This window comes from Cohnella sp. SGD-V74 (assembly GCF_003001675.1).
In the GTDB taxonomy this organism is placed as follows: Bacteria; Bacillota; Bacilli; order Paenibacillales; family Paenibacillaceae; genus Cohnella.
Window position 1 is genome coordinate 1 of sequence record NZ_PVYW01000017.1, and the last position, 57,671, is coordinate 57,671.

Below are 57,671 nucleotides of genomic sequence, written 5' to 3' on the forward strand. Positions count from 1 at the left end.
TTGGGAGCAAGCTCCCTCCTAACTCCGCTCGACTTGCATGTATTAGGCACGCCGCCAGCGTTCGTCCTGAGCCAGGATCAAACTCTCCATGAAAGAGAGCCAGAAGGCTCATTACTTGATTGCTGGTTTGCCTTCCGACGACCGAAGCCGTCTTCCGACGTTGTTTGTTTCTTACGCTCAATGTTCAGTTTTCAAAGAACAATCTAGTGTTTCTCGCCTGCCCCGTTTCCGGCGCAAGGTCTTTATCTTACCGCATCCCGCACCGCGTTGCAACCCTCAATTTTTACCAGTTACGATAATTTTCGAGTTTGTTCGACCTCGGCGACTCTCTCAAGTTCGCTTCGTTTCAGCGACAGGCATTAGAATATACCACGAACCCTCTCCGCAATGCAACTCTTTTTTCACAAAAAAATCACCCCCTCTCGTCCTTGCTTGAGATCCTTCCAAAAATGCGTCGCTATACGGGAAGCTCGATTTCGATCGTCGTCCCCTCGTTCATGACGCTGCGAATATCGATTCTTCCTTTATGCGCTTCGATGATCCGGTAGCAGACCATCAAGCCAAGGCCGGTCCCGCTTTCTTTTAATGAAAAGAACGGCTCTCCGATCTTCGCCAGTCGATCCGGCGGTATCCCTCCCCCTTGATCGACGATTCGGGTAACGACACCGCGCCGATCCTCCAACATCTGAATGCCGATCTCGACCGTGCCGCCGCCAGGCATGGACTCGATCGCATTTTTAAGAATATTGATAAACACCTGCTTGATCTGATTCGGTTCGCACCGGACGGGCAAACAAGGCGGATCCGCCTGCAGCCTGATCTGCGCATTATAGAGCAGCGATTGCGGGTGCATAAATACGATCACTTCATTCATTAAAGACTGGACATCGCATTCGACGTAATTTCTGGCCTGCGGCTTGGCCATGCCGATAAATTCGTTCACGATATAGCTGATTCGATCGATCTCCACGAGCATAATGTCCACGTATTCGGTCTTCTTGGCCTTGAGCAGCTGCATAAACCCTTTAAGCGATGTCAGCGGATTGCGAATCTCGTGGGCAACCCCCGCGGCCAGCTCCCCGGCTATCGACAGCTTGTCGGATCTGCGAATCATCTCTTCCGTCTTCTTGCGGTCGGTCAGATCCCGAATGACGAGTTGAACGAGCGGCTGACGCGGATCGCGCCGCACGCAGATCGAAGATACTTCGACGTCGACGAGCTCTCAGTCCAGCCGTCGGAGCTTTAATTCGATAAACTCCAAATATCCTTCCGTCTGAACCACCCTCGTCATGCGTTCGAGAATAATCGGAAGATAGCTCGGACAGAAAAAGTCCAATACAGATCGGCCGATAAAGTCGGCAGCCGCTTGTCCGTTCAGCAGCTTTACGGCGACATCGTTGACGAACGTGATCACTCCGGACTGATGCAGCAGGATCGGCTCCGGGGAAAGCTGGATAACCCGGCTGAACTCCCGCTCCTTGAGGGCCAGCTCGGATTCCGCCTTCTTGCGGTCTGTCATGTCCCGGAGCAGCAATTGCATCGATGGCACGCCTAGAAAATTGATCATGATCGCAGTCACTTCGACATAGATCACGCTTCCGTCCACTCGAACCAAGCGTCTCTCCATCCTGTCGGACAAGCGGCTTTCCGTCATCGTCAAGTCCGACGGCTCCGGCAATTCCTCGACTTCATCCGGGTGCATAAAGCGCGACACGTGCATGCCGATCAACTCCGACGCTTCGCCGGCTCCCATAAGCCGAATGGCGGCCGGGTTAAGGAACACGATTTCGTGGTTCTGGCATACGACGATCGGCTCCGGCGAACATTCCACCAGAACGCGATAACGTTCCTCGCTCTCCCGCAGCCTCTCCTCCGCTTTCTTCTTCTCGGTAATGTCCCTCTCGATGACGGCAAGCGCTATCAATACTCCGTTCTCGTCGAACACCGGGAAAATCGTAACGTCCGTATAGAAGGAACCGCCCGATTTGGTCGATTTTACCGCTTCCAGCACGGTCACTTTCTCCCCATGGACAATTCGGTCGAATATCATCTCCGCCGCGATCCTCTCGTCGGGGCGCAGCGGAATCTCCCTGCCTATAATTTCTTCCCGCTTCCATTCGTGCAATTGTTCGAATTTGTTGTTCACTTCCAGCACGATGCCGTTCAGGTCGATTACGTATACGGCGTCGGAAGTCGAGTTGAGGAACGCGTTCAGGAGATGCATTTTGTCCAAATTCAACCACGTATTTTCGCTAATGGGAATCACCTTGAACCTCTAATGGGATATGTGAATATTATTCAACAAGCCGCGACAAATTCCTTGTATATATTAGAGGAATCAGCATTTTGTGGATAATGCGCCGCCGCAGAACTTTACCGCAATGATGCAAACGCGCGTTAACCCGCAGCCTTGCGGGGCTGAAAGCTTTACGATAGAATGCACCTAACACTTGAATAAGCTGCCTAACGGCAACGACGGAGAGAGTAAGCGATCAGCTTTTGCTGCCAGGGACGGAGCGCCACCGACTGAGAGCGCCCGAGCGAACGCCCCGCCGAAGTTCACTCCCGAGCCGGTTCCTGATAACGCGTCCGAACGGATGCGCGGTAGGGTAACCCGTATTCCCTGCGTTAAAGGGCAGAGTGAGAAATGGATTCCCGGCCGTATCCGGAACGGCGAGAACGATTTCTAATTAAGGGTGGTACCACGGCTTCTCGTCCCTTGCGGAGGAGAGGCCTTTTTTGTGTTATACGGGAACGAACGACATTCAAAGGAGAGATTGGACATGAGTCACGGCAAAATGGAGGAGCTGCGCGGACGATTGGATTCCGTAAACCTGCAGCTTCTGGAGCTTCTGTCGGAGAGAGCGCGCATTGCGCAAGAAATCGGACAAGAGAAGGAAAAGCAAGGCGTACCCAAATACGATCCCGTCCGGGAGAAAAAAATGCTCGACGAGCTGGTCGCCCTGAACAAGGGTCCCTTCGACGACGAGACGATCCGCCATCTGTTCAAGCAGGTGTTCCAGGCCTCGCTCAAGCTGCAGCAGACGGATCACGTCAAGCATCTGCTCGTCAGCCGCAAGAGGCATAAGGAAGATACGGTCGTATCCGTCGGAGACATCGCTGTCGGCGGCGGCAAGCCGATTCTGGTCGCCGGCCCTTGTTCCGTGGAGAGCTACGAGCAGGTCCGCAAGACGGCTGCCGTGCTGAAAGCTTCGGGAATCTCGGTCATGCGCGGGGGAGCGTTCAAGCCGCGGACTTCTCCATACGACTTCCAGGGACTTGGCGTGGAAGGCTTAAAGATCCTCAGGGAGGTCGCGGACGAATTCGGCTTAAAAACGATCAGCGAGATCGTCGATCCCGCACACGTCGAACTGGCTTGCGAGTACATCGACGTCATCCAGATCGGCGCCAGAAACATGCAAAACTTCGAGCTGCTCAAAGCCGCCGGCGACGTCAGAACCCCTATTCTGCTTAAGCGCGGGCTCGCCGCGACGATCGACGAATTCCTGCACTCGGCGGAATATATCGTATCGAGAGGAAATACGCAAGTGATGCTGATCGAGCGGGGCATTCGCACCTATGAGAAAGCGACGCGCAACACGCTCGACATCTCGGCCGTGCCGATCCTGAAGCTGGAGAGCCATCTTCCCGTGCTGGTCGACGTCACCCATTCGACCGGCCGCAAAGATATTATGGGGCCATGCGCCAGAGCGGCTCTTGCCGCTGGAGCCGACGGAGTGATGGTGGAAGTGCACCCGGACCCGGCTACCGCCTTGTCCGACGCCGCTCAGCAGATGAATTTCGAAGAATTCCAACGGTTTCTGGAAGAGGTCGGCCTGCCTACGTAATTCCAATCACGCTTCTATATATAACCATATAATTATAAGTTGGAATTACAACTTGCAGGCGGCGGACAGCTCCTTTCGGAATCGCCTAATACAAGTTGAAGAGCCGGATCGGGCAACCGATCCGGCTCTTCTGTCTGCCTTGAACGCTTATTGAACAAACTCGACCTCGTAGCCCTTCTGCTCCAGAAGCGATACCAGGCCGCTCTCCCCGACCATGTGCAGGGAGCCGACAGCGATGAGATAGGTGCCGTTTTCCCCATGCTGGAGATAGTCGTCGATCTTGTCCGTCATCTCGACATTCCGCTTGAGCAGCAATGCTTCATTATACTCGTCGAACAGCTCGCCCATCGATTCGCGTCCTTCCTGCTCGAATTGATCGTGGACGGCTTCCAGCGCGTCGATCTCCCCGGCCCGCCACATGTCGATCAACTGCTGCATCCCTTCCATCGCCTTGCCGCTGTTGGTTACCGTCTGATGGAAATAGTGCTTTTGCAGCTCCTCGGAAAGCCCGTCGAACAAGTCGAGCTGGGATTCCAGCGACTCCAGTTCGATGACCCCTTTTCCTTCCTTATGGGCTTGCTTCGCAAAATGCAAGTCGATCCCATCGGTCAGCATGAACCGCATGGCCGGGAGGCTCTCCAGCATCATCGCCGCATACCAGGGCTCGTATTGATCGAGCATCGGAGCGGCAGAGGCCAGCAGCGACTTTTTCAGAATCGACTGGAATCGTTCGTAGTCTTTCTCGTCCACAACATCCTTAAGCGTCGTTCCCTCCGGCAGAAGCGCTCTCTCGTTCACCAGCTCGAGCGTCCGCTTCTGGTCGGCTTTCGTCAAATCCAGCTCCAGCGCGACGAAGTCCGCTTCGTCCAACGCCCGCTCCAGCTGCGAATCGAGAGGGTACATCCCCTTGTTGGCGATATGGATCGTTCCGACCAAATAGCCGGGATGGGCGCCGCCTTCTACTTTCCATAGGAAACCTTTGGCCGGCTCAGCCGGCTCCGGAGAAGGAGATTGACCGGGACTCGGGGAAGGAACCGTGTCCACGACGGGAGCTTCGGAAGCGATCGGCGTCCCGGAAGCCGTCGCGCCGGGTCCTGTCTCGGTCGCCGAGCTGCACGCGGATGCGAGCAGCAGGAAGACGGTCAGCAGCGCCGGCGCCGCGAATCGCGCAAGATGCCGGATCATTTCATCTCCCCTTCGATTCGCTTCATGAATTCCTCCATCGCGCTGTAGCCCTGCTGCTTCAAATACCAGCTGTTGGCCGCCGCTTCGATCATGCCGGCGACGTCCCTGCCCGGCTGAAGCTGGATTTCCAGGTGGGGGATTTGCACGCCGAGATAGTCGGTGTACTTCTGCTCCATCTCCAGCTCGTTGTTCAGCGCTTGGTCCTTCCACGGGCACAACTCGATGTCCAGAACGATGCGCGTCTCGTCCTGGAACGCCTTTCTGCCGTACAGACGAACGACGTTGATCAGCCCGATGCTGCGCAGCGCGAGAAATTCCCGCGTCGTCTCGTTGTGCGTGCCGAGAATCGTCTTCGGGCTCAGCTTCTTCAGCACGACGATGTCGTCGGCGACAAGCCGATGCCCTCTGCGGATGAGCGTGTGGGCCGTCTCGCTCTTGCCTATGCCGGATTTTCCTCGCAGCAAAATGCCGATGCCCGACACGTTGACGCATACGCCGTGAATGGCGATCTCCTGAGCCAGCGCTTGCGTTAAGTAAGCGTCCAGCTTGCCGAGAAATTCCGTCGTCGCATCCGGCGTCCGCAGCAGCGGAATCCCTTCCTGCTGGCAATAAATCATCAAATACTTCAAGCCTTCCTGATTCGCGGTTACGATAAAGCAAGGAGGATGATATTTCACGACGTTGCCGATGTGCAGCTTCCGTTCTTCCTCGGTCTGCTTATGCAAGTAATTGATTTCCTTCCGGCCGAGCACCTGCACCCGGTTCATCGGGAAGAAATCGAAATAGCCGACGAACTCAAGCCCCGGCCGATGGGCTCTCGAACGCGTGATGACGCGATCCAGACGGTCTTCTCCGGCCAGAATCTCCAGCTTGAACTTCTCCTGCAATTGTTTCACCGTAATGGATTTCAATCGATTCCCCCCTAACGCCTTCATTATAGCAAAAATAACCTCATCTTCCACATCGGCAGCCGGCTTTCATAAGTTCTTTCATTCTCTCATATCTATGAATATCGAAAGAGATGGAGGTTATCGAATGAACGTCGACAAGCTTACCCGGTACTGCCAGCTGAAAGCCCAGATCAAGCAGACGGAAGACGAACTCGAACAGCTTCGCAGAGAAATCACGAACGAAATCTCGCAGGACGCGGAATTCTCCTTCGGCGACTACACCCTCAAGATCGTCTATCAGGAAAAGAGGCATTACAACGACCAGCAGTTGGCCGCCGCCTTGCCCGATCCCGAGCTGTGGAGAGCGTTGTTCAAAGCCGATGCGGCGAAAATATCCGCGCTCGTCAAGACGGGGCTGCTAAGCGAGAAATCGCTCGAAGGCACCTACACGACGACTCGCACGCCTTACTTATACGTAACGCCCACACTTCGCGAGACGCAAACGTAAAGCCCGAAGGCGCAGTCGCCTTCGAGCTTCAAGTCGCATGCTTGGGGGCCGGATGCGCCCCTCCCTTTACGCGTTATCCCTTTCGTTCAGCCTTGATCCTGTCCGCCAGCACCGCCAGATCCATTCCTTTCAGCGCCCCCTCGATCAGCTCGGGCAGCCGGTCGGGGGAGCAGCCGAAGCAAGGAATGCCGAGCTTCGCCAATCTTTTGGCTATCCCCTCGTCATAGGAAGGCACGCCGTCATCGGACAGCGCGAGCAGGCAGATCGCCTGCACGCCGGCCTGCCTCATCTCTCCGAGACGCCGGATCATCTCCGCCTGATTGCCTCCCTCGTACAAATCCGACACGAGAATGAACAGCGTCTTCTTCGGCTCGCGGATAAAAGGCTCGCAATAAGCGAGCGACTTGTTGATGTCCGTCCCGCCCCCGAGCTGCACCCCGAACAGCATATCGACCGGGTCCTCCGCGCACTGCTCCGTCAGATCGACGACTTCGGTGTCGAATACGACGACGCGGGTATCGAGCGCGGGCATGCTCGCGAAGATGGAGCCGACGATCGACGCGTAGATGACGGAGCCGGCCATCGAGCCGCTCTGGTCGATATCGAGAATAACCGTCCACTCCTTGCTCTTGCGGGCGCGGTCGTAGAAGAACACTCTGTCCGGAATCAGCAGCCCTCTTTCCCGGTCGTAATTTTTCAAGTTTTTGCGAATCGTCGTCTTCCAGTCCAGCCCGCTGGCCGAAGGCAGAGGGGAGTGCCGGCGCCGGTTGAGCGCCCCGGTTACGGCCCGCCTCATCTCCTGTTCAAGCCGTCTCATAATGTCTTCGACGACCGTCCTCACGAGCTGCCTCGCGGCCTCCTTGCCCTTCTCGGGAATTTGCCCCTTGAGCGCAAGCAGCGTCGCCACCATCTGAATGTCCGGCTTGACCTTGGACAGCAGCTCCGGCTCGAACAACAGCTGGTTCAACCCTTTGCGCTCGATCGCGTCCGACTGAATGACGGACACGATGTCGGACGGGAACAACGAACGGACGTCCCCCAGCCACTTGGCCAGACGCGGAGCCGACTTGCCGAGCCCCGCGGACCGCGCGGCCGAGGAACCGCCGCCGGCTCCTCCGACGCCGGAACCCGAGCCGTCCTTGCCGGTCTCGTCGTAGATCGCCGCCAGCGCCTCGTCCCTCAGCGCATCCTCGGGGTCCAGCAGGCCGCCGGGCGCGGAGCCGCCCATCGCCTCCAGCTTCTCCTCCGCCGCCGCTCCGAGAATGAGCCGCCAACGCTTCAACTTTTCCCGCTCGATCTCGCTCATAGGCTACAAATCCCCAAAGTCGAATTCGTTAAGTTCATCCAGCTTCTTCTTCTCCTCTTCGCCGAGCGGCTGCAGCAGCTCTTCGCTCGTTTGTTCGGCTCCCGCTCCCCACAGGTCTCCCAGCAATTCGGTCACAGAAGCGCGTTCCCGCGGCTCGAATTCGGCGAACGCCCTGCGCAGGAACACCAAGGAACGGTAAAACGGTTCGTCCTCCAGCGACTGAACGTACAAGTCGAGCTGCTCCCACAGGGCGGCGCGGGACAGCAGCGCGTACCGGTTGCGCATCGACAGCCCTTCGAACCAGCCTGCGCCCAGATCGGCGGGGACGCCCGGAGACAGCCGTCGCGACACCTCCTGCGAGCATTCGTCCGCCGATACTTCGTCCCGCTCCAGCAGGATGGCAAAAGCAAAACCGGACAGCTTGGCATTGCGGTCGTCCCGCATCGCCAGCTCGCGCAGCTTGGCCCGCCACAGCGCTTCGTCCACTTCCTCGTGGTGCTCCTGCGCGATCGCATGCATCTGCTGAATCGCCGCGGCCATGCCCCTGGCCGCATCGTCGTTGCAATTCGCGGCGTCGACGAGCAGCAGCGCGCCTCTGAGGAACAGCTGCTTCAGCAGCGGTACGAGCGCCTCCGTCTCCAGGCGGCGAATCGAGCCGTACCGAACGAGCGCGGACAGTTCGGACGCCGCTCCCGCGATCTGCTCGAAGCTGCCGGCTTCCACGGCCAGCTCCTGCAAAGTACGCGTCGCTTCGGTCATCGCCTCGACGAGCCGGCACTCGCAGGATACGCGGATCAGCTTGGCCGCCTCGGCCAGATTCTCGCACTGCTGCAGCCGCTCATGAATGACGTAGGCCGCCGCGATCTGAATCGTCTCGCCCTTCAGAGTCGATTCGACCGTCTGAATCTCGGCCTCGGGCGACCACTGAAGCACCCAGCGCTCCGCCCACGAAGCCGACTCCTGACGGACCGCCTGCTTGCGCGCGAACCCGATGCCGAGCACCGCGAGCCGGTGAAGCAGCACCGAGCGGTTCAGGTCCAGATAAGCCGCGTCCTCGGACTTCACCCGCCGGTTCTCCCGCAAGTCCAGCTCCAGGTCCTGGGCGACGGCGGTCTTGTATTTCTCCAGCTTCAGCCGCTTCAGCTCGCGGTTCAGATCGTTCTGAATCGGCGTCTGGCTGACCCCTTCCGGGAGCTTGCCGATCGCCGTTCCGACGTCGATGCGGGCCAGCGCCTCCGCAACGACCGCGTAATCCCCGTTGCCCAGACAGACGACGGCGGCATCGCGCAGATCCTTCCACGTCGGCCTGCTGCCTCCCTTCAAGGAAGCCAGCGCTTCCGCCATGCGCACCGCCTCGATAACCGACGCCGTCGAACGATACGTTCCCGACTCGCGCAGCAGCGTCGCCAGACGGGTCATATAGATCGTCGGCAGCCGCTCCGGCTTGCCCGCGTTCAGGCACTCCCAGAAAAGCTGGTAGTATGCCGGCGCTTGGTTGCCCGCTCCATAGCCGGAATGCGAGGACAGCTTATAGTACGTATAGGGCATGAGCGTCAAGCTGGTCGATACGGACGGAAGCTTGCCGAACTCCGCGTCCGTCATCGCCGGAAGCGACAGGTCCAGCGCCGAAGCGTGGTGCGCTCCGGTGACGACGACAATGCGGTCCGGCTCGTGCCCCGCCGCTAAGGTCTCGCGAATCCTGCGGCGCATGTACGCTTCGCGCAGCCCGTTATAGGCGATCTCCTGCGGCACGAACGCCCGCTCCTCCGCTTCCGTCAGCTCGCGCATGCTCCCCGAGAAAGCGTGAATCGCCTGCCGGTATGCCTCCTGGCTTCCGGCATGCTCGTAGTGGCGCTCCCAATAGGCCTCGTAATCGGGCTCATCCGCCAATTCGGCGATCCGTTCGTACAGCGAGTGCTGCCAGCCCGCATACGTTCTGCGTTTCTCCCCGGCCTCTTCCGCAGCGTCGTCCTCTCCGCCCGATTCCCGCAGCTCCAGCAGAGCGAGCGCCCGGTCCGTCGGCAAATCGATAAACTCGCACAGCGCGCCGCGCTTGTTCGCCCAGACGAAAGCCTGATACTCGGGGGAATAGGCCGCAAGCGGAAAAAGCAGCGTTCGCACCGGAAGGCGGTCCGTATAGGCGAGCAAGGCGACGGGCGGCTTCACGCCGTGCGCCGTCAACTGGCCGATGAACGCGTTCGCGTCGCTCGGCCCCTCGACCAGCACGGCAGTCGGCTTGACCTTGTCCAGATATGCCCGCAGATGATACGCGCCCGCGGGGGACAGGTGCCTGACGCCGAAGACGCGCACCCGTTCCCCGTTCAACCGTTCAGCTCCTTGCAAGCGTTGTACAGACTGCGCCATTCCGATCCCCGCTTTTTCATGACGTTGTCGAGATACTCCTTCCAGACGAGCCGGTCCTTCTCCTCGTCCTTGACGATCGCCCCTTGCAGGCAAGCCGCGATGTCCTCGTCCGCGATCTCGCCCGTGCCGAAGCTGGCGGCCAGCGCCATGCTGCCGGTGAGCAGGGAGATCGCCTCCGCGGTGGAAATAACGCCGCTCGGCGGCTTGACCTTCTCCTTGTTGTCGAGCGTCGCGCCGCCGCGCAGCTCGCGGAAGATCGTGACCACCTTGCGGACCGCCTCCTCGTCCGGAAGGGCGGCCTGCAGCTCGTAGCTGGAGGCGATCTCCGCGACCCGGCGGTTGACGATGTCGACCTCGGTGTCGATGCTCGCGGGCGCCGGCAGCACGATGATATTGAACCTGCGCTTGAGCGCCGCCGACATCTCGTTCACGCCGCGGTCCCTCGTGTTGGCGGTCGCGATGACGGAGAAGCCTTTGGCCGCGGACAGCTCGCGTCCGAGCTCGGGAATCGAGATCGTTTTCTCCGACAGAATCGAGATGAGCGCATCCTGCACCTCCGAGGCGCAGCGGGAAATCTCCTCGAACCTCGCGATGCCGCCTTCCTCCATCGCCCGGTAGATCGGACTCTTGATCAGCGCTTGGTCGGAAGGCCCCTGCGCCAGCAGCAGCGCGTAGTTCCACGAATAGCGGATATGCTCCTCGCTCGTGCCCGCCGTTCCTTGGATGACCTTGGACGAATCGCCGTGGATCGCGGCGGTCAGATTTTCCGACAGCCACGACTTGGCCGTGCCGGGTTCCCCGATCAGCAGCAGCGCCCGATCCGTAAGCAGCGTGGCGATCGCCATCTCGACGAGCCGCTTGTTCCCGATATATTTCGGACGGATCGGAACGCCGCCCGCTTCGCCGCCTGTAATAAACGTCAGCGCCGCGCGCGGAGACAGCCGCCATCCCGGCGGCTTCGCTCCCTGGTCGACTGCGGCCAGCGCCTCGAGCTCCCGGGCGTACAGCCTCTCCGAAGACAACCTCAATACATTCGTTGCTTGATCCATTCCACGATCCCCTTCCCTCCGCCGGAACCGTCCTCCGGCTTCTCTCTCAATTCGCTCACGATCTCCAGCACCTGCTCCCGGACGCTCGGGTAATGAAGCTTCTCCGTATACTGCTCAAGCTTATCTGCGTAAGAGCCGGGAAGCAGTCCGAGCAAATAACGCTGCTCGGGAGACAAGTAATAGATCGTGCGTCTCTGCCCTGCTGCCAGCACATGCATCAGCATATCCGGCGCTTGCTTGCTGCCGATCTTGAACAAAGCCAGCAGCGCGTGAACGGTTCCTTCTTCGGCGAGCTGCGGCTTCGCTTCGCACTTCGTCAGCAAATATCGTTCCGCCGGCCGATCGAAATCGCCGACCAGCCTCGTCACGACCTCCAATTCGTCCTGCTCGATGAACAGCTCCAGCCAGCGCGGGTCCAGCCGGAACGGCTCCTCTTGCTCTTCCCGCATCATCGTGATCGATATCGTCGGCAGCAGCGCCTGCATGCTTTCCGCCAGCGCCTTCCTCTTCCCCGTCACCTTGTACTTCGAGAACCGTTCGTACACTTCCGCGGGAGTCATGCTGCGCACGGCGGCATACAGGCTGATTCCCAAATAGCGGCCGCGGTTGTTGTCCGCCAGAGACACGGCGAAGCTTCGGGCGTCCTGCCCGTCGTCGTCCGTCAGCCGATCGCCTGCGGTCCGCTGCAGCCAATACGGCGCATGCGCGGCAAACAGCGGGTTGGAGAACAACTCCTTAAGCAGAGCCGTCGATTCCGTCGACTTCCGGTCTCCGAGCGCATCGAGCGCCGATTGAATCGGAGCCCATGCCTCTTCCGATTTCGCCGCGTCTTCGGCCATGTTCTCGTTCACCGTTCGAGCGTACGCGACGGCGCGCTGCGAGAGCTCTTCGTCCGCGCACAGCCGGATCGGCTCGACGGCAAGCTCGCGGTCCTTGGACGCGAACGCCCGGTAGATGCGGTCGGACGCCGCAGGCGTGCCTACGCGCGCCAAGGCGAGCAGGGCGGCACGACGAACCTCCTTGCGCTTCTCGTCCGCCTGCGCGAGCAGGAAGCTTTCCTGATCCGCATAGCTTCCGAGCTGCTCGACTGCCGCCGCCCGCACCTCGGGCGACCCTTCCTCGGCTGCCCTAAGCAGCAGCGCCTTCGCCGCCTCTCCTTGCAGGCGGTGGATCAACCGCAGCCTGCGCGAATCCCCCTTGCCGCCGTCCGGGCGGAATGAGGCGAGCAGCGCAGGCAGCGCCGCTTGCCCGAATCCGGGCACGATTTTCTCCTCCGCGATTTCGGGAATTTCCGCGTAGCTGTCGTCGAGCGCGGCTATCGCCGGAAGGATCAGCCGATAGTCGCGAACCGTGCCTTCCTCGCATGCCTGGCGAATGACTTCCATTCTTCCCTGGCCTTTCACGGTCAGCGCTTCGATGACCGGCTTCAGCTTGCGGTAAGGCTGCATCCCGTAATCGAACGAATCCGCGCCTTCCAGCGGGGAGACTTCTCCCGGAACGTCCGTCCTCCCCTGGGTATGCATAATCGAATGCAGCAGCGCCGACAAGTCGAGCAGCCTCGTATCCGCTTCGTCGGGTTCGGCGCCGAGCGTCAGCTCGACCGCCTGAGCGACCCGAGCGAACACGGGCGAGGCTTCTCCCAGCTTCTTGACGGCGGGCAGCAGCTTCGTTAATCTCAGATCGCCGCGGGCCAGCTTGCTCCCGGCGATAAACAGCCTTCTCGTCTCTCTGTCCAGTTCGTGCAGCGTCTCCAGACTCATTCTCTGTTCCTCCTTCGCCAGCCGGATCGCCGGCTAGTACAATAAACGAACGACACCGCCGTCACATACGAGGCTGAGCGGCTGCGCGCGCAACCGTCCGCCTTCCGCGTCGTGCTCGAACATCGCCAGCATCGCCTGGCCCTTGACGTCGCGCCGATGAAGAAGCGGCAGCAGATGCGTCGTCGGCTGCTCCAGATAAGCGATATCCGCGAGCGGCAGCTTGTTGCCTTGTTCGTCGGCGAGCGCATACCGGCCCTCCCCGTCGACGACGATCTCCCTGAACGCCAGCAGCAGAACCGGATGCTTGTCGGACAGCGGATTTTTGATCTGGTTTTTCACCTGCTTGATCGCATCCGGGAACGAGCGAACGGCTCCGGACAGCGCTGAATCGTACGTCTGCGCGTCCGGCTTCTCGAACGTCTGCGTCTCCCAGCGCACCCTGGCGTTCAGATCGCCCGGGTAGACGAGCAGTTCTCCGGCGCGCACGACGTCGAAGACGGAGTCCTCTTCGCGAATGTGCTTGGCGGCGCGAAACGGACGGAAAGTGCGGGTGACGCGAATACGCCCGGTCGCAAGCTCGATCCAGTAGCCTTCGTCGACGTACTCTCCCCGCGCCTGATCTTCGAACGAACGGAATGCCAGCTGCAGCAGCCGCGCATCGGCGTGCGCCAACCCGCGCTCACGCAGCTCGGCGATTTGCCAGGCATGGCCGATTTTCTCCTCGAGCGTCGAATCGACATCCATCGGAAGCTCGGGATTTTCCCGCCTAGCGGTTAAGTGCTCCCGACTCTTCTTCAGCAGGGAATGCAGCAGCGTCATGCGCGATACCGCCCGGGTATACATCGCTTCGCGATCCCGATCCGCCTCCAGGTCGAGCAGCAGCGCCCGAAAGGCCGCCTGAATACCGGGTATGTAGTAATTGCCGAGCTGCTTGCACTGCTCGGACAGCAGCTTGATCGTTTTCTTGTCCACGCTTCCGAGTCCCGACTGCACGAGGCTGCGGAGCAGCTTCTCCGCGATCTCCAGCCCTTCCAGCTGCGCGGCCGTCTTCTTGACGAGAGCGGATTTGTTCGTCTTGCGTTTGGCCGGCTCGGCCCGTTCGGCAGTCGCCGCGTCGCGTTTCTTCTCCTCCCGCTTCTCGGCCTTCTCCCGCTTGTCCGCGATCTCCTGCGGCACCTCGGCCACGGAGAACGGAGAGCCGGATACGTACGCGTACATCAAGCCGAGCAGATGCTTGCAGGGAAACTGCCGGCTCGGACACGAACAGCGGAACGCCGGACTGTCCGGATTAACGAAGTCCGCCGAGCAGCGGTAGGGCTCCTTGCCGCTCCCTTTGCATTCTCCGAACAACAGCGTGCCGTCCTCGGTGCGGCTGAGACTCTGAAAGCTCTTTTTCCTCGCCAGATCCTTGCCGTTCTTAATGGCGGCGGCGTTGAGGGCGAGACTGTCCACGTAGGACTCGGTCAACTGATTCATGGGATCCCTCGCATCGTTATAGTCATCTTTGAATACTTCCCGATTGGACTGGGGTTTCCCTCTCGCAATGGGAAATATGGGAAAAAGGTCGCAACTTATATAGATTCGCAACTTCGGGAGATTAGAATCGTTAAAATAAGTAAAAAGCCTTATTCCGCAAGGAGACCGTACGTCTATGTACCTGAAAGAAGTGACCATATTGCAAGACCGCTTCCCGTCCCGCGGCGGTTATCCGTTCTCCGTTCCCGCCCTGCGCAAAACCGACAGGCTGCGCTTCGAAGCCCCGGTGACGTTCTTCGTCGGGGAGAACGGCTCCGGCAAGTCCACGCTGCTCGAAGCGATCGCTTGGCAGTGCGGCTTCCATACGGGAGGCGGGGGCGTCAACCAGATCTACGAGTTGGAAAACAGCGAGGCGGCTTTCGGCCCTTACATCCGCCTTTCCTGGCTGCCGAAGGTTCGCAACGGCTTCTTCCTGCGCGCGGAATCGTTTTTCGACTTCGCCAGCCACCTGGATCGGGAAGCCAGGGAGCAGCCCCGATATCGCGACGAGATCTATGCCTCTTACGGAGGGAGGTCGCTGCACGAGCAATCGCACGGCGAATCGTTCCTGAGCCTGTTCCGCAGCCGCTTCGGCAAGCAGGCGATCTACCTGCTGGACGAGCCCGAGGCCGCCTTGTCGCCCGCGCGCCAGCTTAACCTGCTGTCCATCCTCCACGGAATGCGGTCGAGCGCCCAATTCATCATCGCGACGCACTCTCCGATTCTGCTCGGCTTTCCGGGCGCGCGCATCTATTCGTTCGACGAAGCTCCGATCGCCGAGGTCGCGTACGAGGACACGCTGCATTACCAGTTGACCCGAAGGTTTCTCGAAAACCGCAATGCCGTGTTCCGCGACTTGTTCGGCGACGATTGACTCTACACAAGCCAAGGCTTCCAAGCATAGAAGGGGCATGCATCGTTATCCGAAAACCCGGAAACGCGCATGCCCCTTCTGTCTCCCTAATCAGCGCCGGACCGGCTTGCCGGCTTTGGCCGACACGGAAAAATAACTCATCTCGATGGGCGAGACGATCTCCTTCTTCAGCGCCCCGTCCTTGTTTTCCTCCGAACAATCCCCGCGGTATTTCCCCACGTCCAGCTTCATGTCGATAAAATCGACGACCTGCTGCAGCGAGGCGATCTGGCTGACGATCGTTTCCCGGTGGCTCCTCAAGCGCTCTGCCAGCTCCGGGTATTCCGCAGGATCGGCGTCAACGGAAACCGCGAGGAATGGCCGCATTTCCTCCAGCGGCATCCCCGTTTTCTTCAGACAGGAGATCAGCCGGATTGTATTGACGTCCTCTTCCCGGTAGATGCGGTGCCCGTTGTCCTTCCGATTCGCCCGGGGCAGCAGCGCGATCTTCTCGTAATAACGGATTGTGTCCTCGGTAATTCCGGTTTGCGCGGCGGTCTGCTTGATCGTAAACGTCTGCCCTGCCTTCATTCCGTTCCCTCCCGGATATCGCTTTTGGGTGCATTATACAACTTGGAGCTGACTCCAAGTCAACCATGTTATTTTCAGGGATACAATTTGGTTTTGGCGCCTTGACTTGAAGCCGACTCCAAGATCTAGAATGTACGCTATCCGGCGGGAAATATCCCGCCCATACAGGAGGAGATGTACGATGAACGCGAACCCAAGCGAAAATATTGCATTGATTACGGGCGCAAACCACGGCATCGGGCTGGAGTTAACCCGGAAGTTGCTGTCGGAGGGCTGGCAGGTCGTTGTTTTGAACCGCTCGGACTTTCCGGCGGACGATACGAAGATCGGGGAAGCGGTGGAGAGCGGGCAACTTCGCGTGTACAAGACCGAGGATCTTGCCGATTATGCCAGCTTGAGACGGTCTTTGGAAGAAATCAAAAGCAGGGAGCGGCGGATCGATGTTCTGTTTAACAACGCCGGCGGGAGCTTCTCCCAATTGAGCTATTCGAGACAAGGGCGCGAGAAGCATTACGAACTGCTGACGGTCGTTCCCTATATCATCGTGATGGAATTGATGGAGCTCTTGAACAACGGCCTCTTGAAAACGGTGATCAACACCTCGTCCTCCGTATTTGCCTATAAGAAAGAGTTTAATCTCGAAACTCTGGAGCGCCCCAAAACCTTCCGGAAGCTGTTCGGCCCATACGCCACCTCCAAGCTGGCGCTTTCGCTGTGGACTCGGGCCATCGCGCCGCAGTTGGCCAAGGACGGCATCCAGATCCGCAGCGTGGACCCGGGCGGCAACAATACGTTAAGATCGGAGAACAAATCCGGGCTTCCGCTGGCGATCGGCTTGGTGATGAGACTGTTTTTCGCTCCGCCTTCCCATGGGGCTAACCGACTGTACGAGGGCGCTCTCGGGACGCATCGCAATGAGACCGGCGTGTTTTTGCTGAAAGGCAAGGTTGCGAAACTAAATTTTACGGATCAAGCGCACACCGTATTGGAAAGGATTCATTCGATTTACGAGCGCGAGTTTCTTGACGCTGCCGCGCTCTAAAGCCACCGCTGCATAAACATAGAAAAAAGCCTTCAAACACTCGGAGGACTGCCCCTTTCGTGTCTGAAGGCTTTTTCTTTAGGATGCGAATGCGTCAAGCCGCCTTCGCTTGTTCCACTTTGCCGGCTCTGGGCAGCAAACCGGCGATGAAGATTTTGACCAGCGCAATCGCCAACAGCAGAATGAAGATCGCGTGCATGCCGGCCGCCATCTGCGACGGGACGTCCTCGGTCACGACCCGGTTGAACAGCATGCCGAATACGGCCACCGCCACCGTCTGCCCGAGCGTTCCCATGAAGGAGTTCGTGGAGGTCGCGACCCCGCGCATGTTGGCGGCCGCGGAATTTTGAATTGTCACGATCGCCGGCGTGCTGATGCAGCCCATGCCGAAGCCGATCAGTACGAGCAGCCCGATGACGTGCCAATACGAGGAACCCTCATGAAGCGTGTACAGCCACAGCGCCCCGACTGCGACGAGAATCGTTCCGAGCAGCATGAATCTGCCCGCCCCGAAGCGGAACATGTATCTGCCCGACAAATTCGAAGCGATCGGCCAAGCGAGCGACATCGGCATCAGCATCAATCCCGACGTCGTGGCGCTGAGCCCCATGACGTTCTGAATCCACAGCGGAATGTAGATCGTCACCCCGGCGACGATGCAAAATCCGAAAAAGCCGAGCACGTACGGAATCGTAAGCCGCCGCTCGCGGAACAGCGACAGAGGCAGCATCGGCTCCTTGGCCGCGGATTCGACGAACAGGAAGACAGCCAGAAATACGAACGACACCGCGAAGAGACCGATGATCGTCGGCGAATTCCACGCGTACGTCTCCCCTCCCGTCAGCAGCGCGAGCAGCAAGCACGAGACGCTGATCGTAAACGTCAACGCGCCCCAGTAGTCGATTCTGCTCTTGGCGACTTTGTCGAATTTCTCGTTCAAGAATCCGAGAACGAGGACGAAGGAGACGATGCTGATCGGAATGTTCATATAGAAAATCCAGCGCCACGAGATCGTATCGACGAAATAGCCGCCCACGAACGGACCGACCAAGCCCGCGATCGACCACATCGAGGACAACACGCCCTGCACCTTGCCCCGCTGCTCGCCGGTGTACATATCGCCTATAATCGTGAAAATGACCGGGGTCAGCGCGCCCGCTCCGATCCCTTGAATCGCCCTGAACCAGATCAACTGGGTCATCGTCTCCGCCGCTCCGCACAGGATGGAGCCGATCAGGAACAGCGACAATCCGATCGTGAAAATCAATTTTCTCCCGAACAAATCGGCCAGCTTGCCGAAAATCGGAGTCGTGACGCAAGTCGTTAACGTATAGATGGAAAAAATCCAGCCGATCAGGCTCAACCCTTGCAAATCTTTGACAATGCTTGTCGTCGCCGTCGTTACGACCGTCGAGTCCAGCGCTCCGATGAACAGCGCGGACAGCAATCCGATCGTCACGACAGTACGGTTTGTTTTCTTCTGAGACATCTTGCTATCCTTCTCTCGTGCTTATAATGCTTGCTTCGATACTCTACCGATCATAGGCCTGAGCTCATTCTTTGTCAACGCGAACAGAAGGGGGAGCGCAGACGCCAAGAAGCGCCGCTGCGATCTGCAATCGCGGGCGCTTCTTGATCGATGCCGTCTCACTAGCCTCTATCGGATTCCAGCCAATAACCTGCGATCCCCTTCTCCAAGCGAACCAAGGCTTCCAGGTAAAAGTAGTCTCCCCACACGACGAAGTCGTCCGGAGACGAGTTGCCGCGCACGTGATACGACCCTCTGGAGATCAAGCCGTCCGCGTCTGGCTTGCCGATCGTCGCGTAATTGCGAACGAGCGATTCCATCGACCGCTGCACGCCTTCCTCAAAATACGCCCGCTCGGGGTCATCCCGCTCGATCAGGTCAAGCAGCTCCAGCAAGCCTGCCGACACGATCGCGGAAGCCGAGCTGTCGCGATAAGTCGCCTCGTCGACCGGGACATCGAAATCCCAATAAGCGACATGGTCATCCGGCAGATGGCTCAGGAAGAAACGCGCCAGCCGCTTGGACGTCTCGAGATATTTCGCGTCCCGCGTGTAACGGTAAGACAAGGCGAAGCCGTATACGCCCCATGCCTGCCCGCGCGTCCAGGTCGATCCGTTCGTATAGCCCTGGGCCGTATCGCCGCCGACCGGCTCGCCGTTCTCGGGCTTGAAGTGGAACGTATGATAGGAGGAATCGTCCCCGCGCACGAGATAGCGGCGGCTCTTGTCGGCATGAAGGACGGCGGTCCGACGATACCGTTCCTCTCCGGTCTGTTCGTACGCCCAGTACAGAAGCGGCAAGTTCATCAGGCAGTCGATGATGATGCGCCCGCCGTTCACCGGATCGCCGGCCGGCCCCCAAGCCTGAATGTACTGACCCTGCTCACGCCACCTGGCCATCAGCTTGTCCGCCGCTCTCAGCGCGAGCTGTCTCGCTTCTTCGTCACGCTCGATGATCCACTGCGCCTTCGCGGAAGGAGAATACAGGAAGCCGATGTCGTGGTGATCGAGCACCCGGTTCGCCTCAAGCCGCTCCCGGAAGCTGCCTACCGTGCGGACGGCGGCCTCGCGGTAAGCTTTGTCCCCGCTGTACTCGTAGCACAGCCACAGCATGCCCGACCAGAACCCGTCCGTCCAGTCGTCGTTGTTCGTCAGCACGTACGACTTGCCTCCGTCCGTGCTGACATGCGGAAACCGCTCGCCGAACCTCTCGATGTTGCGCTTCGTTTTCGCCAGCGCGTCCTCAATCGCCGCTTGCCATAAGCTCATCGGTTGCTCCCTCCCAAATCCGGACTGTCCAGCAGCGCGACTTCCGCCGCGTTCGTGCCGTGAAGCTCGAACACGACGATGTCGTTATCCCCTTCCCTCAGCAGCGGTCCGGGAACGTACAGACGCCGCTGCGGTCCCTTGCTCCAATAACGGCCGAGATTAAATCCGTTGACGTAGACGACGCCCTTCGTCCAGCCGTCCAGCGCGACGAACGTGTCGGCAGGCTGCCCTTCCACGGCGAACGTGCCGCGGTAGAACGCCGGCCCTTGTCCCTGCTCGCCGTTGAAGACAAGAGCCGACAGATCGTCCAGCGGCAGAGGCCGGATTTCCCAATCGTACAGAAACTGGTTGCCCAGGCGAACGCCTTCGGTAATGCCTTTATGATCTTTCAGCAGCGGGCCGTAATTGACCCGTCCCATGTTTTCGACCAGAATGTCGAGGCGCACGCCCTCCGCCGGAATATCGAACCGGATCGGGTCGGCCTCGGGCGCCCATCTCTCGACGACGCCGGCATAACGGCCGTCGACGAAGACGAGCACGCGGTCGCGCACGTGCTGCAGCACAAGCTCGTTGTCCCGGCGCGGGCCGGAGACGCGCGTGCTGTACAGAATAAAGCCGCTGCCTTGCCCGACCGCCTCCATCGGCTCCGGACAAGCTCTGCGGACGGGCGCCGACAGCTTGTCCAGCGCAGTGAACAAATCCGCCCGCTCCGTCAGCCGAACCGTTCCGTAGCTTGTGCGCGCGAGCGGTTCCGGCAGACTTAGCTCGGGAAGCTCGACGTACCGTCCGATCGCTTCGCGCGCGGCGTAGAACTTGTCCATCGGCTCGCCCCATTCCGACAGCAGCGTATCGTAATCGTAGCTCGTCACCGTCGGCTCGTAAGTCAAATGGTGGTTCGCGCCGTTCCAGAACCCGAAGTTCGTGCCGCCGTGAAACATATAGAAATTGACGGAAGCCCCTGCCCGCAAAATGTCGTCCAGCGCTTCGGCCATCTCCGCGGCGTCTCTCGTGTGATGCTCCTCGCCCCAATGGTCGAACCAGCCGTTCCAGAACTCCATCACCATCAGCGGTCCGTCCGGCTGATAGCGGCGAAGCTGGGCGAACGCCTCGTCGGCCCGCGAGCCGAAGTTGACCGTCTCCAGCACGCCCGGAACCATGCCTCCTTGCAGCATGAAATCCTCCGGACCGTCCGACGTAAACAGCAGCACGTCTATCCCTCTGCGCACCATGCCGTCGCGCAAGTATTCGAGGTACTTGATGTCGTTGCCGTAGCTGCCGTACTCGTTCTCGATCTGCATCGCGATGATCGGCCCGCCGTTCGTGCACAGATAAGGAACGAGCTTGGGCAGCAGAGCGTCGTAATAGCGATCGACCTTCTCCAGATAACGCTCGTCGAAGCAGCGCAGCCGGATGCCAGGGTCGGCCAGCAGCCAGGCGGGAAGCCCGCCGAACTCCCATTCCGCGCAGATGTACGGGCTCGGCCGCACGATGACGTGCAGTCCCAGCCGTCCCGCCAATTCGATAAAGCCGACGAGATCCGCAATCCCCTCGAATACGTACCGCCCTTCTTGCGGTTCGTGAAGGTTCCAGGGGACGTAGGTTTCTACCGTGTTCAGCCCGCAAGCTTTCAGCTTCAGCAGGCGATCCTCCCAATATTCCGGAACGACCCGGAAATAGTGGATTGCGCCGGACAGAACGCGAATGCTTTGCCCGTTATAGGTAAATTGATTGCCTTCCGTGGCGAATACCGTCATCTGAACTCCCCCATGTACAATCAGCCCCGGCTCTGCCTATACTGTCCGGGCGTGATGCCTTCGTATTTCTTGAACACGCGCAGCAGCGATTGACTGCTGGCGAAGCCGCATTGCTCGGCGATGTTCTGAATCGCGTCGTCCGTGGACGTCAGCAGCGATTTCACCTTGTCGATCCGCCGCTTGTTGACGAAATCGATCAGATTCTCCCCGGTCTGCTCCTTGAAGAACCGGGACAGATAGGTCGGATTGATGTCGAAAGCCAGGGCAATGCTGGTCAAGCTCAAATTCATGTCGCTTACGTTGCCCAGCACATGCTCCACGACCTGGCTCTTCAAGTCGGTGTTGTGACTTTTCTTCTTCTGCTGCAAGTAGTCGCACACCGTTTTCAGGAATGCCAGGATCTCCTCTTCCATCTCCGCGAACGTCTCGCACTGTGTAATCTGCTTGATCAGATCCGTCTTCTCGACCATAATTTCCGTCGTGCCGAGCTGGAACTGCTCGACCGCTTTCAGCATCGTGCCCGCCAGCTCGAACATGAGCAGCTTGGCCATCTGAGGAGACAGCGTGCCTTCCGAGAAATTCGCCACGAGAATGCGCTGCAGCACTTCCGCCGCCTGCTCGTAGTCGCCCGCGGCCATCTGGTTGATGAACTGACGCTCTTTGTCCAGCGGGTAGTACAGCTCGTTTTTAGGCCGCTTGACGGATTCGTACGCGATAATCTGGTTGGAGCCGAGCACCAGCTTGTACTCCAGCGATTCCTCGGCTTCCTCGTAACATTTCGGAATCGAAGACCAGAGCGTATGAACGTCGCTCACCCCAATGGTGAAGCGGATGAAGAACCGCTCCTGGATGAATTTTTTCGCTTCCGCCGCAATGTGCAGCAGCTCTTTTTTCGCTTCCTTCTCCTTGCCGAGAAAGTTGACCAGACATGCGATTTTCCCGTCGATCTCGGTAAAATATGCGCGATAGCCGGACGCCAGCATTTCGCCGAAAATGTTCGTGACGATCAGGTAGACGAACTGCGATTTTTTCTCCAAATCCAGCTTCTCATTCGCCTGGAACAGCGGAGCGTAATCCTCGATCTGCATAAGCAGCACCGTGAATCGGTCCGTCTCGAAGCGCAGATCGTGCGACTCGATCGCCTGCGACAGCGCGGATTCCGTATCCACCCGGCCGCTCAGCAGACGATTCAAAAATTGATTGCGCAGCACGAGCCTCTGCTCCTGCATCCGCTTGTTGGCCTCATCCTGGATCGCCGCGCTTTCGGTCATGAACGACTGCAGGACGGCGAACTCGTTCGACATGCTCTTCATATTCGTTTTAACCTTGCTGGACACGAAGTCCATCATGTTTTGAATCGGAGCGTAATTCCGTCTCGTCAGCCAGAAGGCCGACAGCCCGCCCAATACGACGCACAGCAGCATCGCCAGGTAGATCAGGTTTTTCAGCAGCGTCACTTTGGCCAGATAGACTTGCTCCGGCAGCACCGAAATGTAGGTCCAATTCGTCTCGTCGGACCGGACGTAAGAGATTGCCGCGTTGCTGCCTTCGATTCGCTCGACCATAAAGCCGCGAGCATTCCGCATCAGCTCCAGAGGAAGCTCCCGCAGCTCGCTTTCCGTGCCGGTCGTCATAATCGGACGGCCTTCCCGATCGAGCACGTACACCGTCCCCTGGCTGGCGAGCTCGATTTTCGAGATCGCTTCCTTGAGCCTGCTCTGGTTCATCAGCACGACAAGCGTGGCACGGGACTGCTTCATCTCCTGCAGCGGCAGCGATTGCACGTAAACAAGAGAGTTCGCTCCCTGCTGCATGTTCTCGTTCAACGTCATGAACGTTCCGGGATCGCCCTTCTCTACCCAATCGAGCCACTCGCCGTAACTGATCCCGGAAGTTTTGTGCAGCACGGAAAACAAGTCGTCTGCCGGCATAAACGTCGTTGTCGTAATGCCGGAGTTATGATTTTTAAGATAAATGTAGACGTCGGTAATATCGCCGTTCGCGAACGTATACGACTTCAGATTCGTGATGATGTCCATCGTGCTGAACCTGGCTTCCGTCGTATTAAGCGTATCGCGGTTCAAGTAGGCCGTCATTTTCGGATCGAACGATAACTGGGTGCCGAAGCGCCTGATGTCGGCGGTCTGATTGTCGACGAATTGCCGGACCTGATCCAGAAGCGTGTCGTTGGACTTGCGCACTTCCGTGACCAGCATATCCTGCGATCGCAGCAATACGACCAAGGTTATGAGTATTGGAATAAACAGGACGAACAGATAAGAATACAACCAAAACTTATAAACCTTGCGCTTCATATCAGTCTTCACCGCCGATGTCGAGTATCGTCCGAGTCCGCGATTGCGGCGCTTACTCTTTCACAGCTCCAATCATGACGCCTTTGGCGAAAAATCGTTGCAGGAACGGGTAAATCAGCAAAATCGGAACCGTAGCAACCATAATTGTAGCATATTTGATGCTTTCCCTTACGCCTTCCTGGTCGGCCATCGCATCGCCGAGCTGCATCGAGCTCGTATCGTTCAGGACCAGGATTTCGCGCAGAATGAGCTGCAGCGGGAACAGCTCCCGGTTGCGCAGGAACAGCATGGCGTTAAACCACGAATTCCAGTGCGCGACGCCGTAGTACAGAATCATGACCGCCACGACGGGCATCGACAGCGGGATGACGATCCGGAACAGAATGCCGAACTCTCCCGCTCCGTCGATCTTCGCCGATTCGATCAAGCTCTCCGGAAGCGCCTCGAACGACGTGCGCATAATGATCAGATTCCACGTGCTGATGGCGACGGGAACGATCAGCGCCAGCAGGCTGTTGCCCATATGCAGCCAATTGTTGACCAGCAAGTACGTCGGAATCAGGCCGCCGCTGAAGTACATCGTGAAGATGATCGCGATCATGATCGGCTTGCGGAGCAGAAACTTCCTCGACAAGCCGTAAGCTCCCAGCGCCGTAAAAAAGAGGTTGGTGAGCGTACCGACGATCAGAATAATGAACGTATTGCGATACCCGCTGAAAATGTTCGGATTGTCGAGCACGCGAGCATAGGCGTCCCAGCTGAAGCCGAGCGGATTAAGCAGCAAGCCTTGGTGCGCGATCAGACGGTTCGAGTCGCTCAAAGACGCCATAACGACGTGGTAAAAGGGATACAGCGTAATGACGACGAGCAGGAGCATGAGTATCCCGTTGGCTAAGTTGAAAACGCGATCGGACGCGGTCAGTTTCATCATCTATCGTTCCCTCCTTACCATAGCCGGTTCCCGGATACGCGTCGGGAAAACCAGTTGGCGCTGATGAGCAATGCAAAGTTGATAATCGCCTGGAACAAGCCGACGGCGGAGGTGAAGCTGTAATTCTGTCCTTCGGCGATCCCTTTGCGGTAGACGAAGGAGGAGATAATATCCCCAGTCTCGTAGGTGTTCGGATTGTAGAGCAGGATGACCTTCTCGAAGCCGATATCCATCAGACCGCCGATGCGCAGAATGAGCAAGATCATAATAATCGGAATCAGGCTAGGCAGCGTAATGCTCCACATCTGCCGGAATCTGCCCGCCCCGTCCACTCTGGCCGCCTCGTACAAATCCGGATTGATGCCGCTGATCGCCGCCAAGAAAATGATCGACGACCAACCGAGCTCCTGCCAGATTCCCGACGCGACGTAGATGCTGCGGAAGTTCGCGGCGTCGCCGAGCAGCGTCGCGCGCTGGCCCCCGAAAAACTCGATAATCGTATTGATGAAGCCGTCGCGGTTCGTAAAATCGAGAATGAGACCGCAGATGACGACGAGCGAGACGAAGTGCGGCAAGTAGGTAACCGTCTGGACCACGCTCTTGAACAGCTTCCTGCGAATTTCGTTCAACAGAATCGCCAACAGGATCGGTGCAGGGAATCCGAACACGAGCTGATAGACGCTGAGCAGAAGCGTGTTGCGCAGTACTCGCCAGAAATAAATGCTGTCGAAGAAATCCTCGAAATTTTTGAAGCCGACCCATGGGCTGGACCAGATCCCTTTCGGAATGCTGTAATCCTTAAAGGCGATAATCGACCCGTACATGGGCAAATACTTGAAAATGAAATAGTACAATACGACAGGCAGCACCATCAGGTAGATGGCTTTATTTTGCACCAGGTCTCTTTTGAGTTTCTGCATCATAGGCGCTCTCCCGCCTCCCAAGAGTTCATAGTTGACTTCCTTTCGCTGTGCTGTGTAATCGGCCGATGCCGGCCATCGGCCTCATCCTGAACTCCATACTATCGGGGCGGGGGTCGCGTGTATATTTTCAACTCTTTAGGACGTATGCAAATCTAGACAAATCGCAGATTACAATTCTTTACGCGATTCATTTATTTTTGGAATGGCGCGGCCAAGCCTTGCGGGGCATGCGTTTGCCCCCTGGCCTCAGTGAAGCTGCAGCCGCGGCTCCAGGGCCAAGATTTGGCCTCCACGTAACCGTCGCTATCCCGCTCCCCCGAGTCCAAGGCCAAATCTTGGCCCTGAAGACTCCCCATGAGTGGCTGGCTCCAATATCGTCACATTAAAAAAGGCTCCCGGACGAATCCGGGAACCTGTCGCCGATCAGCCGTTGGAGCCGTCCAACTTCTGCATCAGCCTGAAGATCAATGCAGCGCTTTCGGCGCGCGTTCCGTTCTCCAACGGACTGAACTTCGTCTTCGAGCGGCCTTCGCCCACCCCGAGTGCGTTGGCTTTGCGGATTGCCGCTTGCGCCCAGCCGGGAGCCGCATCGATATCGGCAAATTCAGTCGATTCGTTATCCGCTGCGATGACGCCCGTCTTGTATTCGTAAGCGCGAACGATCATCGCCGCCATCTCCTGACGGGTGATCGAGGCATTAGGCGCGAATTTGGTCGCTCCGGCCCCCTGCACGATGCCCGCCCGAACCGCCAGAGCAACGTCATGCGCGTACCATGCATTCGGATTCACGTCGGCAAAGTCGACCGTTGCCGCTTCCTGAAGATCCAGCAGGCGAACGAGCAGCGTTGTAAATTCGGAACGCGTAATCGAACGGGCAGGCTCGAACGAATCGAGCGATACGCCCGTAATCAGCTGTCTGGCCGCGAGCTGCTTCACTTGCCCGCTTGCCCAGTGCGAATCGGGCAAATCCGCGAATTGCTTCTCGTATGCGAGAACCGCGTATCGGCCCGGCTCGCGCACGTCTGCCGCCAGCTTGCCGTCGCCGTTCACTCCGCCGACGTACTTCAGCTTGCCGTCCGCTTCGAGCCGGTAAATTCCGACCAAGCTTCCGTCGATAACGGCAGGAAGCAAGAGGGACAGCGGCTCTTCAAACTCGCTCAAATCCGCCGATGCGCCGCTCGGCCGCGTCAAACTCAGCGTAAATCCGACTGCTCCTCCAGCCGTTCGGATAGACGCTCCGGTGCGCTTCCGCTCCGCGGCCAGCAGCGCGTCAAGCTCGCCTTCCTGCACCGCATTCGTCCGCAGCACGATGCTGCCGCCCTGCGCGGAGTCGTCTTCCGCAAGCTTCTGCCACGACTTGAGCAATGACGCCGGAACGCCGATTCCGATGCCGTTCGCCTCTATCGCCAGAGCGTTGTCCGCAAGCCACTCAGCGGCATTGCCCGGTAAAATCAATTCGGAGACCGGCTTGTCGAAGCTCAGCTTAACCTGTCCGTTAACAGCAGCCTCTTGCTGAAGCCTCTCTCCGGTAATTTCTACCCGCTCCGGCGACGGTTCGGGGGTAATCGGAGGAACAGGAGGGGTAACGGGAGAAGGATTTGTACTGCCCTCGCTGCCACTTCCGTTGCCGTTGCCGCCACCACTGCCATTGCCATTTCCGTTACCATTACCCTCTCCGTTGCCTTCGCCCGATCCCTCTGCGCTCTGCTTAACCGTCAGCGTAAACGACGCCGACTTGCCCGCATAAGCCGCGGATATAACCGTCGTCCCGGCAACATGGGCGCGAACAGTGCCGTCCGCGTCCACGGTGGCGACCGTCTCGTCGCTGCTCGCGTACTGCACGCCTTCGGTCAGCACGACCTCATCGTCATTGTCGAACAACGCGCTGGCGACCGCTTGGCCGGTCGTTCCTTCCTCGAGCTCCGCCGGTCCTTCCAGGCGGATGCCGATCAATTCGGCCTCCGGTTCGACGACCTGCAGCTCGAACGATTTCGCTTGGCCTTGATAACGGACGGTGATCGTCGCGTTCCCTCCGCGATGGGCGCGGAGCGTTCCATCCGGATCGACGGAAGCGACCGTCTCGTCGCTGCTCTCGTATTGAACGCCCGCCGTTACAAGCAGACGCGAGTCGTTGCTGTACAGCGCCTCCGTGCGGATGGACGCGGAAGCGCCCGCGAGCAATGATTCGGGGGCCGAGACGACTAGATCCGCAAGCGCCGGTACGTCCGGCTTTAATGTAATTTCCAGATAGGACTTGTAGATGCCGTTCTCGTTTTCCTTACTGCGGATATCGGCAGACAGATCCGTCGTCAGCTCCTTTAGCGTGACGCTGAAGACCCGATTCGGCTCGGTCAAGGATCGGGCCTCGTCCGTCACGTCGAACGATCTCCACTGAAGCTGATTGGAGAACAGGATTTTGTCCGCCAATGCTCCCGCGGCGGGCTTCGTATTCCACGTCACCGCGCCCTCTGACCAATCGTCGGCAATCCGGAAAGCGCCGATCTCCGCCGTTCCCGTACGGCTGTCGTTAATTCTGCTGTACACGAACAGCTTGGCCGAGTCAATCTCCGCGCTGGCATCCAATTCGTTCAGATCGAATTTCAGCAGCACCTCGCGCAAATAATTGCCGGTGCCGTTTTTGATATTCAAATACCCGACCGAGCCGAAGTTGGTCGAAGCGCTGTCTCCGGCGTTGACATAGGCATCCTCGGCAACGGATACGACGATCGGCTGCTCGAACTCGACCGTGCGGTTCGGGTCGAAGCGCAGCTTGATCGCATAGGTTTGTCCCATGCCGCCCTGCGTGTCGATCTCCAACCGGAGATAGGGCATCGTCTGCAGCACTCGAACTCTCGAATCCGCTGCGATCGTCTCTCCGGCCACCTTGGCGAGATCGACGACGACCTTGTTCGCCTTCCAGGTCGGATCGGACACCGCTACCGTCAGCTCCGTTCCTTGCTCGCGCACCTGGACGGAAGCCGGACGATCCGTCCTCACGCCTGCTGCCGCGGCGCCTTCCCAGAAGTTGTAGGAGCTTACGCCCAGCTTTTTCTCTTTAACGGCATGCGCCTGGTTCGTCTGGCTGAGAATCTCGATATCGGGATTGCTGCTGTAGCTCTCCGTCGCCGAAGCGTCCTGATTGGGCAGCAGAACGTAAGCGTAATCGCCGTTGTCCGGCGCCGTTCCGTGCCCGAAGGCCAGGCTCAAATAATTTCTCGTTACTTCGTCGGCGCTCTCGCCCGAATTGATCGCCTTCCACGAGCCTGTTCTCGCTTCCCGCAAGGCGGAAATCGCCGGACTGTGCGGGAAGTAGTAGCCGATCCGTTCACCCGGAACGTTCCCTGCCAGATGCGCCCACCGAACGTCGCTCAACGTCGCCTGCCAGCCAAGCTGGCTCGGCTGCGCTTCGCCGTTGACGAGCAGGACGTTATCGCCGGCATCGTTGATCTGGCGATTCTCCACGATCGTCTCCACGTTGCGCTGGTCGGGGCTTGCAATGCCAGAACCCAGGGCAACGATCTCGTCGTCGAACATGAACCAGGATTTTTTCGCTTTCAGATTGCTTCCCGTGCTCTTGCTCAGGGACATATCCAGACCTGCCGAACCGTACAGCCCGTCGATCGACGAGCCGCCGACCCAATCGCTGCCGTTATAGAAGGAACCCCAAGCCGCCGGCGCTTTCGCATAGCCGTCCGTCGTCGTCCCCGGCAAACGGAAGCTGTTCACCGTCGGCCAGTATTGGTTGCTGAACTGCTTCAGATCGTCAGTGTACAAGCTTGTCATTCCGATGCCGGTGTACCAGCCTTTGGCATTCTCGCCGTTGCCGAACTCGAAAGCAGAGATCCGGTCGGAGAACATGCTGATGCCGAAGCCGAAGCCTTCCCGCAGATGCGCGACACGGTCCATCGCCGAAAACTGCTGATGCTTCACAAGCGGTCCTCGCGGCGTAACGGCGGGGTCCGTCGCGATGCTCTTGAGCACGTTAATATCGTACAGGGACAGGCCGCGATAATACGATTCGAAGCTGGTATCCGCGGCAATCCATTCCTTGATCTTGCTTTTCATGCTTGCCGCATAAGGCTCGGGAGCTCCCTGCGTCAATCTTCCTATCGTGCGAATAATGCCCCGTCCCGTCAGATGGTCGGAATCCCGCGAGCGCGAAATGCTGCGCCCTCTGACCGAATCCATAATCGCCCCTTTGTAGATCAACGGTTCGAAGACGTTCTCCACCCACCGGTACACATTTTCCACGTTCGGATCCGTTATCTCCCACGGCGAACCGCTGTACAAGTAGAGCAAATCCGATACCCGCCCCAGCAGAACGGAACCGTAGCCTCCGGTATAAGCGTTGTTGCTGTGCTGGATCAACGAGCCGTCTCGGTAAATGCCGTCGCCCGAGCTCGTATACTGGAACTCGCCCGAGATGGAGCCTCTGGCCAGGTCGACTCTCGCGGAATTATCGCCCAACACCCCGGACAGCGTGACGACGAGAGCTTTGTCCAGCAGATTGGCGCCGGTCTCAACGACGCTTGCGTTCTGCACCCGTTTGCGAGGATCGGGCACAAACCGGTCTATCGTCTGCAAGTATTGGCTGCGCTTGGCTTCGGGCAGCTCGTCGTACAGCAGCACAAGGACGTTGGCAAGCGCTTGGGGCGCGCCGATCTCCCAATCCCACCAATTGTCGCTGATCGACTTGCCCGGATGATATTGATATTGATGCATCCATTCCAGCGCTTTCAGCGCGTCGCTCAGCAGTTCGGCATTGCCGTAGTAAGCCGAATGAGGGTTCGAATACGCCGCTGCCATGTCGACAATTCGGCCGTAAGCGCTCGAAATGTTGGCCGACTTCGTATTCGTCTTCGTAATGACGCCCGCGAACAAGGCGGTCGGATCGGCCTCCTTGCTGAGCAAGTCCCAGCTTCCCGTCTGCTCGGCATTCGAGACTTTGGCATTGAGCAGCTCGATCGCCAGTTGGATGTCGGGATCGCCGACCTGGATTTCCTGCCCGCCCAGCAGCAGGTCGCGCCATTTTGCGCGCAATGAGGCATAGCCGTCCAGCATCTCGGACGATTCGATCATCACTGTGCTCTGTGCCGCGAACAGCCCATCCGTGGTAGCTGCGCGAATGACAGCGGTTCCAATATCGTGAGCCGTAACCGTGCCCTGCTGATCAACGGTCGCCACGCCCGGATTCAAGGAGCTCCACGTCAACTCGTAACCGGAGCTGTCCGCAGGCAGCACTCGGGGAACCAGCGTAAAGCTGTCGTCCTTGCGCAGCTTGACCGTCGCCGGCTCCAACGCAAGGCTGGTCATGCCGTCCCATTCCTGAAGCGTAATATCGTCAAACCATGCCGTTCCCGTGCCCGTTTCGAAGAACGGCTCCAAGCGGATGTAACGGGTCGATTGCGGCGCGTTCAGAATCATCTCCCGATACGTCCAGTCGTTCGTTCCGGTCAGTTTGCTGAGACTGGGACCGTCCCCGATTTTCACGTTCGATCCGTCCTTGGAGGTCAGCTTCTCCCAGTACTGGGTTCTGATGAATACGCCCTGGCTGGCGGCAACGTCCTCTGTCTTGATCCAGGCTCCCAACTTAAACGTCCTTCCTCCGGCAGGCACCTGGTCCACCGTCACGTCCTGGCTTAATCCGGTTCTGGCCGTGGCCGGGTGCTTGACTTCGACCGAGCTGCCGCCGGAACGGTACACAGCGTCCGTCACCGATACGAGCCCGCCGGCGGTAGCCTTCCACACTCCCCAGCCGTCGGCTCCCGCTCCGTTCACCCAATCCGCTTGGCCGGTTTTCACCGTTTCGAAGCCGCCGTTATATGCCAGATTCGAGGAAGCTGCCCGAACGCTCGGCTGGGCAGCCGGCGCTGCCGCAGAAATCAGCTGAACCGCCATCGATATCGCCAGCACCCTGCTCACACCTCTTAAAAGCGCTTTCAAGAACATCACCTCTGGATAAATTGGATTGAGTCATGCCTGGAGTAAAAAAGAGGCTGTCCCAATAAGCCAGGGCAACCCAAATGATCAGAAAAGAATGGGGATATATCTCCATGTTCAGGAATCGATCATTTGATGTTGTTATCCTCTAGTGGCTTATGGGACGGCCCCTCGCTGCTATTAACGCTGTTGGAAGCGGTCGAAAGCGGCTTGCTGAATTTCAATCGCACGATCGATGCCCATTTTCTTGAATTGCTCCAGCGCTTTGTCGAAGCTGTCGATTTGGGAGGAGCCCATGATAATCTTCGTCACGACTTCCTCGCGGTACGTGTTGACGTCGGTCATGATTTTCGCGTATTCGGAAGCTTCGTCCGGCGTCATCGCGATCGGCGGAATGAGCACGGAAGCCGCGTTGCCCGCGAATTGGGCGAATACTTTGACCGCTTCCTTCTGCGCGTCCAGCGCATAGTATTGGTCGTTGTAACGGTCGTCGTCCGGTCCCGGGAACGGATAGTTGGCGATAAAATGTTTGCCCATCGCTTGGCCGATCGGCAGCTTGTCCGGGTTGGCCATGATCAAGTCGGTATATTTCGGCTGTCCGTCCACCAGCGTGTAGGTTTTGCCCTCGACGCCGAAGTTTTTGAGCATCGCGCCTTCTTCGCTGAACAGGTAATCCAGCGCCTTGACCGTCTCGGCCGGATTTTTGTTCGTGCTGGAGATGAGCGCTCCCGTGTTGCTGTAATCCCAGCCCGTCTCGGTGAAGCGCGGCTCGTCGCCTTTGTTGAGCACCGGATATTGCACGCCGGCCAGCATCGCGCTCGGGTTGCTCTCCTGCAGGGCAGGCAGCCATGCGCCCAAGCTTCCTCCGATATATCCGAACGTAGCGGCCGCTTTGCCGGACGTCATCTTCGCTTCCTTGGCGCTGTTGTCGTTGGAAGCGTAATCCGGATCGATCAAGCCGTCCTTGTACCACTGCTGCATGCGAGTCAGGTAGTCCTTAAACGCAGGCTGCTGCGGACCGTACAACACTTTGCTGCCGTCGAGATAGAAATCTTTGCCGATGCCGTACGCTCCGAGGAAGTCCATCGAATCCTTGGAACCGAGCAGCGTCGTCTTCTCCGAAGTGTACGGGAAGATGCCTTTCTTCTCTTTAATCGTGCGCAGCACGTTTTCCCACTCGTCGATCGTCTCCGGCATCGCCAGCCCCAGCTCGTCGAGCCAGTCTTTGCGGATCATCTGGCCGGAGAACGTCTTGTATTTGCCGTGATCGCCGACCTTCAGGTTCGGGAACACGTAGATGTCGCCGTTGTCGGACTTGATCTGCTTGGCGATCAGCGGGTTCTCGTCCAAAATTTTCTTCAAGTTCGGCGCGTGCTGATCGATCAGTTCGTTCAGCTTAATGATGGTTCCGTCTTGGAACAGCTTGGCCGGTCCGCCTTGGAAGTTGCCCATGTTCCAGATGATGACGTCCGGATATTCGCCTGAAGCGATCATGACGCCGAATTGCTGCTGGGCGTCCGCGCTCGTGCCGGTGGGATGTTCGAACTTGAATTTGACGTTCGTCTTCTTCTCCCACTCCTGAACCATCTCTACGTCGCTCAGGCTCTGCACGACCGCTTGGGCGTTAGGGTTGAGCGGATGCCATACTTTCAAATTAACAGGCGCCGCCGAAGCGCCTCCGGAGCTTTGCGCTTCACCGGATTGGGACGGCGTGCCGCTCGCGGAGCTGTTGGAGTTGTTGCTGCTCTTGGAGCAAGCCGTGGCTACAGCTCCGAACGTAAGTACAATAGCGAGCAGAAGCGCGAATTTGGAGAAAGCTTTCTTCTTCATCTGTTACTCCCCTTTTAAGTTGAGTTGGATGTTCCTGCATGACCGCTGCACGTTGCAAGGCGGCCGGCGGTTCATCTGCTTTTCATGGTATAGGGGACCCGGGGATCGTGTATATTCGCAACTCTTGAAGCCGTATTCAAATCTAGACAAATCGCGACTAACAATTCTTTACGGGGTTCATTTATCTTTGGAAACCCCTTGGGAATGCCCTGTCCGAATAAGAGTCTATCACAAATTTCGGGTCTCGCAGCCGTTGAAAAGAAACAGAGCGCCATCCAATATATGGACGACGCTCCGCCGGTTAATGACGAGGGCTTTCCTGAATGACCTGCACGGCTTTCGTCAGCTCGCGCAAAATGTCGGACTGCAGCTGCGGCTCCTGGTAGATCGCTTTGATATAAGCTTCGCCGGCTTGGCCGGACGTATAACGCGGAGGCAGATGATTCAGCGCCAGCAAGACGATGTCCATCTGGCATTGCCCGCAGCTGCATTGCAGAATGCCCGTTTTTACGTAATGTTCGTCGAACAAGCCGCTGACGATCGGTTCCATCGCATTAAATACAGACAACTCCCGCGAAAAGAACATAAATCCACTCCCCACTCGCATCCATCCGACACTTCCCGTTCGGACCGGGCGCATTATCTCTCTGTTATGTGTATATATCGGTTTAATGTCCTCGGATCTACAGATATGCATCTATTCATTCAGCCGTATGAGCCTTTAAGCAAGCTTGGCAGATGCACGCCTGATTGCGCGTTCCCTCCGGAAGCAGCTCGAACAGCGTTGGGGGAAACTTCTCGTCGACGCACCAGCAAGAACCGGTCGACGCTTTCGCGACGCTGCCGCAGCCGTTGCCGCCGCCGCACAGCGGACATCTGCCCGCATCAATCGCCTTCCCGCTATCCGCTCCCATCGCCGCCCGCCTCCCTTGCTTCTGTCTTCCATTGTAGCAAAAAGACCGCTCCCGCAACAGCGAGGAGCGGCCTTGCCTTTAGATTCTGGCTTTCAGGAATTGCACCGCGGCGGCGATGTCCGCCTCCGGATTCTTGCCGACCTCGCGCTCGATCGTCAAATATCCGCCGTAGCCGATGTCGCGAAGCGCCTTCAGGTAGGCGTCCCAATCGACTCCGCCCTCTCCGAGCGGAACTTCCCGGAACGCGTCTCCCGATTCAGCGTCCTGAGCGATCTTCTCGTGGTCGAGCGGATCGAAGCCGAGCGCTCCGTAGACCAGGCGCGGATCGACCTCGCGCAGCCGGATGCCGTCCTTGGCGTGCGTATGCACGATGTAATCGCGAAGATTGTACACGCCTTGCGCCGGATCGTCGCCGGTCACCATGACCATGTTCGCCGGGTCGAAGTTGACGGAGACGCCTTTGGAGCTCAGTCCGTCCAAGAAGCTCTTCAGATGCGCCGAAGTTTCCGGACCGGTCTCGATCGCGAAATACGCATTCATGCTTGTCGCGTACCGGCTCAGCTCGTCGCACGCCAGATGCATCGCTTCGTACACTTCGCTGTTCTTGTCGTCCGGCACGATGCCGATGTGCGTCGTGACGACGTTCGTGCCCAGCTCTACGGCAAGATCGAGAATGCGCTTGGACTTCTCGACTTTGGCCGGGTTGGCCAGCTTATCCTGGAAGCCGTGGCCGCCCAGATCGCCGACGAGCGCGGAAATTTCCAAGCCAAGCGATTCGATGTACGACTTCCATTCCTTGCGAGCCGCGGAAGACAGGTTGGCCGGGTCCATCTCGCCGGATACGGCATAGATTTGCACGCCGTCCGCGCCTACGCCTTTCGCCTTTACCAAGCCTTCGCGAACGCCGACTCTGAAGCTGTCGACGATGACACCGATTTTCCAAGGGGTTACGATTCCGGACATTCTTTACCACTCCCTGTTCAGATTTCGTTCCAGATTCTCCTCGCATTGTCCAAGGCGATCTTCGTCGCTTGCACGCAAGGCTCCATGCCTTCGAATTCGATGGACAAGCAGCCGTCGAAGCCCGATTCCTTCACGATGCGCAGCGCTTCCCGGGTATCGAGATCCCCGTGACCGGCGATCGCGCCCCGTAGATAAGCTCCGTTCGCCGATCTGAACCAGCCGTCGCCCGGGGCTGCCGTGGCCGGCCGGATGTAGAAGTCTTTGACGTGAACGATGGACGCCAGCTTGGCGTTGTTGCGCACGCCGACCAGCGGATTCTCGTCGACGCAGACGAAGTTGCCGATATCGAGCGTCGTACGGAAGTTGTCCCGCGCGACTTCATTTACGATCGCTTGCACTCTGTCGCTCGCTTGCACGTAATAGCCGTGGTTTTCGATGCTGGTCGTGATGCCGTATTGCGCCGCATAATCGGCAATCCGGCGGCAAGCTTCAACCAGCTTGGGGAAGTCCTCCATGAATTGACGGATGGACCGATCCTCGGAGTTCGCCACGTCATGGCGCATCAGCTTGACGCCCAGCGCGGCGGCGACATCCACTTCGCGCTGGACGCGCGCGATCTCCCGTTCGAACGCCTCGTCGTCCAAGCCCGCGAAGTTCGCGCCGATCGCATAATTGGAAATCTCGATGCCTACTTCAGCCGCCTTGGCGCGGATCGCCTCGACCAGAGCGGAATCGGCGGTCAAGTCGACGCCGAGCGGCACGATCTCGACATGCTCGCCGCCCAGCTCGGCCACCTTGCCGACGACGCCTACGTAGTCCAGCTCTCCTCTCTCTACCGCTTGCCACAAGCTGTAAGAGCTGATCCCGAGCTTCATAGACGAACCTCCTCGCCCTTAGCTGCGGACTCGTAAATTCCGCACAGAATCTTCATAATTTCCACGCCGTCCTCGACCGGGCTGATCTGCTCCGTTCCGTTCAGGATGCAGTCGACGAAATGATCGACCTCGTTCTGGAACGCCGCGTCGCCGGAAAATCCGGCCGTGCTGTCGGTCTGAGGCTGGATATTCAAAATCGTGTCGTGCTTCTCGGTTACGATTACAACCTCGGGATCAATCTCGAAGCTGCCTTTGTCCCCGTACAGACGGACCATGCCTTCGTCTTTTTTCGCATGCAGCGAATAGCTGACGTCGACCATGATGGACGCGCCGTTCTCGAAGCGGATAATCGCGCTCGCCAAATCTTCGACCGTGTTTTTCGAAGCGTCGTAGTCGGCCGCTTTATAGAAAGAGAGGTGCTTGACGTTGGAGCGGTTGCCCAGCTTCTTGTACGTGTTCGCGCTGACGGCCGTCGCTTTGGGCTTGCCCATCAAGTACCAGCACAAGTCGATGACGTGAACGCCGATGTCGATGAGCGGACCGCCTCCGGAACGCTCGACGTCCGCGAACCAGCCGCCCGGATTGCCGAGCCGGCGAAGCGTCGACGCCTTGGCGTAATACAGCTCTCCGAATTCGCCTTGCTCGGCGAATTCGCGCAGCATCTTCACGTTCGGATCGTATCTGCGCACATAGCCGACTTGCAGCAGCTTGCCGGTCTCGCGCACCGCCTTCTCGACTTCGTAAGCCTCTTCCATCGTACGGCAGAGCGGCTTCTCCACGAGCACGTGCTTGCCGGCGCGCAAAGCGGCGATGCTGATCGGCGCATGCGTATTGTTCCAGGTGCAGACGCTCACGGCGTCGATGTCCGCGTCCGCGAGCAGCTCGCGGTAATCCGAGTAGACCTTGTCCGCTCCGTACTTATCCGCCACTTGACGCGCTCTGGCTTCGTTCACGTCGCAGATCGCGACGATCTTCGCGTCCGGATTGCGCGCATATGAATTCAAATGCATCTCCGAAATCGATCCCGTACCAATGACGCCAATTCGAACTTTTTGCATCTGCCCAGCACTCCCTATGCTCACATTTGTTCTCAATTCGTATTATAATGGGATGAAGAGCCGATGCCATGCAAAAGCATGCTCATTATTTGCACGATCGTGCGGTTTTGGAGGGAACTCATGGAGAAACACGCCGCTTTCAAAGAATCGATGCCAATGCCGAATCCGTCCTTTCCCATTAAAGTTCACCCGCCCCTTCCTTTCAAAGTGGTCAGCGGCCAAACTTTGTTCGTTCACCATTGGCACGAGCATATGGAATTTCTATTTTTCGTATCGGGCAGCGCGGTTATTGAATGCGGTTCCAATCCGGTGTCCTGCCGGAGCGGCGATCTGTGCGTCGTGAACAGCAACGAGCTGCACTACGGGTTCAGCACTTCGGACGATTTATCCTATTATGCGATGATCGTCGACATCTCTTTGCTGCACAGTCATGCGATGGACGCCGTGGAGACGAAGTTCATTACGCCGATTATCCGCAACCGGATTTTGTTCCAGAATTTGGTCTCCGGCGACGAGGAGATGAACCGCTGCATGCAGTCCATCATTCAGGAGCTGCAGCGGCAGGAGCTCGGCTACGAGTTGTCCGTCAAATCCCACCTGTACCGGATGCTTTCCCTGCTCGTGCGCAAATACGTCGCCACGACGACCGAGCTGGACGAGTATCGCAACCGGCTCAAGGAGCTGGAGCGGCTCGCCCCCGTGTTCGCCTACATCGACGATCATTACAAGGAGAAGCTGTCCGTCCAGCAGCTGGCGGACATCGCGGGTCTAAGCCGGTACCACTTCAGCCGGCTGTTCAAGCAGGTGACGGACAAGTCTCTGATCGAATACGTCAATCTGATCCGGATCAACAAGGCCGAGAACATGCTGCGGAGCAAAAGCATGAATATTTCGGAGATCGCGATGGAGACGGGGTTCAGCGATATTTATTATTTCAGCCGGACGTTCAAGAAGCTGAAGAAGATGTCGCCGACGGAGTGGAAGAACGGCGCCCTCTAGAGGCCGGCCGCCTTGGGCCGGCTCTCTTCGGTCAGCCCCCTTCGGCCAGTTCTCCTTCCAGCTGGCGCTTCCATTCCTCCAGCTTCCGGACGGACGATTCGTCCCCGGATTCGCGCAGATGCCGCAGCAATCGTTCGTACACGTTGTCCCGATAAGGGTCCAGCTCGAGAAGCTTCCATAGCAGCCGTTCCCGTACGGGGCCGTCCGTCTCGTCGGCAAGTCGGGCCAGATGGCGGATGTACGCCGTCCGCAGCTCGATTCGTCTGCCGTCCGCCCAATCGTAATGCTCGGTTTCCAAGTAATCTCCCCGGTAGAGCGCCAGCAGCTCGTCCACTTCCTCGACGCCTCCGCGCCGCATAAGGGCGTTCAACCGCTCCACGTCGCTGTCCACATGGTCCGCGTGCATCCAGTAACGCTCGTCCCCGAACGCCACCGTATCCGCAAAGCCTCCCGCCCTCAGCATGTTGCGCACATTGTACAGAGTCGTATGGAACAACGCTTTGGCGCGTTCGGAATCGATCTCCGGCCAGAGATGATCGAGAATATGGTAACGGTAGACCGGCTCTCCGCCGTGGCTCCACAAATAAGCGAACAGCTCTTTCGTCTTCCGGGTCCGCCACGTGACGAGCCGCCCTTCTCCGTCGTACAGCTCCAGGCTTCCCATCGCCTTCAAGTTCAGCCTCTGCCTTGAGGCCGGCTTGTCCGCCGGCGTTTCGCCCGCGTCCGCTCTTGCCGGAGCGGCTCTTCTCGCCGCTCTCTCCCGCAGCGATTCGTACCGTTCGATCGTCTTGCGCAGCCGGTCTTTCGCGACGGGCTTAAGCAAGTATCCGATCGCGTTCTTGTCGAACGCCTCCAGCGCGTATTGGTGATAAGCGGTCACGAATACGATCTCCGCGTCGGGACACCGCACGCCGAGCAGTTCTCCGGCCACGAGTCCATTCGTTCCCGGCATCTCGATATCCAGGAAGATCAGATCCGGCTGCAGCTTCTCCGCTTGCTCCACCGCCTCCGACACCATCCTGAACTTCCCTGCGACTTCCACGCCCCCGATCTCCTGCAGCAAAATTTCCAGAACGTCGAGGGCGATCTCTTCGTCATCTATCAGCAGCGCTCTTAACATGGATTCCCTCCGGTATATGAAGCTTGACTTGCGTGCCTTGCCCGATCAGGCTGCGATACTCCAGCTTGCCTCTGTACAGCATCTGCAGCCGCCGGTTAACGTTGCGAATGCCGACGCCTCCGGTCCGGCCTTTGTCCAAGGCGTCCAGCGTCTCCTCGTCCATGCCGATGCCGTCGTCCTCCACCACGATCTCGATGCCTCCGTCCCCGCGGCTTACGATAATGTCCAGAGTGCCTCCCTCGGGCTTCGGTCCTATTCCGTGGCGCACGGCGTTCTCCACGATCGGCTGCAGCGTAAGCGGAGGAAGCATGCATCGTATCCCCTCCTCGATCCGGTAACGAACCTGCAGCCTGTCGCCGAAACGAAGCTGTTCGATGGCGAGATACGCTTTGACCAGCTCCAGCTCCCGCTCCAGATCCACCCGTTCTCCCTGGAAGACGAAGGTGAACTTCGCCCGCAAATAGGTTGTCAGGTGGTGAATCGTTTCCCTGAGCTTGTCCACGTCTTTATAGCTGAGGCCGACGAGCGCGTTCATGCTGTTGTACAGAAAATGCGGAGTGATCTGCGCCTGCAGGAAATCCATCTCCCTGCGCACGGCTTGCTCGGAAGAGTTCTTCATCGCGAGCAGCGACTGCGCTCTCGCCTTAAGCTCCGCAAGCTCGAACGGCTTCTGCAAAATGTCGTTCGCCCCGGCGGCGAACGACGCCACCGTATCCCCCGTCTGCCCGGATGCCGTAAGCATCAGTACCGGAAGCTCGGCCAGGCCGTGCAGCGTGCGGATTTCCCGGCATACGTCGAGGCCGGAGATGCCCGGCATCATCAGATCCAGCAGCACCAAGTCGGGCTTCGGATGCCGCAGCAGCGCCGCGAGCGCTTCCGCCCCGCCGCCGACCGCCGTGTAGCCGCAGCCCATCGCGGACGCCGCGTGAATCAGTATTTTCAGATTGGAAGGCTCGTCGTCCACGATCAGCATGTGGAACTTGTGTCCCGGCTCGTGATGCGTCGTTCCGGCCAGCGTCGGGAACGCGCGCTCCTCCGGCTCGGCGGCCGCCGCGACTTCCTCCGATTGGAAGTCGATCGGCAGCGTAAACGTGAACCGCGAGCCGATCCCGACCTCCGATTCGACCTCCAGCCTCCCTCCTTGCAATTCCACCAATTGCTTGGAGATGCTCAGCCCGAGTCCCAGGCCGGAATTCGAAGCTTGCCCCTCCTCGTCCTCGTACTGCACGAAAGCTTGAAACAGCCCGGCCAGCGCTTCCTCGGGAATGCCCTTCCCCGTGTCGGTGACGGATACGGCCAACTCCTCGTCCCGTCGTTCCGCCGTCACCTGCACCGTCCCCTGTTTCGTATTTTTCAGACCGTTTTCCATCAAATTGTGCAAAATCTGCCTGAGCCGGTTCTCGTCCGCCCTTACGAGCGGAAGCGTCGCAGGCAGCGCGTTGACAAGCTTCACATCCCGGTTCGCCGAAGCGATCGAGAGCGTCTCGATGACGAACCTCACGGACATCGCCACATCTACAGAAGTCGGCTGTATCGTCAGTTGGCCATGGCGAATCCGGTTCAGGTCCATAATATCGTGCACCAAGCCCGAGAGCCGTCGCCCGAGCAAGTGCAGCATATGAATGTTCTCGCGCTGTTCCCCTTGCAGCGGAGCCTGCCGATCGTCCAGAAGCGCCTGCGACAAATTCACGATTCCGTGAAGGGGCGTTCGCAGCTCGTGGGACGTCTTGGCCAGAAACTCGTCTTTCTGACGGTCGTATTGCAGAAGTTGGGCGGTTAGCCGCTCGCTCTTCCGGAAGGCGTTCTGCATCCGGTCCGACATGAGGAACGCTTGCGAGAACACGAGCAGCATCGGCGTTACGATCATGAAATACGGGTTGTCCAGCGCCAGCTTGTAGCGGGTCTGCCCGTAAATCCAAGTAACGATCAGGAAAAAGCAGCCCATCAGCATGTAGTAGCTGTCGTGCGGGCTTCGGCGATGGCTGCGGAAGATCGCGTAGAAAATCAGAATGAAGGCGATGACCTGCAGCACGATGGCCGCCCACCAGAACCAGAGCAGGTAGCGGCTGGGAGCGAGCATGAACATGGCCAGATATACGAAGCCGTACTTGCACAGCCATAGAAACAGGGAGTTGTTCTTCTCCCCCAGATAGCGGTACACATACAGGCCGAACAGCACGAACGTAAGATACGCGAACAGGAAAATCAGCTTCTGCAGCCAAGCGAAGGGAATGTCCGGCACGAGCGCGGTGGCCAGAATCTCGTCGTCTATCGAGAAGAACAAGCCCGTCGACAAGCAGAAGAAGCAGAAGTGCATCAGATGCCGCTCTTGACGCCACTGCTTGAACATGCCGGCATAGTACAGTCCGAACACGAGCATCGTCGTCACGAGAATCATGTTCGCCAGACGGGACTGGTCCCGTCGCTTCATTACGTCCTCGGTCGTTCCGAATTCGGGCGCCTGCACCAGTCCCCCTTCGATGAATCGGAAGCTGGTCACCTGAATGATGATCTCGACCGTTCCATCTCGCGACAGCGCGGTTCCGAAGAAGGGAAGGTTGCTGGGCGCGAACTCTCCCTCGCTCAGCGCCGTGCGTCCGTTGCCGCCCAGATCCTCGCCGTTCATGTAGATCCGGCTCGACATGCGGATCTTCTTCGCGCGCAGGCTGAACGAATCCGACTCGCCTACGCGGACGAGCAGCCGATATGTCCCGGCTCCGTAGCCGTTAGTGCCTTGCGCGTCCGAGCCTAGCAGTCCCTTCCAATTCCCAGGCACGCGGACGAACGTTCTTTTCTCATTCAGAAGCGCGGAGCCTTCTCCGCGAAAATCTTCCGGACCGAGCAGCATCCCCTCGTAGAACTCCCATTCTCCGCGCAGCGGAACAATCCCGCGTTCGCCGTAGTTCCAGCGGGACGAGTCCAGCACTCCGCCTTTCGCCTCGGGATATTCGGCCATCGGATTCAGCCAACTGAACATATTAATGAAGGTAATGATCAGGAATAGGAGGATCGTACCGAGTAAAATCGACAGTTGTTTGTTCATGCCTCCATCATATAACAATCGCGGTGCGGATTCGATCCTCTTTTTTGCGCGTTGCGCGGTCGATTTTACTCCTAAGAGAAGGAGGACTATACTTAATTAAGTAGAGATGCGCGGTTATCGTCGTGAAGCCGGAAAGAGAGGAAACGGAGATGTCTCGTAAAATATTGGTTATGACCGCCGTCGAGGCGGAAAAAGAAGCGGTGCTGAGGGGACTGCGCGGAAATCCGGACTGCGAGGTAAAAGTCGCCGGCGTCGGACCCGCGGCTGCGGCTGCGAGCACGGCGTTGGCGCTGGCCCGAAGCGGCGCGGAATACGGACTCGTCGTCAGCGCCGGCATCGCGGGAGGCTTCGCGGGCGTCGCGCCGGTCGGCTCGATCGTCGTCGCCAGCGAGTCGGTCGCGGCGGACTTGGGCGCGGAGACGCCGGAAGGCTTCGCCGGGGTGAACAAGCTCGGCTTCGGTACAAACCGGCTGGAAGCCGATGCCTCGCTCGCTTCACGGCTTGCGGAAGCGCTTCGGAACGCGGGAATTCCGGCGCATTGCGGCCCCGTGCTGACGCTGTCGACGGTGACGGGCACCGCCGCCACGGCGGAAGCTCTGGCCCTGAGAGTGCCGGGAGCGGCCGCCGAAGCGATGGAAGGCTACGGCGTCGCCGAAGCGGCGAGCCGTTACGGCATTCCCTTCCTGGAAATACGCGCGATCTCCAACGCGGTCGGACCGCGCGACAGGGCCGCCTGGCGAATCGGCGACGCCCTTGCCGCGCTGGAAGCGGCCAGCATTCATCTGACGGAGGTGTTGTCCTCATGAAAATCGCTTATTCGCCCTGTCCCAACGACACGTTCGTCTTTCATGCGCTCGTGCACGGCCTCGTCCCCGGCGCGCCGGAGTTCGAAGTCACCTACGCCGACATCGACATCACGAACACGCTTGCCGCAAGCTCCAACGAGCTCGACATAATGAAAATCTCCTACGCGGCCCTGCCGTGGGTGTTGCCCGAATATAAGCTGGTGCCGTGCGGCGGCGCGTTAGGAAGAGGCTGCGGGCCGCTCGTGCTTCGCCTCGGCTCGAACGGCTCGGAGTCTGCCGACGCCGCGGCGCTGTCCGGCAAACGAGTAGCCGTCCCCAGCGAGCGTTCGACGGCTTATCTGCTGTTCCGGCTCTGGGCGGCGCGCAACGTGCCGGGAGGCGTCGGCGAGATCGTCGTCATGCCGTTCCACGAAATTATGCCCGCCGTGCGCGACGGCCGGATTGACGCCGGGCTCGTCATTCACGAGGCGCGATTCACGTATCGGAACTACGGCCTGTCCCAAGTCGTCGACTTGGGCAACTGGTGGGAAAGCGATACCGGCCTGCCGATCCCGCTCGGCGCGATCATCGCCCGCCGCTCGCTCGACCTGGAGCGGATTAGCGAATGGATTCAGGCTTCTGTCGCCTATGCATGGCAGCACCCGGAAGCTTCGGAGAACTACGTGATGGAGCACGCGCAGGAAATGGACCCGCAAGTGGCTAAATCGCACATCGAGCTGTACGTCAACGAGTTCACCGCCGGCCTGGGCGACGACGGCTTCGCCGCCGTGACCACGCTGCTGGAGCGAGCGATCGCGGAAGGGCTCGTTCCGGCGATGGATCTGGCCGAGCTTCGTTCATAACGAATAGGGCGCGCAGCTCCCGAATCGCCGTTCGCGGGAGTTGCGCGCCTTTCCTATTTTAAAAGAAGCCGTTAACCAGAAGACCGGTCGTCGGAATTTGCAGATAGGATTCCATGGTCGCCTGGTAGGCGGCGAATTGCTGCAGAGCCATCATCTGCTTGTTCAGCAGCGCGCTGGCCGGAACGTCCTGGAACCGCGAAGCTTCCTTCTCCAGACTTCTGGCGATTCCGCCGACCGTCCGCGCCGACCTCTCCGGGTCCGCGTTCAGACTGGCCTGGAACGCCTTCTCGTCCACCCGAAGCGTTCCGTCGCCGTTTCGGCGAATACCGACCGTGTCGTAAGCCGTCTCGCTTGCCGTTCTCTCGAAGCTTTTGCGGATCAGCGGATTCAGGTAGCCTGCGGCTTCCTTCAAGCGCCCAATCGTTTCATTATAGCTGTCGACCAGCTTGTTCGCCTGCTCCAGCGCCTTCTTCCCGTCCGCCCTCACATCGACCGCGACGGCCTCGTTCGTCGTCCGCAGCAGCGTGGCCGTCGCTTTGCCCTTCTCCAGCTCGACGACGTTGGATTGGGAAGTCTGCGCGGCGCCGCCGTTCACCGAATACGAGGCGTTCGTCGCCGCGGACGTCGCTTCGGCGATGCCCGACCATGCCGCGGCATTGCCGGTCTCGTCCGTCACCGCGAAGGCGTTGTCCGTGCCCGTCCGGTCGCCGGAGAGCTCCAATCTCGCCGTACCGCCAGGTCCGTCCGTCACAAGCTTGGCGGTGACGCCCGCGCGGGCGCCGTTAATCGCGTCGCGGATTTTGCTTAATGCCTGCTCGTTCGTATCCGAGGACGAAATCTCGCTCGTCACCGTCGTCCCCCGTCCGCCGATCGACAGCTTCAGGCGATGCACGCCGCTTGCCAGGCCGGTCTGGGCGCCGCGCTCCATCTCCGTGCCGTCGTTCTTCTGGGCGGACGCCAGAGAATGAACCTGCACCCGATACGTCCGGACCGATGCGCCGTCCCCCGCTTGGGCCGCGATCGCCGACGGATCGGAAATCCGCGTCTCCCTCGACTGGAGAGGCGAGTCCGTCCTGCGGCCCAGCTCCTGAGCCGAATATTGAAGCTTGCGGGCCGACTCCAGGAAGTCGGCAATGCCCGTAGCGGCTTTCTTGACGAACTCCTCGTAAGGCGAAGGGTACGATCTCGTCCACATACCGGACGGTTGACGGTATCCGGCATGGTGAAATGGAGAATACATATAAGGGGAAACCGGATTGACGGCTTTGTTCAGGGGCGTCGCGGAATAGATCATTCCAATCCTCCTCCTTGGTCTATACCGATTCGAGTTTCATCTATTTTAACTATAACATCCGTCCTATTTTTGCACAATTATCCAGTTGACAGGGAATAGAAGCCGGCCGCGTGCGGGAACCTAATCTTTATGGAGGCATAGCGCGAATCGATCTATTTTATAGATCATTCCTATGCATAATAATGTCTATTTCCGAACATAAAAATGAATTAGAATGGTAACAGGTGCGCGCGTTACGTCTTGGCACCCGTGTATGACTAACATGAATGCAGAGGGATGCACAATGTCAGTGGACAATGAAAAAATGCAAGAATTATGGCAGCAGTTTTTCGGCCCCAATCTTGGTTACGTCCAAGAGCAGTACGACATCTATCTTCAAGACGCGGAAGCGGTAAGCCCCCAGTACCGCGAGCTCTTCGCCCAATACGGCGCTCCTCCGCGCGTTGACGCCGCCTCGGCGTACCCGGCCAGCGCACCGCAGGGTTCCGGCGGATCGGCTTCGCTCGACGCCAACCTGCTCAAGAAAGCCATCGCAGCCGGTCAACTGGCTTGGAATATACGTTCGTTCGGCCACCTGGCCGCCGATATCGATCCGCTCGAACTCAGCCCGAAAGCGAACACGGAGATGATCGAGCCCGCTACTTACGGCCTTACCGAAGCCGATCTGAGACAGCTTCCTCCGGATTGCGTCTGGGAAGACGCTCCTTACCCGCTGAGCAACGCTTGGGAAGCCGTGCAGAAGCTGCTTCAAGTGTATACCGGCCCTATCGCTTTCGAATTCGGCCACGTCCACGTCGAAGAGGAACGGAAATGGCTCAACAAGCAAGCCGAGACGGTCATTCCGTCGACCAAGCTGCTTGCTTCGGAGAAGGAATCTTTACTTAGAAAATTATATGAAGCGGAGCAGTTCGAAGATTTCCTTCAACGCACTTTCGTCGGGCAGAAGCGGTTCTCGGCGGAAGGAATCGAAGCGCTCGTTCCGTTGACCGACGAGATCGTACACGAACTGACGAACGACGGCGCCCGCCACATCGCCATGGGAATGGCGCACCGCGGTCGCCTTAACGTGCTTGCGCACGTTCTGGGCAAGCCTTACGGCAATGTTTTCGCGGAATTCCACCATTCACCGAACAAAAACCTTATCCCGTCCGAAGGCTCGATCGGCATCAACTACGGCTGGACGGGAGACGTCAAATACCATCTCGGGGCGAACCGCTCGATTTCTTCCGGCGAGACGGCGGAAACCCGCATCACGCTGGCGAACAATCCAAGCCACTTGGAATACGTCAACCCGGTCGTCGGCGGCTTTGCCCGCGCGGCGCAAGAAGACCGTTCGCAGCCGGGCTACCCGGTGCAAAATCTCGACCTCGCCGCTTCGATTCTTATTCACGGAGACGCGGCGTTCATCGGCGAAGGCATCGTGGCCGAGACGCTGAACTTCAACAATATTAAAGGCTATACGTGCGGCGGCACGATTCATATTATCGCCAACAACCGGATCGGATTCACGACGGAGAGCCACGACTCCCGCTCGACGCATTACGCGAGCGACTTGGCCAAAGGCTTCGAAATCCCGATCGTTCACGTCAACGCCGACGATCCGGAAGCGGTCATCGCCGCCGCGCGCATGGCCAGCGAATACCGGACGCTGTTCAAGAAAGACTTCGTCATCGACTTGATCGGCTACCGCCGCTACGGCCACAACGAGACGGACGATCCGGAAACGACGCAGCCTCTTATTTACAAGAAGGTTAAAGCTCATCCGAACGTCGCCCGCCTGTACGCAGACAAGCTCGTTCGCGAAGGCGCGCTGAGCGAGGAAGCCGCCAATCAGATCAAACGCGACGTGCAGAACAAGCTGAAAGACGCCTACGATGAAGTCAAAGGCAGAGAAGGCAACAGCCCGGTGCGGCAGTCGCATCCGCCGGAGTTTTCTTTGGATGCGCCTAAGCCGGTTACGGCCGTCCCGCTGGAGAAGCTGCGCAGCATCAATGCCGGACTGCTGAAGTTCCCTGAGTCGTTTAACGTGTACGGCAAGCTCAAGCGGATTCTCGAACGCCGCGCGGACGCGCTGAATGACGGCGAGAAGGTCGACTGGAGCCATGCCGAGACGCTTGCGTTCGCCACGATCTTGGCCGACGGCACGCCGATCCGGCTGAGCGGACAAGACGCGGAGAGAGCGACTTTCGCGCATCGCAACCTCGTTCTGCACGATACGGAGACCGGCGATACGTTCTGCCCGCTGCATGCGATTCCGGAAGCGAAGGCTTCGTTCGCGATCCATAACAGTCCGTTGTCCGAAGCCGGCGTGCTCGGTCTGGAATACGGCTATAACGTGTTCGCGCCTGAGACGATGGTTATCTGGGAAGCGCAGTTCGGCGACTTCGCCAACTCGGCGCAAGTTCTGATTGACCAGTTCATCTCGGCCGGCCAATCCAAGTGGTCGCAGCGTTCGGGTCTGACGATGCTGCTTCCTCACGGCTACGAAGGGCAAGGCCCGGAGCACTCCAGCGCAAGGCTTGAGCGTTTCCTGCAGCTGTCCGGCGAAGAGAACTGGACGGTCGCGTACCTGTCCAGCGCGGCGCAATATTTCCACCTGCTGCGCCGTCAAGCTTCCGTCCTGAACACGGATCAAGCCCGTCCGCTCGTGCTGATGGCTCCGAAGAGCATGATCCGCAACCCTTACGTCGCTTCGTCCGCAGCCGAGCTGAGCGAGGGCACGTTCCAGACGGTGCTTGAGCAGCCCGGATTGGGCGGCCAGCCGGCCAAAGTCGAGCGTATCGTGCTGTGCACCGGCAAAGTGGCCATCGACTTGGCCGAAGAGCTCGCCAAGACGCCGGATACGAACCGCGATTGGCTGCACATCGTTCGCGTCGAGCAGTTGTATCCGTTCCCTAAGCTGGAACTCAAAGCGATCCTCGATCGCTTCCCGAACCTGTCCGAAGTATTGTGGGTTCAGGAAGAACCGAAAAACATGGGCGCATGGGGCTATATCGAGCCTCGCATTCGCGAGCTTGTCGACGTCGCGAAGGTGTCCGTCAGCTATAACGGCCGTCCTAAGCGGTCGAGCCCGGCAAGCGGCTATCAGCAAATCCATACGTTCGAGCAGCAGTTCATTATCAACCAAACTTTGGTCCAGAAGAAAAAAACGAAATCCGCAGTTAAATCCGGGAGGTAACTTCAATGCATGACATTCTTGTACCGGCGATGGGCGAATCCATTACGGAAGGAACGATCTCGAAATGGCTCGTCAAAGTAGGGGACAGCATCAAACAAGGCGACCTCCTGCTTGAGCTGGAAACCGATAAAGTCAACTTGGAAATCAGCGCCGACCAAGACGGCGTTATTACCGAAATTCTTGCCGGCGAAGGCGACACCGTTAAAATCGGCGAACCGGTAGGCCGAATCGGAGCCGCGGGCGCGGCTCCGGCCCCTGCTGCAGCTCCGGCAGCCCCTGCGCAAGCCGCTGCGCCGGCCCCGGCTCCGCAAGCAGCCGCTCCTGCAGCGGCCGCTTCGTCCAACGACGGCGGCGCGACGCTGGCTACGCCGGCAGCCCGCAAGCTGGCTCGCGAGAAGGGCATTGACCTGAACGCCGTGCCTGCGCGCGATCCGATCGGCCGCATTCACGCCAGCGACGTCGCATCGGCGGGATCGGCTCCAGCTCCAGCTCCGGCTCCGAAAGCTGCTCCGGCCGCACCGGCAGCGATCGACAAGCCGACTTCGAACGCGAACAAGCCGGAAGTGCGCAAGCGCATGTCCCGCCGCCGCTTGACCATCGCCAAGCGTCTGGTCGAAGCGCAGCAGACGGCAGCCATGCTGACGACGTTTAATGAAGTCGACATGAGCGCGATTCTCGAAATCCGCAAACGCCGCAAAGACGCTTTCAAGGAAAAGTTCGATGTCGGCCTCGGCTTCATGTCCTTCTTCACGAAGGCGGTCGTCGGCGCGCTTAAAGCTTTCCCGCTGTTGAACGCGGAAATCAACGGCGAAGACATCATCGAGAAGAAATACTACGACATCGGCATCGCGGTATCCGCGAAGGAAGGGCTCGTCGTTCCAGTCGTACGCGACGCGGACCGTCTCGGCTTCGCCGAGATCGAGCGCTCCATCGTCGAGTTGGCCGGCAAAGCGCGCAACAACACGCTTGAGCTGTCCGAGCTGCAAGGCGGAACGTTCACGATTACGAACGGCGGCATTTTCGGCTCGCTGATGTCCACGCCGATCCTGAACGCGCCTCAAGTCGGCATTCTCGGCATGCACAAGATCCAACTGCGTCCGATCGCCATCGACGCAGAGCGTATGGAGAACCGCCCGATGATGTACATCGCGCTCTCCTACGACCACCGTATCGTCGACGGCGCGGAAGCCGTGCAATTCCTCGTCAAAATCAAGGAAATGCTCGAAGATCCGGAAACGCTGCTTCTCGAGGGCTAATTTTCAAATAAAACGGGGACTGTCCCATAGTAAAAAGAGACGTATGAACAATTATCGATAGGTGAATGGTAATGGGCATCTATCTCCTTCCGCTTCTATACGATCCTGAAATGGGAACGGTAAACCCGTTAAGAGGTGATTTCAGGACCGTATGAGGCAGTCTCCAGGAGATAGATGCCCCCTTTTTTCATCGATAATTTTGTACGTCTCTACTTATGGGACAGCCCGGTTTTTGTTCGTCGGAGACGATTGAGAAAAGGAGAACCGATTGCATCCTTTAAGCTATCAAACTGCGGATGACCAGCCAATGTGCGATTTTTTAGAACAACGCCCTCCGCTTGAGCACCATTTTGGGGGAATTACTCGATTTCTTAGAACAACGCCCTCCGCTTGAGCACCATTTGGGGGGAATTACTCGATTTCTTAGAACAACGCCCTCCGATTGAGCACCATTTGGGGGGAATTACTCGATTTCTTAGAACAACGCCCTCCAATTGAGCACCATTTGGGAGGAATTACTCGATTTCTTGGAACAACGCTCTTCGTTCGCCCATGTACGAGTATTGGTCAGCACAAAAAAACGGCGGCTTCTCGTCAAATTGCGTCCTCCAAGGGAGGGCTTCGGCGAGCGGCGGCCGTTTTTATCATATTCTCCCTTAATTGGGGGTCGGATTGGCGGGAGTTATCTTATTGGTTTGTTCAGATTGGATGAATTGCGCACAAAACCGGCGGGTTATAAGGAGGACTGACAGAAGAAGCTTTCCACTTGCAAACTGCATGAACTTGCCCTTACTTCGCGCGCTTGAGCCGATCGATCTCCAGTTCCGTTCTGCCAAGCCGCCCTGCCAAGTATTCGATGTCTTCCTTGGTGGCGAGCGCCTCGATCTTGCCGCTGATCGATTCCAGCAAGGCGACGACATCGTCGTTCGACTCGGCTTCGATCCGGTCCAACTGATTCTTAATTCCATCCAGCCTGTCATCCACAGCGTTAAACCGACTATCTACGTCGTTAAACCTGTCATCCACAGCGTTAAATCGACTATCTACGTCGTTAAACCTGTCATCCACAGCGTTAAACCGGCTGTCTACGTCGTTAAACCTGGCATCCACAGCGTCAAACCGGCTGTCTACGTCGTTAAACCTGGCATCCACAGCGTCAAACCGGCTATCTACGTCGTTAAACCTGTCATCCACGCTGTCAAATCGGAGCTTGACCTCTCTGGAAAACGTTTCCTGGTTTTCCTTGACGGATTTCAGTTCGTCCTGGATCGACTCCAGCATCGCCTTCAGTTCCTGATCCACGGTTGAGCTTTCCTCCTTTCGCGAAGATAGCTCCATTGTATCAAATCGTCCAGGGGTTGGCACCTTGTTTGTAGACAAGCCGGCTTAATCTTTCGGAGTCGGCTTCGAGGCGCCCAAAACCACCTCTTCCGCAGAACGGCGCGGACTAGGCAGCGCTGGACTGGTCGGATAGCCGAGCCGGAAAGTGAATACTCCCTCGTATCCGGGCATGTTTACGAGGCGCGCCAGTTCCCGCCCGAATGCAGGCTCGATGCCAAGCTGAAGCTCCCGGTCCCGTCTCTCGTGCGGTTGATTCAGCGGCTGTGCGGCCAGCCCCTTTGCGACCGCCCACAGATGCATCCTCTGCCACAGTCTGCCCGCCTGCATCAACTGCACGCGATCCGTCTGATCCTTGACCGCGATCGTGCCGAAGACGGGCGCCGTAGCGACGTAAGTATTCTTCGTCGCTTTCAGCCAATATTCGTTGGACGTTTGCTCGGATACAGGAAACAGCTTGCCGATAAAGCGGGTAAAGGACGAATTGCCCGTCGCGTCCATAGTAGGGCCGTCCTTATGCCTCTGAATTTCGCTCCAGTCGTTGCGAAACCAGCGGTGGCTGTCCGCGGACTGAATCGCATCGTTCGCCACCGCTTCCGTAGCGCCCACGATCAGATTGCCCATCTCTTTCCTCCCCGTTTCGTCGGCAAACCAGACGATCCTCACATCTCCCAGCGAATTGGCTAATTTCTCCATCTCCCTCAGAACGGAAGCTTCGACCTGCTTGGCTGAGTCATACGCCGCCCGATTCGTATGACGATCGCCGATCGCCCGGTACAGATCGCTAGGCTCCCCCGGCCCTTCTTCAAGCACGATTCTGGCGACATGGATTCGTTCCAGTCCGCCCGGATACAGCGTAATGTCCGCTCGATAGCCGTATGCCCGGGCGGCCAGCTCGGCGTTCTCGACGGCGCAGCCCAGACTGATATACATTTCCCTGAACCAAGGGTCGATCGTCCCGATATTCCGGGAGATGTCCGCGAATACATCGATCGTGCGGTCCTCGACGCGGTACAGCCAAGGCTGCGTATTGTGCGCGTTCGCCGCCAGCACAGACGCCCGAACGACGCGCAGCAACGGCTTCTCCCCCTCCTTAACGTTCTTCCACGTTTGCCAAGGCTCATACGCCGGCCCGCTTCCGGTGGAGAACGCTCCCTGCTTCACGGCATGCGTCACTCCGCCCACGGATATCAATGCGGCGGCTGCGGCCGCCCCCTTCAGAAAGCTTCTTCGCGACATCATCGCCATTAACCCGTCTCCCCCTCTGTCAAATACGGTCTTAAAATCGCCCAGATCAGTTCCAGCCCCTCGCCGAAGCTTCTAGCGTCCACCGCTTCCCCGTTCATCTCCAGAAAAGCCAGCCAATTGTTCGCCACGATCCAGCACGCCGTAATGAGCTTGCGCACGTCCGCGGAACCTTCCGGAAACCGCAGGACGCCGTCTACGACGAACCGGTGCGCGAACCGCTCCTGATCCTGCATCCGGCTCTCCGTCATTCGAACGTGCTTCCGCTTCAGCCGTTCGTCCGCGAGCAGCAGCGCAACGGCTTCCCGATAGAAAAAGCGGTATTCCCACAAAATCTCAAAGTTTCTCAGCAGCCGATCATGCAGTGTCTTTCTTGTGACGGGTTCGTCCGGCAGCGTCCATACCGGGTCCCACTCCGCATGCATCCGGTCGAGAATCGCTTCGATAATTTCCTCTTTATTTTTGTAATGATAATACAGATTTCCGGGACTCATGCGAGCCGCTGCGGCAATATGGTTCGTCGACACCTTGCCCGTACCCTGCTCGTTGAATAAAACCGCCGCCGCTTGGAGGATCCGTTCCTTGGCACTCAACCGCTGCTCACCGCCACTTTTAGAGTAATTACTCTAATTTAATTATAGATAACCCCGTTTGTCAATCCTTACCGGAAAACCGCGACTGGCTTCGGGCTATAATACTTTCTGGAATCACCAAGAATAGACGGCTTCGCCCTCCCGCAAGCAGGTGCGAAGCCGTCCTCGTCGAGCAGATACTTGAACTCCCTGCTTATCGCAGCTTGACCGGAATCCAGATTTCGCTCCGGTAGGTTGGCGAAGAAGTGTCTTTCCCTTCGTTCCACAGCATTTCCGGGCCGGGCGCCAGCTCGTAGCTCGACGACGGGAACCACTCGGAATAGATGCGGCCCCACACGTTCTGAAGCGCAGACGGATAAGGTCCGACGGACTCGAACACCGCCCACGTCGACGCAGGCACTTCCAGCTTCGCCAGATGATCCGGCCCGTTCTCCGTCGTCGCCGCGCCGAGATAATGATCCAGCTCTCCCTGCTCCTCCATTCTCCCTTCGGAGAAATTCACTGAAGCGCTGATCAGGCCCCGCGGCTCCACGTTGGACATCCGCTTCAGCTCCTCGATCGTCTCCATGCCCAGACTTTGCGCCATCGCCGCGATCTCCGGATTCACCCCCTCGAACACGATGGGCACCCTCTTCATCGCGCCCACGATGCGGAACGCCTCTTTTTCCACGATCCGGTATTGCATAGCCTCTCCTCCTTTTACGGTTAATTGGAAGGTCAGACGAGGATAAGCCCTCAGCGCTTGGCCGCTCTGTCTCGCCTCGGACGGCGTCACGCCGTGAACGGCCTGGAACGCTCTGGCGAACGCGTCTGCCGAGCTGTATCCGTACTTCACCGCGATGTCCAGCACTCTGTCCTGGCTTCGGGTCAGCTCCAGGCCCGCCTGGGTCAGCCTTCTGCGGCGGATGTATTCCGACAGGGGCAGCCCCGCCAGAAAAGAGAACATTCTCTTGAAATGATACTCCGAGCAATGCGCCCGTCTCGACACTTCGCGGAAGTCAATGTCGTCCGCCAGATGATCCTCGATATAGCCCAGCGCGGCGTTCATGCTTTCCAGCAAGTTCATGCCCTGCGCCTCCTTCCTCCTTAAAGGTATCAGAAGCCGAAACCGCCCATCCGACATTTCGCGAACCGATTCGCGCGGGTAGGGGACGGCAAAGCGTGCAGCTATTCCTATTTTACCAGAACCGAGAAATTCGATTGCCGTTGTATGCGTTTTCTTGATAAGATGAAGCTGAATTGGCCCTAAGCCGCGCAGGCGCACCTGCAAAGGGGAGACATTATGGGAACGACCAAGCATACGGGGAGAACGAAGCTGCCCGGGAGACCGGACTCGAAGCTATGGGTAAGCAAAGTGCCTTTCGGATTGGGAAAAATAAAGCCTAAGCATATTCGCGATACGATGAAGGTAGTGTGGGACAATCGCGATAACCTCCCTTACGCCTACCGGATTTTGACTCAGGGCGTGTGCGACGGGTGCGCGCTGGGAGTGGCGGGCTTGTACGACCAGACGTTGACCGGCCCGCATCTGTGCACGACGCGGCTGAACGTGCTGCGCCTGAACACGATGCCGGCGATCGAGCCCGGGACGCTGCACGCCGACATCGACGAGCTGAGGCGGCTCGACAGCGCGCAGCTGCGCAAGCTCGGCCGCATCCCGTATCCGCTCGTCAGACGCACCGGGGAACGAACCTTCCGCCGCGCTTCCTGGGACGAGGCGCTGGACCGAATCGCAGGCCGTATTCGCGGCATCGACCCGAAGCAGCTCGCCTTCTACTTGACCGCCCGGGGCATCACGAACGAATCCTATTACGCCGCGGCGAAAGCAGCCAGATATATCGGCACGAACAATATCGACAACGCCTCGCGCATCTGCCATTCCCCGTCCAAGACGGCGCTCAAGCGCTCGCTCGGCATCGGCGCTTCAAGCTGCAATTACAAGGATTGGATAGGCGCCGACGTGCTCGTGTTCTGGGGCAGCGTCGCCGCGAACAACCAGCCGGTATCGACGAAGTACATGTACGCGGCCAAGCGCGCCGGAACGAAAATCATCGTCGTCAATCCCTACCGCGAACCCGCGATGGACGGCTACTGGATTCCGTCGATTCCGGAATCGGCGCTGTTCGGGACGAAGCTGGCCGACGATTTCTACCAGGTCAACATCGGCGGGGACATCGCCTTGATGAACGGGATCATGAAGACGTGGTTCGAGATGGAAGCGACGTCGCCGGGATCGGCGATCGACCATGCGTTCGTCCGCGAGCACGCCATCGGCTACGAAGAGCTCAAGGAACATATCGAGCATCAGAGCTGGGACGCGCTCGAGCGTTCCTCGGGCTTGACGCGGGGCCGGATCGGCGACTTCGCCAGACTGCTGGCGTCTTCCGGCTCCGGCGTGTTCGTCTGGAGCATGGGGCTGACGCAGCACCGCTTCGGCACCGACAACATCTCGCAGGTCGCCAACCTGGCGCTGCTGCGCGGCTTCCTCGGACGCGAGCACTGCGGCGTCATGCCGATCCGCGGTCATAGCGGCGTGCAGGGCTCCGGCGAGATGGGCGCCGATCCGTTCAGCCTGCCCGGCGGAGAGTTCGCCGGCGGGGACATCGAGCGGATCGAACGGCTGTGGGGCTTCGAGCTGCCGAAGTGGCAGGGCGACATCGTCGGCGTCTCGCTGGAGAACGCGCTGCTGCCGGACGATCACGAGCGCAAGCTGAAGCTGTTTTACACGTCGGGCGGCAACTTCCTGGAGACGATGCCGGAACCGGATTTCGTCCGGCGCTGTCTGGAAAACGTCGACGTGCGCGTCCATCAGGACATCGTGCTCAACACGTCGACGCTCGCCGACGCGCGGGAGGAAGTGTGGGTGCTGCCGGCGATGACGCGCTACGAGCAGCCGGGCGGCGGCACGTCCACGTCCACCGAACGGATGGTGTACTTCTCGCCGGAAATTCGCGGGCCGCGGATGCCGGAGGCACGAGCGGAATGGGCGATCTACGGAGAGCTGGCGGCGCGGGTGAAGCCCGAAGGAAGCGAAGCCGTCGCGTTCCGGGACGCCGCGAGCATCCGGGCGGAAATCGCGATAGCCGCGCCCAACTACGACGGCATCCAGCATCTGTCCAAGCAGGGCGACGTCTTCCAATGGGGCGGCGCATGGCTGTGCGAGGGCGGCGTCTGTCCGACTGAGGACGGCAAGGGCCGGCTGCTGCCGATCGAGCTGCCGGAGCTCCGCAAGCCCGAAGGCCGGTTCTACGCCACGACTCGACGGGGCAAGCAGTTCAATTCGATGGTGTACGGAGAGACCGATCCGTTCAACGGGGCGGATCGCTACGACGTGCTGATGAACCGGCAGGATGCCGCCGCGCTGGAGCTGTGGGACGGCGATGCCGTCGTCGCGTACAATCGCTGCGGCGTGTTCCACGGCCGGGCGCGGGTAGCCGATATCGCGCGCGGCAACATCGAGCTGTACTGGCCCGAAGGCAACGTGCTGATGCCCAGAAGCGTATACGAGCCGCATGCCGGCATACCGGAATACAACGCCGCCGTCGTCGTGGAGAAAGCGGAGACGTATCACGCGCTGAAGGATACCCGCTTCGTCGAGAAGCGAATCGAGGAGTTGGAGCTGGAGGTGCCGGGATGACGGAGGAGCCCGTGAAGGCTAACGGCCAGAGCAGTCGCAGCCCAACTACCGCTTGGACGACGATCAGGCTGAACGCCGGACGGACGGTAGAGACGGAGGACGAGATCGCGGCGGAATTTCCGCTGACGATCCGTCTGGACGGCGAGGAATTCGCGACACTCGTCTGCTCGCCGGACGATCTCGCCGACCTCGTCGTCGGCTTCCTCGCCTCCGAAGGCGTCATCCGCGGGATCGCGGACATCCGCAGCTGGTCGCTGGACGAGGACCGCGGCTTTGCTTACGTTGAGCTTGTGCGACCCCAATCGACCGCCAAGGATCTTCACTCCAAGCGAATCATCGGCTCCTGCTGCGGCAAGAGCCGCCAATTTTATTTTCAGAACGACGCCCGCACGGCCAGAACGATCTCGGGAGGAACGACGATCCCGGCGGAACGCTGCTTCGAGCTGATGCGTCGGCTGCAGTTGAACTCCGACAGCTTCCGTCTAACCGGAGGCGTCCACAACGCCGCTCTGTTCGACGAAGCCGGCGGCATGGTCGCCCGAGCGGACATCGGCCGGCACAATGCGCTCGACAAGCTGTTCGGCCACTGTCTGCGCAATCGGCTGTCCGCTCAAGACCGCGTTCTCGCCTTCAGTGGCCGGCTCTCCTCCGAAGTCGTGCTGAAGGCGGCCAAGATCGGCTGCCCGATCGTGCTGTCCAAGTCGGCTCCGACCGACCTGGCCCTGCGTCTGGCCGAAGACCTCGGCCTCACGTGCGTCGGCTTTATCCGCTCGGACTCAATGAACTTGTACACTCACCCGGCGCGGATTCTCGGCTTGTAACGCAAACCGACCGTACAGAGGGGGCTTTCTTGCCTGCTTCGTACGGTCGGTTTTCTTCGCATATCCGCTCAGGGCCGGCAGGTTCCGACGGAGAGACTCCGCCAGAGTCGGTCAGCCCGCCTTATGCCGCTACCGCGCCTGCGACCTTTGTCTTCTTGGCGCGCCCCCCCATGATCAAGACGCCGAACAGCACGCTGACGCCCGAGCGCCGGCGAGCCATTGTCCCGCGGATTAGTCTTCGCCGTTCCCTGCCCGCACTTCAAGCCTCCACTCGACTGTCTCGCCTGGG

42 protein-coding genes and 1 rRNA gene (1 of these 43 running past the window's edge) are annotated in these 57,671 nt (G+C 58.9%); 11 read left to right on the forward strand and 32 right to left on the reverse strand.

Annotated features, from left to right (window positions below; all coding sequences use genetic code 11):
- The 3 genes from B0G52_RS23470 to B0G52_RS23480 all read right to left on the reverse strand — a co-directional run.
- A 16S ribosomal RNA gene (locus B0G52_RS23470) occupies positions 1–93 on the reverse strand; the annotation flags it as partial.
- A 364-nt stretch (positions 94–457) separates the two neighbouring features.
- Entirely contained in the window at positions 458–1,189 is a 732-nt protein-coding gene (locus tag B0G52_RS23475; protein WP_233162977.1) for an ATP-binding protein, read from the reverse strand.
- Between the two features lie 33 nt (positions 1,190–1,222).
- Positions 1,223–2,266, reverse strand: coding sequence for a PAS domain-containing protein (locus B0G52_RS23480; RefSeq protein WP_094047841.1), 1,044 nt, complete (start codon positions 2,264–2,266; stop codon positions 1,223–1,225).
- A gap of 517 nt (positions 2,267–2,783) precedes the next feature.
- Between B0G52_RS23480 and B0G52_RS23485 the strand changes: the two genes are divergently transcribed.
- Positions 2,784–3,848: a bifunctional 3-deoxy-7-phosphoheptulonate synthase/chorismate mutase gene (locus B0G52_RS23485; RefSeq protein WP_094047842.1), complete on the forward strand. Its 1,065-nt coding sequence runs from the start codon at positions 2,784–2,786 to the stop codon at positions 3,846–3,848.
- A 147-nt stretch (positions 3,849–3,995) separates the two neighbouring features.
- On the opposite strand, the gene B0G52_RS23490 is transcribed toward B0G52_RS23485, so the two are convergent.
- Both B0G52_RS23490 and hprK read right to left on the reverse strand, forming a co-directional pair.
- Entirely contained in the window at positions 3,996–5,033 is a 1,038-nt protein-coding gene (locus tag B0G52_RS23490) for a TraB/GumN family protein (protein ID WP_094047843.1), read from the reverse strand.
- Positions 5,030–5,944 carry an HPr(Ser) kinase/phosphatase gene (hprK, locus tag B0G52_RS23495; RefSeq protein WP_094047844.1) on the reverse strand — a complete coding sequence of 305 codons (915 nt, stop codon included), beginning with the start codon at positions 5,942–5,944 and terminating at the stop codon, positions 5,030–5,032. Before hprK ends, B0G52_RS23490 begins: the two co-directional genes overlap by 4 nt.
- 124 nt (positions 5,945–6,068) lie before the next feature.
- On the opposite strand from hprK, the gene B0G52_RS23500 reads away from it, so the two are divergent.
- On the forward strand, positions 6,069–6,431 hold the full coding sequence (locus B0G52_RS23500) for a hypothetical protein (RefSeq protein WP_094047845.1): 363 nt from the start codon (positions 6,069–6,071) through the stop codon (positions 6,429–6,431).
- 73 nt (positions 6,432–6,504) lie between these two features.
- Here B0G52_RS23500 and B0G52_RS23505 read toward each other — a convergent pair whose 3' ends face one another.
- From B0G52_RS23505 to B0G52_RS23525, 5 genes are read right to left on the reverse strand one after another with little or no spacing between them, the layout of a single operon-like run.
- Entirely contained in the window at positions 6,505–7,737 is a 1,233-nt protein-coding gene (locus B0G52_RS23505; RefSeq protein WP_094047846.1) for a VWA domain-containing protein, read from the reverse strand.
- A 3-nt stretch (positions 7,738–7,740) separates the two neighbouring features.
- Positions 7,741–10,062 carry a DUF5682 family protein gene (locus tag B0G52_RS23510; RefSeq protein WP_233162979.1) on the reverse strand — a complete coding sequence of 774 codons (2,322 nt, stop codon included), beginning with the start codon at positions 10,060–10,062 and terminating at the stop codon, positions 7,741–7,743.
- Positions 10,059–11,150 (reverse strand): ATP-binding protein, encoded by a 1,092-nt coding sequence (locus B0G52_RS23515; protein WP_094047848.1) that lies wholly within the window; start codon positions 11,148–11,150, stop codon positions 10,059–10,061. The genes B0G52_RS23510 and B0G52_RS23515 overlap by 4 nt, the downstream gene beginning before the upstream one ends.
- On the reverse strand, positions 11,126–12,910 hold the full coding sequence (locus B0G52_RS23520; protein ID WP_094047849.1) for a HEAT repeat domain-containing protein: 1,785 nt from the start codon (positions 12,908–12,910) through the stop codon (positions 11,126–11,128). Before B0G52_RS23520 ends, B0G52_RS23515 begins: the two co-directional genes overlap by 25 nt.
- Positions 12,911–12,943: 33 nt before the next feature.
- Complete coding sequence (locus tag B0G52_RS23525; protein WP_094047850.1) at positions 12,944–14,386, reverse strand: SWIM zinc finger family protein; 1,443 nt, start codon at positions 14,384–14,386, stop codon at positions 12,944–12,946.
- A 175-nt stretch (positions 14,387–14,561) separates the two neighbouring features.
- On the opposite strand from B0G52_RS23525, the gene B0G52_RS23530 reads away from it, so the two are divergent.
- Entirely contained in the window at positions 14,562–15,299 is a 738-nt protein-coding gene (locus tag B0G52_RS23530; RefSeq protein WP_094047851.1) for an AAA family ATPase, read from the forward strand.
- A gap of 90 nt (positions 15,300–15,389) precedes the next feature.
- On the opposite strand, the gene B0G52_RS23535 is transcribed toward B0G52_RS23530, so the two are convergent.
- Positions 15,390–15,869, reverse strand: coding sequence for a MerR family transcriptional regulator (locus B0G52_RS23535; protein ID WP_094047852.1), 480 nt, complete (start codon positions 15,867–15,869; stop codon positions 15,390–15,392).
- 181 nt (positions 15,870–16,050) lie between these two features.
- Here B0G52_RS23535 and B0G52_RS23540 point away from each other — a divergent pair, with 181 nt between their 5' ends.
- A complete protein-coding gene (locus B0G52_RS23540) occupies positions 16,051–16,911 on the forward strand; it encodes an SDR family NAD(P)-dependent oxidoreductase (protein ID WP_094047853.1) in 861 nt (286 codons plus the stop codon).
- 94 nt (positions 16,912–17,005) lie between these two features.
- Here B0G52_RS23540 and B0G52_RS23545 read toward each other — a convergent pair whose 3' ends face one another.
- The 13 genes from B0G52_RS23545 to B0G52_RS23605 all read right to left on the reverse strand — a co-directional run bounded on the left by B0G52_RS23545 (position 17,006) and on the right by B0G52_RS23605 (position 37,210).
- Positions 17,006–18,400 carry an MDR family MFS transporter gene (locus B0G52_RS23545; protein WP_094047854.1) on the reverse strand — a complete coding sequence of 465 codons (1,395 nt, stop codon included), beginning with the start codon at positions 18,398–18,400 and terminating at the stop codon, positions 17,006–17,008.
- Between the two features lie 161 nt (positions 18,401–18,561).
- Positions 18,562–19,707, reverse strand: a complete 1,146-nt coding sequence (locus B0G52_RS23550) for a glycoside hydrolase family 88 protein (RefSeq protein WP_094047855.1) — start codon at positions 19,705–19,707, stop codon at positions 18,562–18,564.
- The gene (locus B0G52_RS23555) at positions 19,704–21,461 is read right to left on the reverse strand and encodes a glycoside hydrolase family 35 protein (protein ID WP_094047856.1); all 1,758 of its coding nucleotides are present in this window, start codon (positions 21,459–21,461) and stop codon (positions 19,704–19,706) included. The genes B0G52_RS23550 and B0G52_RS23555 overlap by 4 nt, the downstream gene beginning before the upstream one ends.
- A gap of 20 nt (positions 21,462–21,481) precedes the next feature.
- On the reverse strand, positions 21,482–23,776 hold the full coding sequence (locus tag B0G52_RS23560; protein ID WP_094047857.1) for an AraC family transcriptional regulator: 2,295 nt from the start codon (positions 23,774–23,776) through the stop codon (positions 21,482–21,484).
- 52 nt (positions 23,777–23,828) lie between these two features.
- Entirely contained in the window at positions 23,829–24,707 is an 879-nt protein-coding gene (locus B0G52_RS23565; RefSeq protein ID WP_094047858.1) for a carbohydrate ABC transporter permease, read from the reverse strand.
- A gap of 14 nt (positions 24,708–24,721) precedes the next feature.
- On the reverse strand, positions 24,722–25,627 hold the full coding sequence (locus B0G52_RS23570) for an ABC transporter permease (protein WP_094048060.1): 906 nt from the start codon (positions 25,625–25,627) through the stop codon (positions 24,722–24,724).
- Positions 25,628–26,053: 426 nt separating this feature from the next.
- The gene (locus B0G52_RS23575) at positions 26,054–31,543 is read right to left on the reverse strand and encodes a polysaccharide lyase family 8 super-sandwich domain-containing protein (protein WP_158223838.1); all 5,490 of its coding nucleotides are present in this window, start codon (positions 31,541–31,543) and stop codon (positions 26,054–26,056) included.
- Positions 31,544–31,750: 207 nt separating this feature from the next.
- Positions 31,751–33,400 carry an extracellular solute-binding protein gene (locus B0G52_RS23580; RefSeq protein WP_094047860.1) on the reverse strand — a complete coding sequence of 550 codons (1,650 nt, stop codon included), beginning with the start codon at positions 33,398–33,400 and terminating at the stop codon, positions 31,751–31,753.
- A 301-nt stretch (positions 33,401–33,701) separates the two neighbouring features.
- Positions 33,702–33,986 carry a late competence development ComFB family protein gene (locus B0G52_RS23585; RefSeq protein ID WP_158223839.1) on the reverse strand — a complete coding sequence of 95 codons (285 nt, stop codon included), beginning with the start codon at positions 33,984–33,986 and terminating at the stop codon, positions 33,702–33,704.
- A gap of 115 nt (positions 33,987–34,101) precedes the next feature.
- Positions 34,102–34,314, reverse strand: coding sequence for a cysteine-rich CWC family protein (locus tag B0G52_RS23590; protein WP_094047862.1), 213 nt, complete (start codon positions 34,312–34,314; stop codon positions 34,102–34,104).
- A 78-nt stretch (positions 34,315–34,392) separates the two neighbouring features.
- The gene (locus B0G52_RS23595) at positions 34,393–35,277 is read right to left on the reverse strand and encodes a sugar phosphate isomerase/epimerase family protein (protein ID WP_094047863.1); all 885 of its coding nucleotides are present in this window, start codon (positions 35,275–35,277) and stop codon (positions 34,393–34,395) included.
- Positions 35,278–35,294: 17 nt separating this feature from the next.
- A complete protein-coding gene (locus B0G52_RS23600) occupies positions 35,295–36,152 on the reverse strand; it encodes a sugar phosphate isomerase/epimerase family protein (RefSeq protein ID WP_094047864.1) in 858 nt (285 codons plus the stop codon).
- Entirely contained in the window at positions 36,149–37,210 is a 1,062-nt protein-coding gene (locus B0G52_RS23605; RefSeq protein WP_094047865.1) for a Gfo/Idh/MocA family protein, read from the reverse strand. The genes B0G52_RS23600 and B0G52_RS23605 overlap by 4 nt, the downstream gene beginning before the upstream one ends.
- Before the next feature lie 120 nt (positions 37,211–37,330).
- On the opposite strand from B0G52_RS23605, the gene B0G52_RS23610 reads away from it, so the two are divergent.
- Complete coding sequence (locus B0G52_RS23610) at positions 37,331–38,209, forward strand: helix-turn-helix domain-containing protein (RefSeq protein WP_094047866.1); 879 nt, start codon at positions 37,331–37,333, stop codon at positions 38,207–38,209.
- 31 nt (positions 38,210–38,240) lie between these two features.
- On the opposite strand, the gene B0G52_RS23615 is transcribed toward B0G52_RS23610, so the two are convergent.
- On the reverse strand, positions 38,241–39,329 hold the full coding sequence (locus B0G52_RS23615; RefSeq protein WP_094047867.1) for a response regulator: 1,089 nt from the start codon (positions 39,327–39,329) through the stop codon (positions 38,241–38,243).
- Entirely contained in the window at positions 39,304–42,372 is a 3,069-nt protein-coding gene (locus tag B0G52_RS23620; RefSeq protein WP_094047868.1) for a hybrid sensor histidine kinase/response regulator, read from the reverse strand. Before B0G52_RS23620 ends, B0G52_RS23615 begins: the two co-directional genes overlap by 26 nt.
- 149 nt (positions 42,373–42,521) lie before the next feature.
- Here B0G52_RS23620 and B0G52_RS23625 point away from each other — a divergent pair, with 149 nt between their 5' ends.
- Both B0G52_RS23625 and B0G52_RS23630 read left to right on the forward strand, forming a co-directional pair.
- Complete coding sequence (locus tag B0G52_RS23625) at positions 42,522–43,178, forward strand: futalosine hydrolase (protein ID WP_094047869.1); 657 nt, start codon at positions 42,522–42,524, stop codon at positions 43,176–43,178.
- Positions 43,175–44,020, forward strand: a complete 846-nt coding sequence (locus tag B0G52_RS23630; protein ID WP_094047870.1) for a 1,4-dihydroxy-6-naphtoate synthase — start codon at positions 43,175–43,177, stop codon at positions 44,018–44,020. Before B0G52_RS23625 ends, B0G52_RS23630 begins: the two co-directional genes overlap by 4 nt.
- A 58-nt stretch (positions 44,021–44,078) precedes the next feature.
- Here the strand turns inward: B0G52_RS23630 and fliD are convergent, their stop codons facing one another.
- Positions 44,079–45,314 (reverse strand): flagellar filament capping protein FliD, encoded by a 1,236-nt coding sequence (fliD, locus tag B0G52_RS23635; protein ID WP_094047871.1) that lies wholly within the window; start codon positions 45,312–45,314, stop codon positions 44,079–44,081.
- A gap of 283 nt (positions 45,315–45,597) precedes the next feature.
- On the opposite strand from fliD, the gene B0G52_RS23640 reads away from it, so the two are divergent.
- Positions 45,598–48,492 carry a 2-oxoglutarate dehydrogenase E1 component gene (locus tag B0G52_RS23640; protein ID WP_094047872.1) on the forward strand — a complete coding sequence of 965 codons (2,895 nt, stop codon included), beginning with the start codon at positions 45,598–45,600 and terminating at the stop codon, positions 48,490–48,492.
- Positions 48,493–48,497: 5 nt separating this feature from the next.
- Positions 48,498–49,748 carry a 2-oxoglutarate dehydrogenase complex dihydrolipoyllysine-residue succinyltransferase gene (odhB, locus tag B0G52_RS23645; protein ID WP_094047873.1) on the forward strand — a complete coding sequence of 417 codons (1,251 nt, stop codon included), beginning with the start codon at positions 48,498–48,500 and terminating at the stop codon, positions 49,746–49,748.
- A gap of 789 nt (positions 49,749–50,537) precedes the next feature.
- On the opposite strand, the gene B0G52_RS23650 is transcribed toward odhB, so the two are convergent.
- The 4 genes from B0G52_RS23650 to B0G52_RS23665 all read right to left on the reverse strand — a co-directional run bounded on the left by B0G52_RS23650 (position 50,538) and on the right by B0G52_RS23665 (position 53,990).
- Positions 50,538–51,050, reverse strand: coding sequence for a GumC domain-containing protein (locus B0G52_RS23650; protein WP_094047874.1), 513 nt, complete (start codon positions 51,048–51,050; stop codon positions 50,538–50,540).
- Between the two features lie 84 nt (positions 51,051–51,134).
- Positions 51,135–52,334, reverse strand: coding sequence for an Acg family FMN-binding oxidoreductase (locus B0G52_RS23655; protein WP_094047875.1), 1,200 nt, complete (start codon positions 52,332–52,334; stop codon positions 51,135–51,137).
- Positions 52,334–52,924, reverse strand: coding sequence for a TetR/AcrR family transcriptional regulator (locus B0G52_RS23660; protein ID WP_094047876.1), 591 nt, complete (start codon positions 52,922–52,924; stop codon positions 52,334–52,336). The genes B0G52_RS23655 and B0G52_RS23660 overlap by 1 nt, the downstream gene beginning before the upstream one ends.
- Before the next feature lie 193 nt (positions 52,925–53,117).
- On the reverse strand, positions 53,118–53,990 hold the full coding sequence (locus tag B0G52_RS23665) for an AraC family transcriptional regulator (protein WP_094047877.1): 873 nt from the start codon (positions 53,988–53,990) through the stop codon (positions 53,118–53,120).
- A 216-nt stretch (positions 53,991–54,206) separates the two neighbouring features.
- Here B0G52_RS23665 and B0G52_RS23670 point away from each other — a divergent pair, with 216 nt between their 5' ends.
- The gene (locus B0G52_RS23670; RefSeq protein WP_094047878.1) at positions 54,207–56,561 is read left to right on the forward strand and encodes an FdhF/YdeP family oxidoreductase; all 2,355 of its coding nucleotides are present in this window, start codon (positions 54,207–54,209) and stop codon (positions 56,559–56,561) included.
- Complete coding sequence (gene fdhD, locus B0G52_RS23675; protein ID WP_094047879.1) at positions 56,558–57,382, forward strand: formate dehydrogenase accessory sulfurtransferase FdhD; 825 nt, start codon at positions 56,558–56,560, stop codon at positions 57,380–57,382. The genes B0G52_RS23670 and fdhD overlap by 4 nt, the downstream gene beginning before the upstream one ends.
- A 231-nt stretch (positions 57,383–57,613) precedes the next feature.
- Here fdhD and B0G52_RS23680 read toward each other — a convergent pair whose 3' ends face one another.
- Positions 57,614–57,671, reverse strand: the 3' portion of a protein-coding gene (locus tag B0G52_RS23680) for an aldose epimerase family protein (protein ID WP_094047880.1). The gene runs 884 nt beyond the window's last position; 58 of the gene's 942 nt are visible here — the last part of the coding sequence; the start codon falls outside the window, past its right edge — the gene reads right to left on this strand; its stop codon occupies positions 57,614–57,616.

Excerpts from the sequence above, each read along its gene's own strand:
- B0G52_RS23590 (WP_094047862.1), bottom strand. The coding sequence starts at position 34,314 with ATGGGAGCGGATAGCGGGAAGGCGATTGATGCGGGCAGATGTCCGCTG.
- B0G52_RS23585 (WP_158223839.1), bottom strand. The coding sequence starts at position 33,986 with ATGTTCTTTTCGCGGGAGTTGTCTGTATTTAATGCGATGGAACCGATC.
- B0G52_RS23485 (WP_094047842.1), top strand. The coding sequence starts at position 2,784 with ATGAGTCACGGCAAAATGGAGGAGCTGCGCGGACGATTGGATTCCGTA.
- B0G52_RS23520 (WP_094047849.1), bottom strand. The coding sequence starts at position 12,910 with ATGAGTCTGGAGACGCTGCACGAACTGGACAGAGAGACGAGAAGGCTG.
- B0G52_RS23490 (WP_094047843.1), bottom strand. The coding sequence starts at position 5,033 with ATGATCCGGCATCTTGCGCGATTCGCGGCGCCGGCGCTGCTGACCGTC.
- fdhD (WP_094047879.1), top strand. The coding sequence starts at position 56,558 with ATGACGGAGGAGCCCGTGAAGGCTAACGGCCAGAGCAGTCGCAGCCCA.
- fliD (WP_094047871.1), bottom strand. The coding sequence starts at position 45,314 with ATGATCTATTCCGCGACGCCCCTGAACAAAGCCGTCAATCCGGTTTCC.
- B0G52_RS23600 (WP_094047864.1), bottom strand. The coding sequence starts at position 36,152 with ATGAAGCTCGGGATCAGCTCTTACAGCTTGTGGCAAGCGGTAGAGAGA.
- B0G52_RS23550 (WP_094047855.1), bottom strand. The coding sequence starts at position 19,707 with ATGAGCTTATGGCAAGCGGCGATTGAGGACGCGCTGGCGAAAACGAAG.
- B0G52_RS23625 (WP_094047869.1), top strand. The coding sequence starts at position 42,522 with ATGTCTCGTAAAATATTGGTTATGACCGCCGTCGAGGCGGAAAAAGAA.
- B0G52_RS23655 (WP_094047875.1), bottom strand. The coding sequence starts at position 52,334 with ATGGCGATGATGTCGCGAAGAAGCTTTCTGAAGGGGGCGGCCGCAGCC.
- B0G52_RS23620 (WP_094047868.1), bottom strand. The coding sequence starts at position 42,372 with ATGAACAAACAACTGTCGATTTTACTCGGTACGATCCTCCTATTCCTG.
- B0G52_RS23615 (WP_094047867.1), bottom strand. The coding sequence starts at position 39,329 with ATGTTAAGAGCGCTGCTGATAGATGACGAAGAGATCGCCCTCGACGTT.
- B0G52_RS23555 (WP_094047856.1), bottom strand. The coding sequence starts at position 21,461 with ATGACGGTATTCGCCACGGAAGGCAATCAATTTACCTATAACGGGCAA.
- B0G52_RS23605 (WP_094047865.1), bottom strand. The coding sequence starts at position 37,210 with ATGCAAAAAGTTCGAATTGGCGTCATTGGTACGGGATCGATTTCGGAG.
- B0G52_RS23670 (WP_094047878.1), top strand. The coding sequence starts at position 54,207 with ATGGGAACGACCAAGCATACGGGGAGAACGAAGCTGCCCGGGAGACCG.
- B0G52_RS23500 (WP_094047845.1), top strand. The coding sequence starts at position 6,069 with ATGAACGTCGACAAGCTTACCCGGTACTGCCAGCTGAAAGCCCAGATC.
- B0G52_RS23540 (WP_094047853.1), top strand. The coding sequence starts at position 16,051 with ATGAACGCGAACCCAAGCGAAAATATTGCATTGATTACGGGCGCAAAC.
- B0G52_RS23640 (WP_094047872.1), top strand. The coding sequence starts at position 45,598 with ATGTCAGTGGACAATGAAAAAATGCAAGAATTATGGCAGCAGTTTTTC.
- odhB (WP_094047873.1), top strand. The coding sequence starts at position 48,498 with ATGCATGACATTCTTGTACCGGCGATGGGCGAATCCATTACGGAAGGA.
- B0G52_RS23525 (WP_094047850.1), bottom strand. The coding sequence starts at position 14,386 with ATGAATCAGTTGACCGAGTCCTACGTGGACAGTCTCGCCCTCAACGCC.
- B0G52_RS23565 (WP_094047858.1), bottom strand. The coding sequence starts at position 24,707 with ATGATGAAACTGACCGCGTCCGATCGCGTTTTCAACTTAGCCAACGGG.
- B0G52_RS23580 (WP_094047860.1), bottom strand. The coding sequence starts at position 33,400 with ATGAAGAAGAAAGCTTTCTCCAAATTCGCGCTTCTGCTCGCTATTGTA.
- B0G52_RS23630 (WP_094047870.1), top strand. The coding sequence starts at position 43,175 with ATGAAAATCGCTTATTCGCCCTGTCCCAACGACACGTTCGTCTTTCAT.
- B0G52_RS23505 (WP_094047846.1), bottom strand. The coding sequence starts at position 7,737 with ATGAGCGAGATCGAGCGGGAAAAGTTGAAGCGTTGGCGGCTCATTCTC.
- B0G52_RS23515 (WP_094047848.1), bottom strand. The coding sequence starts at position 11,150 with ATGGATCAAGCAACGAATGTATTGAGGTTGTCTTCGGAGAGGCTGTAC.
- B0G52_RS23545 (WP_094047854.1), bottom strand. The coding sequence starts at position 18,400 with ATGTCTCAGAAGAAAACAAACCGTACTGTCGTGACGATCGGATTGCTG.
- B0G52_RS23535 (WP_094047852.1), bottom strand. The coding sequence starts at position 15,869 with ATGAAGGCAGGGCAGACGTTTACGATCAAGCAGACCGCCGCGCAAACC.
- B0G52_RS23560 (WP_094047857.1), bottom strand. The coding sequence starts at position 23,776 with ATGAAGCGCAAGGTTTATAAGTTTTGGTTGTATTCTTATCTGTTCGTC.
- B0G52_RS23665 (WP_094047877.1), bottom strand. The coding sequence starts at position 53,990 with ATGAACTTGCTGGAAAGCATGAACGCCGCGCTGGGCTATATCGAGGAT.
- B0G52_RS23610 (WP_094047866.1), top strand. The coding sequence starts at position 37,331 with ATGGAGAAACACGCCGCTTTCAAAGAATCGATGCCAATGCCGAATCCG.
- B0G52_RS23530 (WP_094047851.1), top strand. The coding sequence starts at position 14,562 with ATGTACCTGAAAGAAGTGACCATATTGCAAGACCGCTTCCCGTCCCGC.
- B0G52_RS23570 (WP_094048060.1), bottom strand. The coding sequence starts at position 25,627 with ATGCAGAAACTCAAAAGAGACCTGGTGCAAAATAAAGCCATCTACCTG.
- B0G52_RS23595 (WP_094047863.1), bottom strand. The coding sequence starts at position 35,277 with ATGTCCGGAATCGTAACCCCTTGGAAAATCGGTGTCATCGTCGACAGC.